This is a genomic window from Pseudoalteromonas translucida KMM 520 (genome assembly GCF_001465295.1).
Classification (GTDB): domain Bacteria; phylum Pseudomonadota; class Gammaproteobacteria; order Enterobacterales; family Alteromonadaceae; genus Pseudoalteromonas; species Pseudoalteromonas translucida.
The window spans coordinates 2,825,901-2,882,667 of the sequence record NZ_CP011034.1 but is presented as its reverse complement, the minus strand read 5'-3'; the positions used below and the strand labels follow the sequence as shown (position 1 = coordinate 2,882,667).

General features: G+C 40.7%; 60 protein-coding genes and 1 other RNA gene (2 of these 61 only partly in view). 38 read left to right on the top strand and 23 right to left on the bottom strand.

Annotated elements, in window-relative coordinates; genetic code table 11:
• The 7 genes in view from PTRA_RS13335 to murA are tightly spaced (at most 13 nt apart) and all read left to right on the top strand, a layout consistent with a single transcriptional unit that may run on beyond the window.
• Positions 1-544, top strand: partial view of an ATP-binding cassette domain-containing protein gene (locus PTRA_RS13335; protein WP_083497546.1) — the 3' portion only. It extends 272 nt beyond the left edge of the window; only the last 544 of its 816 coding nucleotides appear in the window; its start codon lies beyond the left edge, outside the window; the stop codon is at positions 542-544.
• Positions 544-1,323 carry a lipid asymmetry maintenance ABC transporter permease subunit MlaE gene (gene mlaE / locus PTRA_RS13330; RefSeq protein ID WP_058374144.1) on the top strand — a complete coding sequence of 260 codons (780 nt, stop codon included), beginning with the start codon at positions 544-546 and terminating at the stop codon, positions 1,321-1,323. The genes PTRA_RS13335 and mlaE overlap by 1 nt, the downstream gene beginning before the upstream one ends.
• A 13-nt stretch (positions 1,324-1,336) precedes the next feature.
• Positions 1,337-1,885, top strand: a complete 549-nt coding sequence (gene mlaD / locus PTRA_RS13325; RefSeq protein ID WP_058374143.1) for an outer membrane lipid asymmetry maintenance protein MlaD — start codon at positions 1,337-1,339, stop codon at positions 1,883-1,885.
• Between the two features lie 5 nt (positions 1,886-1,890).
• Positions 1,891-2,571: an MlaC/ttg2D family ABC transporter substrate-binding protein gene (locus PTRA_RS13320; RefSeq protein ID WP_058374142.1), complete on the top strand. Its 681-nt coding sequence runs from the start codon at positions 1,891-1,893 to the stop codon at positions 2,569-2,571.
• Positions 2,564-2,857 carry an STAS domain-containing protein gene (locus PTRA_RS13315; RefSeq protein WP_058374141.1) on the top strand — a complete coding sequence of 98 codons (294 nt, stop codon included), beginning with the start codon at positions 2,564-2,566 and terminating at the stop codon, positions 2,855-2,857. Before PTRA_RS13320 ends, PTRA_RS13315 begins: the two co-directional genes overlap by 8 nt.
• Positions 2,858-2,862: 5 nt before the next feature.
• Positions 2,863-3,120, top strand: coding sequence for a BolA family protein (locus PTRA_RS13310; protein ID WP_011329187.1), 258 nt, complete (start codon positions 2,863-2,865; stop codon positions 3,118-3,120).
• A 13-nt stretch (positions 3,121-3,133) separates the two neighbouring features.
• Positions 3,134-4,393: a UDP-N-acetylglucosamine 1-carboxyvinyltransferase gene (murA, locus tag PTRA_RS13305; RefSeq protein ID WP_058374140.1), complete on the top strand. Its 1,260-nt coding sequence runs from the start codon at positions 3,134-3,136 to the stop codon at positions 4,391-4,393.
• 64 nt (positions 4,394-4,457) lie between these two features.
• Here the strand turns inward: murA and PTRA_RS13300 are convergent, their stop codons facing one another.
• The 3 genes from PTRA_RS13300 to PTRA_RS13290 all read right to left on the bottom strand — a co-directional run bounded on the left by PTRA_RS13300 (position 4,458) and on the right by PTRA_RS13290 (position 7,558).
• Entirely contained in the window at positions 4,458-5,540 is a 1,083-nt protein-coding gene (locus tag PTRA_RS13300; RefSeq protein WP_058374139.1) for a trypsin-like peptidase domain-containing protein, read from the bottom strand.
• 99 nt (positions 5,541-5,639) lie between these two features.
• Positions 5,640-6,992, bottom strand: coding sequence for a Do family serine endopeptidase (locus PTRA_RS13295; protein ID WP_058374138.1), 1,353 nt, complete (start codon positions 6,990-6,992; stop codon positions 5,640-5,642).
• 131 nt (positions 6,993-7,123) lie between these two features.
• Positions 7,124-7,558 (bottom strand): Z-ring associated ZapG family protein, encoded by a 435-nt coding sequence (locus tag PTRA_RS13290; protein WP_058374137.1) that lies wholly within the window; start codon positions 7,556-7,558, stop codon positions 7,124-7,126.
• A 125-nt stretch (positions 7,559-7,683) separates the two neighbouring features.
• Here PTRA_RS13290 and zapE point away from each other — a divergent pair, with 125 nt between their 5' ends.
• The 8 genes from zapE to PTRA_RS13250 all read left to right on the top strand — a co-directional run bounded on the left by zapE (position 7,684) and on the right by PTRA_RS13250 (position 14,182).
• Positions 7,684-8,772: a cell division protein ZapE gene (gene zapE, locus PTRA_RS13285; protein WP_058374136.1), complete on the top strand. Its 1,089-nt coding sequence runs from the start codon at positions 7,684-7,686 to the stop codon at positions 8,770-8,772.
• Between the two features lie 316 nt (positions 8,773-9,088).
• A complete protein-coding gene (rplM, locus tag PTRA_RS13280) occupies positions 9,089-9,517 on the top strand; it encodes a 50S ribosomal protein L13 (protein WP_011329180.1) in 429 nt (142 codons plus the stop codon).
• An 8-nt stretch (positions 9,518-9,525) separates the two neighbouring features.
• The gene (gene rpsI, locus PTRA_RS13275) at positions 9,526-9,918 is read left to right on the top strand and encodes a 30S ribosomal protein S9 (RefSeq protein WP_086995409.1); all 393 of its coding nucleotides are present in this window, start codon (positions 9,526-9,528) and stop codon (positions 9,916-9,918) included.
• Between the two features lie 525 nt (positions 9,919-10,443).
• Positions 10,444-11,034: a ubiquinol-cytochrome c reductase iron-sulfur subunit gene (gene petA / locus PTRA_RS13270; protein ID WP_011329178.1), complete on the top strand. Its 591-nt coding sequence runs from the start codon at positions 10,444-10,446 to the stop codon at positions 11,032-11,034.
• Positions 11,034-12,299: a cytochrome b gene (locus tag PTRA_RS13265; RefSeq protein WP_011329177.1), complete on the top strand. Its 1,266-nt coding sequence runs from the start codon at positions 11,034-11,036 to the stop codon at positions 12,297-12,299. The genes petA and PTRA_RS13265 overlap by 1 nt, the downstream gene beginning before the upstream one ends.
• A complete protein-coding gene (locus PTRA_RS13260) occupies positions 12,296-13,039 on the top strand; it encodes a cytochrome c1 (protein WP_058374135.1) in 744 nt (247 codons plus the stop codon). Before PTRA_RS13265 ends, PTRA_RS13260 begins: the two co-directional genes overlap by 4 nt.
• 79 nt (positions 13,040-13,118) lie before the next feature.
• Complete coding sequence (gene sspA / locus PTRA_RS13255; protein ID WP_011329175.1) at positions 13,119-13,745, top strand: stringent starvation protein SspA; 627 nt, start codon at positions 13,119-13,121, stop codon at positions 13,743-13,745.
• Entirely contained in the window at positions 13,745-14,182 is a 438-nt protein-coding gene (locus tag PTRA_RS13250; RefSeq protein ID WP_011329174.1) for a ClpXP protease specificity-enhancing factor, read from the top strand. The genes sspA and PTRA_RS13250 overlap by 1 nt, the downstream gene beginning before the upstream one ends.
• Positions 14,183-14,261: 79 nt before the next feature.
• Here PTRA_RS13250 and dolP read toward each other — a convergent pair whose 3' ends face one another.
• From dolP to PTRA_RS13230, 4 genes are read right to left on the bottom strand one after another with little or no spacing between them, the layout of a single operon-like run.
• Positions 14,262-14,828, bottom strand: a complete 567-nt coding sequence (gene dolP / locus PTRA_RS13245) for a division/outer membrane stress-associated lipid-binding lipoprotein (protein ID WP_058374134.1) — start codon at positions 14,826-14,828, stop codon at positions 14,262-14,264.
• Positions 14,821-15,414, bottom strand: a complete 594-nt coding sequence (locus PTRA_RS13240; RefSeq protein ID WP_011329172.1) for an SIS domain-containing protein — start codon at positions 15,412-15,414, stop codon at positions 14,821-14,823. Before PTRA_RS13240 ends, dolP begins: the two co-directional genes overlap by 8 nt.
• Before the next feature lie 34 nt (positions 15,415-15,448).
• Positions 15,449-15,820: a YraN family protein gene (locus PTRA_RS13235; RefSeq protein ID WP_058374133.1), complete on the bottom strand. Its 372-nt coding sequence runs from the start codon at positions 15,818-15,820 to the stop codon at positions 15,449-15,451.
• 13 nt (positions 15,821-15,833) lie between these two features.
• A complete protein-coding gene (locus tag PTRA_RS13230; protein ID WP_058374132.1) occupies positions 15,834-17,711 on the bottom strand; it encodes a penicillin-binding protein activator in 1,878 nt (625 codons plus the stop codon).
• Between the two features lie 61 nt (positions 17,712-17,772).
• Here PTRA_RS13230 and rsmI point away from each other — a divergent pair, with 61 nt between their 5' ends.
• Entirely contained in the window at positions 17,773-18,630 is an 858-nt protein-coding gene (gene rsmI / locus PTRA_RS13225) for a 16S rRNA (cytidine(1402)-2'-O)-methyltransferase (RefSeq protein WP_058374131.1), read from the top strand.
• A gap of 43 nt (positions 18,631-18,673) precedes the next feature.
• Positions 18,674-19,038: RNase P RNA component class A (rnpB, locus tag PTRA_RS15650), an RNA gene on the top strand.
• A gap of 109 nt (positions 19,039-19,147) precedes the next feature.
• On the opposite strand, the gene PTRA_RS13220 is transcribed toward rnpB, so the two are convergent.
• The gene (locus PTRA_RS13220) at positions 19,148-20,227 is read right to left on the bottom strand and encodes a mechanosensitive ion channel family protein (protein WP_058374604.1); all 1,080 of its coding nucleotides are present in this window, start codon (positions 20,225-20,227) and stop codon (positions 19,148-19,150) included.
• 115 nt (positions 20,228-20,342) lie between these two features.
• Between PTRA_RS13220 and PTRA_RS13215 the strand changes: the two genes are divergently transcribed.
• Complete coding sequence (locus tag PTRA_RS13215; RefSeq protein ID WP_058374130.1) at positions 20,343-21,302, top strand: YihY/virulence factor BrkB family protein; 960 nt, start codon at positions 20,343-20,345, stop codon at positions 21,300-21,302.
• Between the two features lie 59 nt (positions 21,303-21,361).
• On the opposite strand, the gene PTRA_RS13210 is transcribed toward PTRA_RS13215, so the two are convergent.
• Complete coding sequence (locus PTRA_RS13210; RefSeq protein WP_237113458.1) at positions 21,362-24,385, bottom strand: bifunctional diguanylate cyclase/phosphodiesterase; 3,024 nt, start codon at positions 24,383-24,385, stop codon at positions 21,362-21,364.
• A gap of 349 nt (positions 24,386-24,734) precedes the next feature.
• On the opposite strand from PTRA_RS13210, the gene PTRA_RS13205 reads away from it, so the two are divergent.
• The gene (locus tag PTRA_RS13205; RefSeq protein ID WP_058374128.1) at positions 24,735-25,577 is read left to right on the top strand and encodes a pirin family protein; all 843 of its coding nucleotides are present in this window, start codon (positions 24,735-24,737) and stop codon (positions 25,575-25,577) included.
• A 96-nt stretch (positions 25,578-25,673) separates the two neighbouring features.
• On the opposite strand, the gene PTRA_RS13200 is transcribed toward PTRA_RS13205, so the two are convergent.
• From PTRA_RS13200 to PTRA_RS13190, 3 genes are all read right to left on the bottom strand, one after another.
• Positions 25,674-25,916 (bottom strand): hypothetical protein, encoded by a 243-nt coding sequence (locus PTRA_RS13200; protein ID WP_058374127.1) that lies wholly within the window; start codon positions 25,914-25,916, stop codon positions 25,674-25,676.
• A 200-nt stretch (positions 25,917-26,116) separates the two neighbouring features.
• On the bottom strand, positions 26,117-26,572 hold the full coding sequence (locus PTRA_RS13195) for a hypothetical protein (RefSeq protein ID WP_058374126.1): 456 nt from the start codon (positions 26,570-26,572) through the stop codon (positions 26,117-26,119).
• 6 nt (positions 26,573-26,578) lie between these two features.
• The gene (locus PTRA_RS13190; RefSeq protein WP_011329162.1) at positions 26,579-26,905 is read right to left on the bottom strand and encodes a hypothetical protein; all 327 of its coding nucleotides are present in this window, start codon (positions 26,903-26,905) and stop codon (positions 26,579-26,581) included.
• A 492-nt stretch (positions 26,906-27,397) separates the two neighbouring features.
• On the opposite strand from PTRA_RS13190, the gene mraZ reads away from it, so the two are divergent.
• From mraZ to lpxC, 16 genes are all read left to right on the top strand, one after another.
• Positions 27,398-27,856 (top strand): division/cell wall cluster transcriptional repressor MraZ, encoded by a 459-nt coding sequence (gene mraZ / locus PTRA_RS13185; RefSeq protein WP_011329161.1) that lies wholly within the window; start codon positions 27,398-27,400, stop codon positions 27,854-27,856.
• Between the two features lie 28 nt (positions 27,857-27,884).
• Positions 27,885-28,823, top strand: a complete 939-nt coding sequence (gene rsmH / locus PTRA_RS13180) for a 16S rRNA (cytosine(1402)-N(4))-methyltransferase RsmH (protein ID WP_058374125.1) — start codon at positions 27,885-27,887, stop codon at positions 28,821-28,823.
• A complete protein-coding gene (gene ftsL, locus PTRA_RS13175) occupies positions 28,820-29,146 on the top strand; it encodes a cell division protein FtsL (protein WP_058374124.1) in 327 nt (108 codons plus the stop codon). The genes rsmH and ftsL overlap by 4 nt, the downstream gene beginning before the upstream one ends.
• Positions 29,143-30,960: a penicillin-binding transpeptidase domain-containing protein gene (locus PTRA_RS13170; protein WP_058374123.1), complete on the top strand. Its 1,818-nt coding sequence runs from the start codon at positions 29,143-29,145 to the stop codon at positions 30,958-30,960. Before ftsL ends, PTRA_RS13170 begins: the two co-directional genes overlap by 4 nt.
• The gene (gene murE / locus PTRA_RS13165) at positions 30,953-32,431 is read left to right on the top strand and encodes a UDP-N-acetylmuramoyl-L-alanyl-D-glutamate--2,6-diaminopimelate ligase (protein ID WP_058374122.1); all 1,479 of its coding nucleotides are present in this window, start codon (positions 30,953-30,955) and stop codon (positions 32,429-32,431) included. Before PTRA_RS13170 ends, murE begins: the two co-directional genes overlap by 8 nt.
• Positions 32,428-33,810: a UDP-N-acetylmuramoyl-tripeptide--D-alanyl-D-alanine ligase gene (locus tag PTRA_RS13160; protein WP_058374121.1), complete on the top strand. Its 1,383-nt coding sequence runs from the start codon at positions 32,428-32,430 to the stop codon at positions 33,808-33,810. The genes murE and PTRA_RS13160 overlap by 4 nt, the downstream gene beginning before the upstream one ends.
• Positions 33,810-34,892, top strand: a complete 1,083-nt coding sequence (mraY, locus tag PTRA_RS13155) for a phospho-N-acetylmuramoyl-pentapeptide-transferase (RefSeq protein ID WP_058374120.1) — start codon at positions 33,810-33,812, stop codon at positions 34,890-34,892. The genes PTRA_RS13160 and mraY overlap by 1 nt, the downstream gene beginning before the upstream one ends.
• Complete coding sequence (murD, locus tag PTRA_RS13150; protein WP_058374119.1) at positions 34,893-36,233, top strand: UDP-N-acetylmuramoyl-L-alanine--D-glutamate ligase; 1,341 nt, start codon at positions 34,893-34,895, stop codon at positions 36,231-36,233. It abuts the gene before it with no gap.
• Positions 36,230-37,405, top strand: coding sequence for a cell division protein FtsW (gene ftsW / locus PTRA_RS13145; RefSeq protein WP_041454565.1), 1,176 nt, complete (start codon positions 36,230-36,232; stop codon positions 37,403-37,405). The genes murD and ftsW overlap by 4 nt, the downstream gene beginning before the upstream one ends.
• Positions 37,402-38,478, top strand: coding sequence for an undecaprenyldiphospho-muramoylpentapeptide beta-N-acetylglucosaminyltransferase (gene murG / locus PTRA_RS13140; protein WP_058374118.1), 1,077 nt, complete (start codon positions 37,402-37,404; stop codon positions 38,476-38,478). The genes ftsW and murG overlap by 4 nt, the downstream gene beginning before the upstream one ends.
• Before the next feature lie 42 nt (positions 38,479-38,520).
• The gene (gene murC / locus PTRA_RS13135) at positions 38,521-39,930 is read left to right on the top strand and encodes a UDP-N-acetylmuramate--L-alanine ligase (RefSeq protein WP_418055009.1); all 1,410 of its coding nucleotides are present in this window, start codon (positions 38,521-38,523) and stop codon (positions 39,928-39,930) included.
• Entirely contained in the window at positions 39,927-40,847 is a 921-nt protein-coding gene (locus tag PTRA_RS13130) for a D-alanine--D-alanine ligase (RefSeq protein WP_058374116.1), read from the top strand. The genes murC and PTRA_RS13130 overlap by 4 nt, the downstream gene beginning before the upstream one ends.
• A gap of 1 nt (position 40,848) precedes the next feature.
• A complete protein-coding gene (locus PTRA_RS13125) occupies positions 40,849-41,628 on the top strand; it encodes a cell division protein FtsQ/DivIB (RefSeq protein ID WP_011329149.1) in 780 nt (259 codons plus the stop codon).
• Positions 41,625-42,857, top strand: a complete 1,233-nt coding sequence (gene ftsA, locus PTRA_RS13120; protein WP_011329148.1) for a cell division protein FtsA — start codon at positions 41,625-41,627, stop codon at positions 42,855-42,857. Before PTRA_RS13125 ends, ftsA begins: the two co-directional genes overlap by 4 nt.
• Positions 42,858-42,878: 21 nt before the next feature.
• Complete coding sequence (gene ftsZ / locus PTRA_RS13115; RefSeq protein WP_058374115.1) at positions 42,879-44,129, top strand: cell division protein FtsZ; 1,251 nt, start codon at positions 42,879-42,881, stop codon at positions 44,127-44,129.
• Between the two features lie 103 nt (positions 44,130-44,232).
• A complete protein-coding gene (lpxC, locus tag PTRA_RS13110; RefSeq protein ID WP_011329146.1) occupies positions 44,233-45,144 on the top strand; it encodes a UDP-3-O-acyl-N-acetylglucosamine deacetylase in 912 nt (303 codons plus the stop codon).
• Positions 45,145-45,225: 81 nt separating this feature from the next.
• Here lpxC and yjjG read toward each other — a convergent pair whose 3' ends face one another.
• The 3 genes from yjjG to PTRA_RS13095 all read right to left on the bottom strand — a co-directional run bounded on the left by yjjG (position 45,226) and on the right by PTRA_RS13095 (position 47,441).
• Positions 45,226-45,900, bottom strand: a complete 675-nt coding sequence (gene yjjG, locus PTRA_RS13105; protein ID WP_058374114.1) for a pyrimidine 5'-nucleotidase — start codon at positions 45,898-45,900, stop codon at positions 45,226-45,228.
• Positions 45,901-45,913: 13 nt separating this feature from the next.
• Positions 45,914-46,459 (bottom strand): inosine/xanthosine triphosphatase, encoded by a 546-nt coding sequence (gene yjjX / locus PTRA_RS13100; RefSeq protein ID WP_058374113.1) that lies wholly within the window; start codon positions 46,457-46,459, stop codon positions 45,914-45,916.
• A gap of 76 nt (positions 46,460-46,535) precedes the next feature.
• Positions 46,536-47,441, bottom strand: coding sequence for a phosphoribulokinase (locus PTRA_RS13095; RefSeq protein ID WP_058374112.1), 906 nt, complete (start codon positions 47,439-47,441; stop codon positions 46,536-46,538).
• A 116-nt stretch (positions 47,442-47,557) separates the two neighbouring features.
• On the opposite strand from PTRA_RS13095, the gene PTRA_RS13090 reads away from it, so the two are divergent.
• Positions 47,558-48,436: a hypothetical protein gene (locus PTRA_RS13090; protein WP_058374111.1), complete on the top strand. Its 879-nt coding sequence runs from the start codon at positions 47,558-47,560 to the stop codon at positions 48,434-48,436.
• A 74-nt stretch (positions 48,437-48,510) separates the two neighbouring features.
• Positions 48,511-48,876: a hypothetical protein gene (locus PTRA_RS13085; protein WP_058374110.1), complete on the top strand. Its 366-nt coding sequence runs from the start codon at positions 48,511-48,513 to the stop codon at positions 48,874-48,876.
• A gap of 79 nt (positions 48,877-48,955) precedes the next feature.
• On the opposite strand, the gene PTRA_RS13080 is transcribed toward PTRA_RS13085, so the two are convergent.
• From PTRA_RS13080 to PTRA_RS13055, 6 genes are all read right to left on the bottom strand, one after another.
• Positions 48,956-51,529 (bottom strand): M1 family metallopeptidase, encoded by a 2,574-nt coding sequence (locus PTRA_RS13080; RefSeq protein WP_058374109.1) that lies wholly within the window; start codon positions 51,527-51,529, stop codon positions 48,956-48,958.
• Between the two features lie 158 nt (positions 51,530-51,687).
• Positions 51,688-52,368: a site-specific integrase gene (locus PTRA_RS13075; protein ID WP_058374108.1), complete on the bottom strand. Its 681-nt coding sequence runs from the start codon at positions 52,366-52,368 to the stop codon at positions 51,688-51,690.
• A 166-nt stretch (positions 52,369-52,534) separates the two neighbouring features.
• Positions 52,535-52,885: a DUF2750 domain-containing protein gene (locus PTRA_RS13070; RefSeq protein ID WP_011329138.1), complete on the bottom strand. Its 351-nt coding sequence runs from the start codon at positions 52,883-52,885 to the stop codon at positions 52,535-52,537.
• A 17-nt stretch (positions 52,886-52,902) separates the two neighbouring features.
• Entirely contained in the window at positions 52,903-53,481 is a 579-nt protein-coding gene (locus PTRA_RS13065) for a glutathione S-transferase family protein (protein WP_058374107.1), read from the bottom strand.
• Between the two features lie 60 nt (positions 53,482-53,541).
• A complete protein-coding gene (locus PTRA_RS13060; protein ID WP_058374106.1) occupies positions 53,542-53,823 on the bottom strand; it encodes a peptidylprolyl isomerase in 282 nt (93 codons plus the stop codon).
• A gap of 86 nt (positions 53,824-53,909) precedes the next feature.
• The gene (locus tag PTRA_RS13055) at positions 53,910-54,485 is read right to left on the bottom strand and encodes a glutathione peroxidase (protein WP_058374105.1); all 576 of its coding nucleotides are present in this window, start codon (positions 54,483-54,485) and stop codon (positions 53,910-53,912) included.
• A 91-nt stretch (positions 54,486-54,576) separates the two neighbouring features.
• Here PTRA_RS13055 and PTRA_RS13050 point away from each other — a divergent pair, with 91 nt between their 5' ends.
• Positions 54,577-55,062 (top strand): GNAT family N-acetyltransferase, encoded by a 486-nt coding sequence (locus PTRA_RS13050; protein WP_058374104.1) that lies wholly within the window; start codon positions 54,577-54,579, stop codon positions 55,060-55,062.
• A 42-nt stretch (positions 55,063-55,104) separates the two neighbouring features.
• Here the strand turns inward: PTRA_RS13050 and queG are convergent, their stop codons facing one another.
• Positions 55,105-56,244: a tRNA epoxyqueuosine(34) reductase QueG gene (queG, locus tag PTRA_RS13045; protein ID WP_244363744.1), complete on the bottom strand. Its 1,140-nt coding sequence runs from the start codon at positions 56,242-56,244 to the stop codon at positions 55,105-55,107.
• Positions 56,245-56,353: 109 nt separating this feature from the next.
• Positions 56,354-56,767: the 3' portion of a methyl-accepting chemotaxis protein gene (locus PTRA_RS13040; protein ID WP_058374103.1), read on the bottom strand. The gene runs 807 nt beyond the window's last position; 414 of the gene's 1,221 nt are visible here — the last part of the coding sequence; its start codon lies off the right edge, out of view; its stop codon occupies positions 56,354-56,356.

The following is a 56,767-nucleotide window of genomic DNA, read 5'->3' as shown; positions in this document are numbered from 1 at the left end:
TTTTCAAAGTGGTGCATTATTTACTGACATGTCGGTATTCGATAATATTGCTTTTCCGATTCGAGAGCACACTAAGCTAAGTGAAGATCTTATTCGCTTAGTAGTATTAATGAAGTTACAAGCTGTGGGTTTACGAGGCGCCAAAGATTTAATGCCGTCGGAGTTGTCAGGTGGTATGGCTCGCCGTGCAGCTTTAGCCCGCTCTATAGCACTTGACCCTGAATTAATTATGTATGATGAGCCATTTGCAGGCCAAGACCCTATTTCTATGGGAGTATTGGTAAAGCTTATAAAGTCACTCAATGAAGTGCTTGGTTTATCGTCTTTAATTGTGACCCATGATGTGAAAGAAGTCATGAGCATTGCCGATCACGTTATAATAATTGCCGATCAAGGTGTTATTGGCAGTGGAACGCCAGAACAAATGCGTCAACATGAATCGCCTTTGGTACAGCAGTTTTTAAAAGGCTTATCGGATGGTCCTGTGCCATTTCATTTCCCGGCACAAACATATGCAGATGAGTTGCTTGGAGAGAATAAATGATGTTGAATTTTCTGCAAAAAATAGGGCATAAAACACTAGGTCGTTTTGCAGCGCTAGGGCGCTCAGCACATATGTTATTTGGTGCACTTGTACACATACCTAATTTTAAAAAAGGCACCCCCTTACTCATTCGCCAGCTTTATATGGTGGGCTCACAATCGTTGCTCATTATTGTGGTGTCGGGGTTGTTTATTGGCATGGTATTAGCGCTGCAAGGCTATACAGTGCTGGTTGGTTATGGTGCTGAAGATAGCTTAGGTCCTTTAGTTGCACTGAGTTTACTTAGAGAGCTTGGCCCTGTGGTTACTGCATTGCTATTTGCTGGGCGGGCGGGCAGTGCGCTCACCGCTGAAATTGGCTTAATGAAAGCAACCGAGCAATTATCATCACTCGAAATGATGGCCATTGATCCATTGAAACGTATAATTGCACCGCGTTTTTGGGCTGGTTTAATAAGTATGCCGTTGTTAGCATTAATATTTTCGGCAGTGGCTATTATTGGCGCTCATTTAGTTGGCGTTGATTGGCTAGGCGTTGATACCGGAAGTTTTTGGTCAATTATGCAATCACAAGTTTCGTTTCAACAAGACATACTCAACGGCATAATTAAAAGCGTTGTATTTGCTATTGTAGTGACCTGGATCGCCCTTTATAAAGGATATGATTGTGTGCCAACTTCTGAGGGGATCAGTAAAGCAACCACAGAAACCGTGGTGCACTCATCTTTAGCAGTGTTAGGGTTTGACTTTCTTTTGACAGCGGTAATGTTTACCAACTAGTAGGGTATAGATAATGAATTCACGGAAATTAGAGATTTTAGTTGGTTTTTTTGTCGCACTAGGCATTTTAGCATTTGCTATGCTTGCGCTTAAAGTGGCCAACACTGGTATTAGTGGCTCAGGTGACACATATACACTTAATGCTAAATTTGAAAACATAGGATCATTAAAACCCCGTGCACCCATTAAAGTGGGCGGTGTGGTTATTGGCCGGGTAGAATCTATTTATGTTCATCCACAAGAGTTTTTACCGGTTGTTAATATGACCATTGATGCACAGTATTTATGTCGTTTTTCAGATACTAGCTCAATCTCAATTTTAACCTCAGGTATTTTAGGTGAGCAGTACTTAGGAATTAACCCTGTTATTGCACCAGAATCAGCAGAGCAGCGTTGTTTAGGCTTAACAGTGGTACATAACGAACAAGATCAAGCAATTGATGATTTATTTGGCGTAGAAAGTAAAGCGCTAGGTAACGGTGGGTCTATTACCGATACTAAGTCTGCCTTAGTGCTAGAAGAATTAATTGGGCAGTTTTTATTCAACCAAGGTAGTGAGTAATTATTATGTTGAAAAAGTTTTTAGTTATTGCAGCGCTTAGTACGCTAACGTTTGCATCGGGAGTTAAAGCTGCTGATGTTAAGCTAATTGATCCTAATAAAATGGTACGCCAAGTGGCAGATAATACCTTTGAGCGGATCACAAAAGATCAGCCATTAATTATTAAAAATAATGAGCACTTACGTGTCATTGTTGAAGAAGAATTAATGCCCTACATTGACTACAAATATGCGGCACTGCGAGTATTAGGCAGCGAAGTATCAAAAGTGCGTGCAATAACCGATGAAGCTGAAAAAGCGCGCGCAATTAAAGATATTCAGCGCTTTATTGTGGTATTTAGAGAGTACCTAGTAGCAACGTACGCAGGTGTTTTTACCCAATACACCAACCAACAAGTCGAGTTTGGCGCACCACAACCTTTTAAAGGTAAAGATGTGGTGGTAGTAAAAACCAAGATAATTGAAGCAGGTAAACCCGATATTAAAATTGACTTTAAAGTACGTGAAGACAGAAGTGGTGAATGGCGCGCTTACGATATGATTGCAGAAGGTATTAGCTTACTAGATGCAAAGCAAAGCGAGCTACAAGGCATATTACGTCAACAAGGTATTGACCACGTAAGTAATCTTTTAGAGCAAAAGAGCCAACTGCCAGTACAGTTTCGAGGCAGCGACACCAATGACTAAGTTGGTGATAAGCCAAGTTGATGAGCAACATTTTCGAGTTAGTGGTGAGCTTACTCGAAGTTCAATTGGCGATGAAAAGCACCTGGGCAGTCAGGCAATAACCAAGCATAAAATCTGCTACTTTGATCTTAGTGACGTATCTAGGGTTGACACAGCAGGCTTAGCTTGGTTAATTCACACTTTTGCGCAGTACAAGCAACAAGGCATTCGCCTTGAGTTGCAAAATCCACCTGAACAATTGCAAAATTTAATGCAATTGGGTCAAGTTACAACCCTATTTGAGTGAGAGTTATGGAAACTAGCCAAGTCGAAATATTATTACGCGATGAACTTCAATTAGCAGAAGTACATGTTAAAGCCAATGGTAGCCATTATGAAGTAATAGCTGTTGGCGAATGCTTTGACGGTTTAAGCCGAGTGAAAAAGCAACAGCTAGTTTATGGACCATTAATGAATACTATTTCAGATGGCACCATTCACGCAGTATCAATTCGCGCTTTTACTCCTGTAGAGTGGAAACGCGAGCAAAAATTTATTTTACCGCAATAAAAAAGGCCCCTACATGGATCAATTTGTAATTCAAGGTGGCACTTCGCTTGCGGGTGAAGTTACTATCTCTGGCGCTAAAAATGCGGCACTCCCTATTTTATTTGCCGCACTATTAGCCGATGGCAAAAGTACGTTTACGAATGTACCGCGCTTGCGTGATATAGTTACCACCGAAGCGTTATTAAAAACCTTAGGTGCGAGTGTTAATTGGCAAGGCGACACGCTTGTGATTGACGGCGCAACAGTGGATAAAACACTCGCTCCGTATGATCTAGTTAAGCAAATGCGTGCATCGGTACTGACACTTGGGCCTTTAGTGGCGCGTTTTGGTGAAGCACAAGTGTCACTCCCTGGTGGCTGCGCTATTGGGGCTCGACCTGTGGATATTCATATTCAAGGTTTAGAGCGCATGGGCGCACAAATCAACGTAGAAAACGGCTATATTAATGCCAAAGTAAATGGTCGCTTAAAAGGCGCTGAAATCTTTATGGAGATGGTTAGCGTTGGGGCTACTGAAAACCTATTGATGGCCGCGACCTTAGCCGATGGCAAAACTGTGCTTGAAAATGCAGCTTGTGAGCCAGAAATAACAGACTTGGCTAATTGCTTAATTGCTATGGGCGCTAAAATTACGGGTGCGGGTACAAACCGTATTGAAATTGAAGGCGTTGAGCGTTTAGCGGGTTGTGAGCACCGTATTTTACCGGATCGTATTGAAACAGGTACTTTTTTAGTGGCTGCAGCTATGGCTGGTGGCGAAGTGCTGTGTAAAATGACCGACTTTCATTCACTTGAGCCGGTAATTGAAAAGCTACGTGCAACCAATGCATTGTTAGAAATACATGACAACAGTATTTATTTAGATATGCGCGGCAGAGAATTAAAAGCCGTTAATATTAAAACAGCTCCTCACCCTGGTTTTCCTACCGACATGCAGGCGCAGTTTACTGCATTAAATGTAGTTGCTAATGGTAGTGCCACCATTACCGAAACTATTTTTGAAAACCGCTTTATGCATGTGCCTGAGCTACAACGTATGGGCGCAAATATTCGCTTAGAAGGCAATACAGCTATTTGTGGTGATACAAAAACTCTTAGCGGTGCCCAAGTTATGGCAACCGACCTGCGTGCATCAGCCAGTTTAATTTTAACCGGTATAGTGGCACAAGGTGAAACGATAGTTGATCGTATTTATCATGTTGATAGAGGTTACGAGCGCATTGAAGATAAGCTCAGCGCGCTAGGTGCTAATATTAAACGTAGAAGTAGTTAAGTAACTATTTAGTTAAGATATTTTTAAAAGGCCGGATAAGCTAATTGCTATCCGGCCTTTTTTATTAAAGCTTAGTTTCAAGCTCTGCAACCGTCACCATTATTTTTTCTATTTTACCATTGCGGTACAGCTCAAACTCTATTTCTTTACCGGGTTCGGTATTGCCTATTTTTTCTAACACTTTTTGTGGGTTTGCTACCGAAAGTCCTGCAATTTCAATAACAATATCTTGCTCTTCAATACCTGCCTGCCAAGCTGGGCCTAGTGGATCTAAGTTAGTAATACGCATACCGGCTACAGGCGTCAGGCTGTCGTTTACTTCTTTGCCTGTGCTATCTACAGCTGTCCCCTCAAAGCCTAAGTAGCCACGAACCACTCGGCCATGGCGAATTAGTTTAGCCATAACCTCTTTAACTAAAGAGTAAGGAACCGCAAAAAATATCCCCTGTATGTTTAAGTTTTCGCGAGTTTTAAATTGCGCAGAAGTAATCCCGACTAAATCACCATTGGAATTAACTAATGCACCGCCCGAATTGCCTACATTAATAGCTGCGTCCATTTGCAATAAATTATTATAAGGGCTGTCGGTAATTTTTTGTTTGCCGGTGGCGCTAATAATGCCTTGGGTAATGGTTTGCCCTAAATTTAAAGGGTTACCAATGGCCAGCACAATGTCGCCAACACTTGATGAGTAGTTATCGTTAACAGGAATAACAGGTAAGTGATCGGCATTAATTTTTAAGAGTGCAAGGTCAGTAATAGTATCAAAACCAATAAGCTGTACATCAAAAAAGCGTCGGCCATCGGTTAATATAACCAGTATTTGATCGGCATTATTAATCACATGATAATTGGTAAGAATATAGCCATCTTGCGACATGATCACGCCCGAACCTAGTTCTTGTACGGTGTTTTGTCGTTTATAGCGTGGTTCTTTAGAAATACTTTCTGAAAAAACGGTGACAACCGAAGGAGCCGCACGCTTAACCGCATCTGAAAAGCTTAAATGGTTGCTACTCATAGCACTGGGCAGTGGCACATTAGGTAGCAATGCAGTGCGCATATTAGGGCTAAAAAAAACCACTAAAAAAGCAATGCCTAGGCCTGCAAATAGAGGCGGGAGTATAAATTTTAAGATTTTTAGCACAAGATTCTTATTGTTAGTGAGCAATCTCTTTATGATGGCCAAAAAAAATAACAGCGGCAAGTGCCGCTGTTACTTTTATTACATTTTAACGGTTATAAATTATTGAATGAGTACAAATATAGACTCACGACCGCGTTTTACCCCTAATACAATGTTGCCTTTGATGTTTTCAATGATTTGGTTCATATCATTTATGCTTTCTACGCGCTGGCGATTTACTTGCACAATAATATCACCTTCTTCAAGGCCAACACGCGCTGAAGGAGAACGCGGATCTACCGTACTAACTTCAATACCTTTAACGTTATTTTTCTTAACGTTTTCTAATGTGGCACCTTGAAAAGCAGGGTGTAACTCTTCGCCTGTTGCGGTAATGCCAGATGCGCCATCTAGGGTTACTTTAACTGTTTTTATTTTACCGTCGCGGTAAATGCCTAATTTAACGTCTCGGCCTTCGCCTAAGGTTGCTATTTTACTGCGTAATTCATGAAAGCCGCTAATATCACTACCATTAATGCTAATAATAACATCGCCTGCTTGTATACCCGCTTTACTGGCTGCAGTGTTATCCATTACTTGCATAACATACGCGCCTTGTTTTACGTCAAGCTGCTGTGCTTTGGCAAGCCCAGCATCGAGAGGGCGACCGGATATTCCTAGCGAGCCACGGCGAACTTCACCGTGTTCAATAATTTGATCAACTAAGTTTTTCATCATATTGGAAGGAATAGCAAAGCCAATGCCCACGTTACCGCCAGATGCACCTAAAATTGCGGTGTTAATTCCAATTAGCTCGCCATTTAAATTAACTAATGCACCACCAGAGTTACCTTGGTTAATAGCGGCATCGGTTTGAATGAAATCTTCGTAACCTTCAATATTTAAGCCACTGCGACCAAGTGCGCTTACTATGCCAGATGTAACCGTATGGCTTAAACCAAATGGGTTACCAATGGCAACAGCAAAGTCGCCCACCCGTAAATTATCAGAGTTAGCTAGCTTTACTGCGGTTAAATCATCTGCCTCTATTTGTAATAAGGCGATATCAGACTCTTTATCAGTGCCAATTTTGGTTGCCTCAAACTCTCGGCCGTCTTCAAGGGTGACTATCATTTTTTCGGCGTCTTGGATCACATGGTTGTTAGTGACGACATAACCTTTTTTAGCATCAATAATAACCCCTGAGCCTAACCCGCTAAATTGACGTTTTTGACTGCGAGGTTGTGGGTTACCAAAAAAGAACTCCAGCGGATCGGCGCGGCGACGTACTTCTTTTGAGCCCGACACCTGGATACTGACAACACCAGGGGTTATTTGCTCTAACATAGGCGCAAGTGTTGGTAATTGTTGGCCATTTACTGCAATCGGCATTTTTGCGTAAGACGTAACCGGGCTCAATAATAGGCTAGTAGATAGAATAGCTGCGCTGATAAGTGATAATTTCATTTTCATAGTCAGGGTTTACTCCACTTAGGATAAGCGAAAATTAAAAAAGGCTGCATATGCAGCCCTTTTCAATTTATCAGTAAGATAAAACAACAAAGCTGTTATATCTAAAGACTATGGGGTTGAAAAAAAGTTCATCAAGATACTGTTGAAGATTTTGCTTCACCAGCAAACAAACCAGACTCACCCGATACGTAATCAGCCGGCTGTGCATCGGCGTTAGAGCGATCTGAGCGGCGCTCTTTAAGTGATGCTTGTAACTGCTGAGTCATCTCTTTAGAGAAAAAAGGTTCAGCAGGTGCTTTATTTCTGTCCTCTAGTAACAACTGATTAGTTTCTTCAACATGACTAAGTAACTGATCGTAATTGTCTTTCATTTTAGTTACTAACTTACCAGTATTCGCTAAGTGATCAGCTACATCTTGTCGATATTGCTCTAGCGTATTTTTTGCTTGTTCAACCTGCTCTTCTAATTCATCATGCTTGAACTGTTTTTTAGTGACAAATGCACCGATGAAAAATGCGGCTATAGCAACAATAATGACTAAACCGACCCATGTAAATGTACCCATAAATATCACCTCTTTGGGAAAATAACTAACGAATATCTTAAATCAAACTAAGTCTAATATACCCTGACTAATGATGCGTGTTAATATGCTTTGTAAATTAAACTGCGTTTTAACTGTAAATAGATATGACTCCTTGGCAAACATACCAGCAAGACCTCAAGCGTGATGACTTTGTATACGACGCAGCACAAGAAAATGCTGTACGTCATTTACAGCGCTTATATGATGATTTAACTCAAGCAAAACCGCAACCTACCGGTTTTTTTGCAAAACTATTTAATAAAACAGAGCCTGCACCTATAAAAGGTTTGTATTTTTGGGGCGGGGTAGGGCGTGGTAAAACGTATTTAGTTGATACCTTTTATGAAGCACTACCGGGGCAGCGAAAAATGCGCGTGCATTTTCACCGCTTTATGCACCGAGTACATGACGAGCTTAAAAAATTAAATAAAAAAGCAAACCCACTAGAAATAGTAGCTGATATTTTTAAAGCCGAAACCGATATAATTTGTTTTGATGAATTTTACGTTCAAGACATTACCGATGCTATGTTACTCGGTGGCTTAATGGAAGCACTGTTTGCTCGTGGCATAGTGTTAGTTGCTACGTCGAATATTATTCCCGATGAGTTGTATCGAAATGGCTTACAGCGCGCGCGCTTTTTGCCCGCTATTGCGCTTGTTAATGCTAATACAGAAATAGTAAACGTCGATTCGGGCATAGATTACAGATTAAGAACCTTAGAGCAGGCAGAGATATTTCACAGTCCACTCGATGAGCAGGCCGATAAAAACTTATTTGAATACTTTGATAAGTTATCACACGAACAGGGTAAATCTAATACCGCCATTGAAATTGAAGGGCGCATGATTAAAACCCGTAAAGTATCTGATTGTATTGTTATGTTTGAGTTTAGCGAGTTATGTGAAACCGCGCGTAGCCAGGTAGATTACATGGAAATTAGCCGCTTATATAACACGGTTATTTTGTCTAACGTAAAGCAATTTGGGCAAGTGAACGACGACGCAGCAAGACGCTTTATTGCATTAGTAGATGAATTTTACGAACGCCACGTGACTTTAATAATTTCGGCAGAAAAACCCATTACTGAGCTCTATACTCAAGGTAATTTAAGCTTTGAGTTTAAACGCTGCATAAGTCGCTTACAAGAAATGCAGTCGCTAGAGTATTTAGCGAAAGAGCATTTAGCGTAAAAGTTAGCGCATTAGGGTTAATTTACTTTTGTTGGGAAAGGGGCTCAATGCTAGAGCCCGATACACAGCGAAGGTCTTTTTAATATAAAGTGCCTAGCAGTTAAAAAATTTGTGGAAAAAACACCCCGCCGGTAGTAATGCAATAAAAGTGCTGATATACTCCCGCTCCTGCCACGTTGCGTTCTATGCCTTCATATAGTCTAGCCACTTGTGAGCGGCGCAAAAGTCTAAAACTCGAAGGGGTTATAGCAAACTTAGAGCAGTAGTTAATATTAACTACTTGTGGTTTTAATTGAAAAACATTGGATTTTTATAAATGAAAACGTTTGTTGCTAAACCAGAAACAGTAAAACGTGACTGGTACGTAGTTGACGCTGAAGGTAAAACTTTAGGTCGCATCGCTACTGAAATCGCTCTCCGCCTACGCGGTAAGCATAAAGTTGAATATACACCGCACGTAGATACTGGTGATTATATCATCGTTATCAACGCTGAAAAAGTTACTGTAACTGGTAACAAATTCAAAAACAAAGTGTACTATTCACACTCTGGTTTTCCAGGTGGTCTTAAGTCTACTACTTTTGATAAACTTCAAGCTGCAAAGCCTGAAATGATCATCGAAAAAGCTGTTAAAGGCATGTTGCCACGTGGTCCTTTAGGCCGCGCTATGTACCGTAAACTTAAAGTTTACACAGGTACTGAGCATAACCATGCTGCACAACAGCCTCAGGTTCTAGACATTTAAGGAGCACCATCATGGCAAATCAATACTACGGTACAGGTCGTCGTAAAAGTTCTAGTGCTCGCGTGTTCTTACGCCCAGGTACTGGTAACATCGTAATCAACAAGCGCTCTTTAGAAGAGTACTTTGGTCGCGAAACAGCACGTATGGTTGTTCATCAAGCTCTAGAGCTTGTTGATATGACTGAAAAGTTTGATCTTCACATCACCGTTTCTGGTGGTGGTACAACTGGTCAAGCTGGTGCAATCCGTCACGGTATTACTCGTGCACTTATGGAGTTTGACGAGTCACTACGTCCACAACTTCGTAAAGCAGGTTTCGTAACTCGTGATGCACGTAAAGTTGAACGTAAGAAAGTGGGTCTTAAGAAAGCGCGTAAGCGTCCACAGTTCTCAAAACGTTAATATTTACGTTATCAAGAATTCAAAAACCCAGCTTATGCTGGGTTTTTTGTTTTTCGCGACATAATAAATGGTAACTTTTACGATAGGTAATTGATAAACTCCGCGTGTTTAATGAGCAAAAGTAAAAAAACACTCAGTGAATACTAAAAAAGTTAAATAATTATCGTAATTAGTTTAAATCCATCAGTTAATTGGTGAATTTTTTTGCTACAATTGGCTGGCAAATAATGTGAGCAGGTTTAGCCCTAGCAAATGCAGTTGTTACTGCTTGTTTTGGTGAGGTTGACCTGAGTCAGTATATTATTTTTACAGAAGCGATATGATAGTCATTCGGCTTCATACTCGAGCTAACTTAATCTATTTTTTGAGCAAGTCAGGATTATTCGAGCATGGGGCTGTGAGTAACCTTGTTTTAAACAAGGATTTAAATATGATCGTTTCTATTTTATAATTCAAAAAAATTAACCTGCTGTAACTGATGTTCTCAATATAGCAAGTGTTGAGAATCATAGTGGAGATAAGTGGATGAGCAATGCGCCTGTAGACAATGGCCGACGTCGCTTTTTAACCATAGCTACCTCTGTTGTTGGTGGTGTTGGTGCGGCTGGGGCTGCTGTTCCTTTTATTGCGTCTTGGAATCCAAGTGAGCGAGCTAAATCTGCGGGTGCGCCTGTAGAAGTAGACATAAGCAAACTTGAGCCAGGACAATTAATACGTGTCGAGTGGCGTGGTAAACCTGTATGGGTTGTATCACGGACCCCAAAAATGCTTGAGCAAATGAAAGGACATGAAGATCAACTTCGTGACCCGCATTCGCAAGAGCCACAACAATTAGAATCATCAACAAATGATTACCGTTCATTGCGTCCAGAAATATTTTTGGCTGTAGGTATTTGTACTCATTTAGGATGTTCACCTAGCTTTTTACAAGGTGGCTTTGGTGAAAAAGTGGAAGGGACTGACGACGGTTTTTACTGTCCATGTCATGGTTCTAAGTTTGATATGGCTGGCCGTGTATTTCAATCGGTACCTGCACCATTAAACCTAGAAATACCACCATACACTTTTCTTGATGAAACCACTATATTAGTGGGCGAAGAACAAGGAGTGGCCTAATGTTTGGTAAGATTATTGGTTGGTTAGACGACCGTATACCATTGACACGTGTCTGGAACATGCATATTGCACAGTACCCAGCACCTAAAAACTTTAACTTTTGGTACTTCTTTGGCTCACTAGCTATGTTAGTACTAGTTAACCAAATTCTTACAGGAATTTGGTTAACTATGAACTATGTACCTTCTGCTGAGGGGGCGTTTGCATCAGTTGAATACATCATGCGTGATGTTGATTATGGCTGGTTATTACGTTATTTACACTCAACCGGTGCATCAGCGTTTTTCATCGTTGTATATTTACATATGTTCCGTGGCATGATCTACGGCTCTTACCAAAAACCACGGGAATTGCTGTGGGTATTTGGTATGTTTATTTTCTTAGCGCTAATGGCCGAAGCATTCATGGGGTATTTATTACCATGGGGGCAAATGTCATTTTGGGGTGCACAGGTAATCATTTCACTATTTGGCGCAATTCCGGTTATAGGTGATGATTTAACACTTTGGATCCGTGGTGATTACGTAATATCGGGTGCAACGCTTAACCGCTTCTTTGCATTGCATGTTATTGCTTTACCATTAGTTATCGTGATCTTAGTATTTTTACACATAGTTGCACTACATGAAGTAGGGTCAAATAACCCTGAAGGTGTAGATAACAAGCGTAAAAAAGGTACGGTAGCTGAAGAAGATAAACCTAAGTTTAAGTTCCATGAATATTATACTGATAAAAAAGATATTCTTGATGCGATCCCGTTCCACCCTTATTACACAGTAAAAGATATTGTGGGTGTGGTTGGTTTCTTAATATTGTTCTGTTGGGTGGTGTTCTTTATGCCAGCCATGGGTGGTTTCTTTTTAGAAGCGCCAAATTTTGAAGCGGCTAACCCGCTGAAAACACCAGAGCATATTTTTCCAGTTTGGTACTTTACGCCATTTTATGCAATCTTACGTGCGATCCCTGATAAGTTAATGGGTGTTGCAGCAATGGGTGCATCTATTGTAGTGCTTGCGTTATTACCTTGGATAGATCGTGGTTCAGTTCGCTCAGTTCGTTACCGTTGTGGTTTCCACAAATGGAACATTGCAGGCTTTGTTGTTACTTTTGTTCTTTTAGGTTGGGTTGGTGCAACACCACAAACTGACATGAAAACAATTGTTTCGCAGATATGTACTGTGACTTACTTTATGTTCTTCGTACTGTTATTTGTATACAGTAAGAATGAAAAAACTAAGCCATTGCCTGAGAGGTTACTGAAATGATGAAAAAGCTACTTATTGGTTTATTTGCTTTATCAATTAATGTGTTGCCGGCAATGGCTGCAGGTCCTTCAGTGGCATTATTAGATGCAGGTAATGACCTAACAGATCAGCCTTCGTTGCAACGCGGTGCTAAATTGTTCATGAACTATTGTGTTGCTTGTCATCAAATGCAATACCAGCGTTATGAACGTACTTTTCGTGATATCGGTATTCCAACGGAAATTGGCGCAGAACAGTTAATTTTTGACGGTTCAAAAGTAGGTAGCCATATTACCAATGCGATGGCCAAAGAAGATGCTGAAAAGTGGTTTGGTGCTGCGCCACCAGATTTAACTAACGTTGCACGTGTTCGTGGTTCTGATTGGATATATACGTATTTAAAATCGTTCTACAAAGATGAATCACGTCCATTTGGCGTAAACAATACATTGTTTCCATCTGTAGGTATGCCGCATGTTCTGCAAGAACTACAAGGCTTACCAACAGCTATTACAGAAAAAGTAGAAGTGAATGGTCATACTGTGACCAGAATTGTTGCTACTGAAACTGATGGCTCAGGTGAATTAAGTGTAGATGAATACGACCAAGCTGCTCGCGATTTAACCAACTTCCTTGAGTACGTGGGTGAACCTTCACGTCTTGAGTCAGAAGCAATAGGTATTAAGGTAATTGGATTTTTATTCATCCTATTTATCTTGGCATTTATGCTTAAGAAAGAATACTGGAGAGATGTTCATTAAGTTTGAACATGTTTAAAGGTAATTTTGCAATAGGGGCTTAAGCCCCTATTGCTGTTTTAGTTATTTAATGGAGGTAGGCATGGCCGTAGCTGCCAATAAGCGCCCTGTAATGACCCTTTTTTCTGGTGCTAACTGTATGTATAGCCACCAAGTACGCATTGTACTTGCTGAAAAAGGTGTAAGTGTAGATATTCATTTGGCTGAAAAAGATAACCTGCCAGAGGCACTTCACGAAATTAACCCTTACGGTACAGTGCCAACACTGATTGACCGTGAGCTTGGTTTATATCAGGCAAATATCATCATGGAATACCTTGATGAACGTTTCCCTCATCCTCCACTAATGCCTGTTTACCCGGTAATGCGTGGCCGTAGCCGTTTAATGATGCACCGTATTGATACTGATTGGTACAGCCTAGCTGACAAAATCACTAACAACGCACCAGATGCTGCTCAAGCTCGTAAAGAGCTTACAGAAGCATTGCTTGCGGTTGCAGCAATCTTTAGCGAAGCACCTTATTTTATGAGTGAAGAGTTTAGCTTAGTAGATTGTTACCTTGCTCCACTATTATGGCGTTTACCTGAATTTGGTATTGAGCTTAACGGTGCAGGTTCTAAAGAGCTTAAAGAGTATATGATCCGCTTATTTGAGCGTGAATCATTCCAAGCTTCTTTAACTGAAACTGAGCGTGAGATCCGTTTATAATGACGCCTAATCGTCCTTACTTATTACGCGCTTTTTTTGATTGGATTGTTGATAACGAATGCACGCCACATTTAGTGGTTGACGCTGATTACCCTGCAGTACAAGTGCCAACACAGTTTGTGCAAGACGGACAAATTGTGTTAAACATTAGTCCTTCAGCGGTAACCCAGTTTTCGTTAGATAATGAGCAACTTAGCTTTAGCGCGCGGTTTGGTGGTCAGCCAATGCAAGTGTATGTGCCTTTAAGGGCTGTACTTGCAATATACGCGCGTGAAAATGGCGAGGGTACGGTCTTTACAGCAGATGAGTTTTTAGAGGACGAAGACGATTTTGCTCCAGATTTTGAAAGTGTTGATTCATCAGCAAATTATGTTGACGAAACACCACCAGAAAAGCCTGAAAAGAAAAAAGGTTCGCATTTACGTGTTATAAAATAATACATTTTATAATCTGTTAATGATAAAAGAAAAACCGCTAATAAGCGGTTTTTTTATGTCTGTATTTATAATACTATCTTTACAAATATTCAAATACTTTAATAACGCGCTCAACACCCGATACATTACGCGCAATATTTACTGCTTGCTCTGCTTCTGCGTCAGAAACTAAACCCATCAAAAATACTTCGGCATTTTCAGTAACGACTTTAATATTATTACTGCTAATATTTTTAGCGGTTAATAGCTGCGCTTTTACTTTTGAGGTTAACCAAGAGTCATGAGTTTGGGTAGTCACCCCAATATTTGAACCAATACGAATTTGGTTATGTATTTTTCGAATGCCAGGAACGTTCTCAATGGCTTTATTAGCTTCATTTTTCATTTCTTCATTGGCAACTTGGCCAACTAATAAAACAATGCCATTAACGCTCATAGCGCTAATATGAGCAAATTTCTGCAAGCGATCTACTTCACTAATTGCAATGCTAGCTTTTATTTCAATGTTGTTGTCATCGATCTGAGAGCCAATAGTGCGACGATCGTTTGCTGCCGTTATTGCACTAGCAGTACCAGCAACTACTGCGGCTGCGCATCCTTGCAGTAATACAACCGTGCCTATAATTATAAGTGAGCGTTTAAACATAATTTTCATCCTGCGGGAAAAGTGTTAAATCAACCAGTTCACTTAAACAATGTAAGTTAACTAAATGCGACTCGATAATACGGCTTGGGCGTTTAGAAGGCGTTCTAATTTCAACATCATTAGGGCCAAGTAAACCAACTAGTTCACCACCGTCATCACCAACCATAACTATGACCTTCATATCCTTAGTTAGTGCCGCCTCTACCGCCGAAATAATTTGTTTTTCATTACCATTAATAGCCAGTGCCAGCAGTAAGTCACCTTGTTGAGCAAAGGCACGCACTTGACGAGCAAACGTGTCGTAATCGTCAACTTGAGTACTTTGCCCTAAGTTAATACTCTCTTGCGATAACGCAATAGCAGGTAGGCAAGGGCGCTCGGTTTCATAATGATTAACTAAAACACCAGCCATGTGCTGAGCAAGCATATGGCAGTTAGCTGTACCGCAGCAAATAAGCTTATTGCCGTTTATCAGGCTTTGAGCAATGGTAAAAGCGGCCGACTCTAATGCACTGGGTAATACCTCACCCGCTGCTATTTGTACTTGAATGCTTTCTGTAAAAATTTCTTTAATTGTGTCTTGCATAGAATACCAACAATTTATACCTAGTTCTTTGTTTTTAAAATACGTTTTTGAGCCAGTTAATATGCATAGACGGCTCTCCAGTGATTGCTACATAATCGATTCTTAACGGCTGATTTGTTAGGTTTTTAGCGGCTAAGTAATGATAAATACTGCGTTTTAAGCGTGCTTGTTTTTGTATACTTAATGCGTAATTAGCGCCGCCGCGTGCGTGGTTTTTACGAAACTTAACTTCCACAAAAACCAAAGTGTTACCGTCTTTCATAATTACATCAAGTTCGCCAAAGGGGCAGTAATAGTTGCGCTCAATTGCTATTAACCCTTGAGAAACTAAATACTTTTGTGCCTGGAGCTCATAATACTGGCCTTTTTCACGACTGTTTTGCCACAGCTGTTTAAACCAAGACATGTAGCCCCCTTAGTTATTCGGTAATGTATATGTCACTGGCTGATTGCATAAATAACGGCACAGGGCGTTGTGTTTTTAGTTGTACTGCCTTAATCCGACGATTGGTATATTGCGCCCAGTCTAATGTGCGTTCAATATGCCCGCTAGTATTAACCGAGAGCTTACCACTTAAACCGCTAAACTGATTCCCAGGGGAAAGGCTTAGTTGTTTAATGTCATGTAATATAGTTACTGCATCGTAGGCCATAGCAAATAAACGCTGACTAATATCAGCATGTTCTGGCCACAATGTTTCGTATTGTTGGCGAAGATTATGCTGTTTAATTTGCGACTTTAACATCCAAGGAAGTTCGGTGAAGTATAAGCCATCTAAGTCGCCTTTATCGGTACGATCAATTTGGCTACTATGACTTTTAGAACTAGCATAAAGCGGGATCCTATCAGCAAAGGTACTTACATTAACGTCTAAATACGGCTTTATTAAACGGGTTTCTATGGCATCGCCTAAAATATAAATAGCGTCTATATCGCTGCGCGAGCGTGTTTCGTTTTCGACTTCTTGCTTAAATAAAGTTTTAACGGTTTTGATCCGCTCTTTACTTTTATCAACCTCGAGTAAGCTGGTAATCGTATCAGGCATGTCTTGATTACCGTTATAAAAGCCAATTTGTGGTTTGGTTTCGCTATAGCGTTGCCACTGCAGGTTAAAGTAATCAACCAAACGCTGCCCGTTTGCATTATTAGGCGCAAGTAACATTGGCTTTTGATAGCCCTGAGCTAAAAAGTGCTCTAATGCTTGTTGTACTTCATGCTCTGGGTTAAGGGCAAAAAAGTAGTGCTGTAACGAAAGCCGCTCACCATCAAAGGTATTTAAATGCAGAGTAGGTATGTCTATAAGCACTTGCGCATTAGCAAGTTTATCTATATTCGCTTTTAACAGTGGACCAACAACAAAATCGGGTTTTATTTGCGCTATTTTAGCGGTGATTTCATCTACATCACTGTTTTCATCAATAAAAATGGTTTCATTAATGCTTTGCTGATCAAGTGCTGCAAGTACGCCGGCTTTAAGTGCATTACCTAAGCGTTCATTAGCACCAGATTGCGGCAGTAGTACAACTAAACGCTCTATTATTACAGGCGTTAAATCATTCACTAACTCATCTTGTTTAGGTAAAATGACTCTAGCAGGGTGCCCGGGGTAGCGTCTCAACCAATTATTAATAGCTTGGTCAAGTTCAACGGCACTGCCAGCATAAACTTGATGGTACAAAGCAAGGTTAACCCAACCTTGTTGAATAACCGATCCTCTGTTAAAGCGTTCAAGTGTATAAGAGGAAAGCTTTTTTAAGTTATCCCATAAGTTCTGGTTTAGCTGTGCAATATCAATATTATTTTTAGTAGCAGACTCAGACGCTGCAAAAAAGTAAGGGGCCGCGCGTTTCGCAAAGTCTTGCGATGCATACACACTGGCGGTTAAAAATTGATGCCAGGCAAAATGTTCAGGCTGTTTAAGTTGACCATCTAACGACTGCAAAATAACTAACGCTTGAGCGTTTTTATTTTGCTGCTTTTGCGCAAACGCAATATAAAGACGATTTTGAATCTGATCAACACTTGGGGTTAATTCTAACTCACCGCATACCTTTTCTAATAACGACCAACTTTGCTCATTCACTGCAGCATCGCGTGCACTATAAAGTAACTGTATTTTATCGGCACCTTGGCGATTTTGCGCCAATTGATAGATAGATAACGCACTATTAGCTTGGTTTTTTAGTGCATTGGCACTGTTACTGAAGTTATCACTGTTTTTAGTTGGTTTTTCGGTTGTGCTACACGCCGATAACCCTGACAATATAATTAATAGACTAACTAGTTTAAGTCGCACAATGATTTCCCAATACGTTAACGCGATTTGCTTATATTACTGACTGACGCAGGAGACCTCAATGTTAAATGAGGAGAATTCACAGAAAATTGGCACTCTTTACATTGTAGCCACCCCAATTGGCAATTATGACGACTTAAGTCAGCGTGCAATCGCGACATTATCGCAAGTTGACTTAATCGCTGCTGAAGACACACGCCATACTGGCAAGCTACTTAGCCACTTTGGTATCAAGGCTAAAACCTTTGCTTTACACGATCATAACGAAAAGCAAAAAGCACAACAAATTATCGATCAGCTCAATCAAGGCTTAAATATAGCCTTGGTATCAGACGCGGGCACACCTTTGATCAGTGATCCTGGCTATGCGGTGGTTAATTTATGCCGCGAGCAAGGCGCACATGTTACACCCATTCCTGGAGCATGCGCTGCAATTACCGCTGTATGTTGTTCTGGCTTACCAACTGATCGCTTTCAATTTGTTGGTTTTACACCAGCAAAAAGTAAAGCACGCCAAGAATTTTTTATCGATGCGGTTAACTCTGGCATTACTAGCATAATGTATGAAAGTACCCATCGTATTATGGCAAGCCTTGATGACTTAGCCGAGGCACTTGGCGATGATCAACAAGTAGTGTTTGCTAAAGAGCTGACTAAAACCTTTGAAACATTTTTTAATGGCAGTGTGAGTGAGTTAAGAGCATTTTTAACTAACGATCCTACCAAGCAGCGCGGCGAAATAGTACTCATGTTGCCGGGTAAACCTAAGCTAATAGACGACGTACCGCCTGAAGCACGTAAAATGCTAGCGCTGCTTGAAAGCGAAATGCCAATGAAAAAAGCCTGCGGTATTGTAGCCGATTACTTTGGTATGAAAAAAAATGCGCTGTATAAAACAATAATTGACGAAAAAGGGTAAATCTTTACTGCGCTTGGCATTATCCTCAGGTATAATCCGCGCCGAGTTAGCCAAGATAATCGCTGCCTGTGACGAAAATGATCAGGGGGAGGAAAGTCCGGGCTCCATAGGGCAGAGTGCCAGTTAACGGCTGGGGGGCGCGAGCCCACGACAAGTGCAGCAGAGAGAAGACCGCCAATCTTCGGATTGGTAAGGGTGAAAGGGTGCGGTAAGAGCGCACCGGGCCGCTAGTAATAGTCGGTTGCAAGGTAAACTCCACTCGGAGCAAGACCAAATAGGGTTCCTTATGGCGTGGCCCACGTTGGAACCGGGTAGGTTGCTTGAGCCATAGAGCGATTTATGGCCTAGACGAATGATTATCACTTTCTTCGGAAAGGACAGAACCCGGCTTATACGGCTAACTCACTCATTCAATAAAAAGCCCGCAGTGCAAACTGCGGGCTTTTTTGTGTCTAAAATAAAAGTAGGTTCGATATAACCTGATACGACCTTATAAAAGTAGCTCCCTGATTTTTAACTATATAATATTTTTACCTTGCTCGGGATCGCGGGATTGATCTGCTTGCTCGCGTATTTCATCGGTGTCGCTGCTTACGTCATCTAAGTTTTTGGTTTGAGTTTGTGTTTCCGATACTTTTTTAGTTGGCGCAATAGGCTCACTTTTTTCTGGGTTTACAGCTTCAAGGTTAGGATCGCTAAGTATAATGCGTTCTCTGGCATCATCTGGCATGCTGATATTATGACTAGTAAATTCGTTTACTAATTCTCGCATTAGCTGTGAGGCAACTTTAGCAGTGCTGAATTGCTCGCTATTAACCCAAAAAAATAACGTAAAGTTAATTGTTGATGAGCCTAGGTTTTTAATTAATACCTGCGCGGGTGGATCGGTTAATACTGCGTTTTGTTGGTTTGCAATTGTGAGGGCTAGGGTTTGTGCACTGCGTATATCGTTATCATACCCTATGCCTATTTCTACTTTGCCGCGCATTTTAGGGTTGGCAGTGAGGTTTTTAATAATATTTTTATACACAGTGGCATTAGGTATTTGAATATGGTTACCGTCGTAGTCAACTAAAGTGGTTGCGCGAGCGGTTACTTTTTTAACTATGCCGAGGCGGCCTTCTACCTCAATTACATCATCTATTTTAAAAGGGCGTTGTATGCTTAATAATAAACTGGCTATAAAATTTTCGGCAATATCTCTAAATGCAAAACCGAGAATAAGCCCTATCAAACCTGTGCCACTCATTATAGCTACGGCAAACTGTGTCAGCCCAGCTAAACGTAAAAACAAGTAAATACCCAATAGTAGGATTAAAATACTTATACTTCGCCTTATAACCAAATGAATAAGTGCACTATCGGTTAAATATTCAATAGGTTTAATTAATAGGCGTGATAGCGGCCTGGCAAGCATGTAACTTATTACAACTATAATAAACCCTAAAAACAGGGTGGGTAAGGTTTGCACTACTACATGTAGGAATTGCATGCTTTGCTCTTGCAAAAATGCCCACGACAATACATCGGCTTTAATGCTTGGAGTAGCAGGGGCTGCATTAACTGCAGTTATAATGTTATTTAAAGCACTGAGCATGGGTGTTATCCGTGTTAAATCATCTTTATAAACAATAATAGCAAGTTTAATACCAAGCGCATTGGTGTTGGCAAACATTTTGCTCTCTTACTGCTATATAACAAAGGAGTTGAAAATGAGCGATGTAAAACGTGGTCAAGATGCACAACAACCAGTAAACATTCCGTTGCTTGGTTGGTGGGATATTACTAAGCGTATTTTTACTCAACTGAGTCGTGATAATTTATCGTTAGTGGCCGCTGGCGTTGCATTTTATGCGCTACTGGCTATTTTTCCGGCGCTTGCTGCACTTGTATCTGTTTATGCCTATTTTGCATCACCTACAGATATAGGAGCACATTTAAGTCAGGTTATTGCGCTGCTACCAGAGAGTACCGGAGAGTTAATTTTGTCGCAAATAGCCAGTATTGCCCAAAAATCAGGTACTAGCTTGAGTTTGAGCGCAATTAGCACATTAATACTAACTATTTGGAGTAGTTCAAAGGGCAGCCAAGCATTAATTACAGCCTGTAATATAAGTTATCAGGAATATGAAAAGCGCTCTTTTTTTAAAGCACAACTTGTACGCTTTTTGTTTTCGATTGGCGCTATTGTAGTGGCTATTTTTGCGCTGTTAATTATTGGTATTTTACCGGTAGTACTTAATTTAGTGGGATTACAAGAAAATATAGATTTACTCATCACGTTTATTTCATGGCCTTTATTAGCATTTACTTTTAACTTTGCCTTAGTGCTTTTATATCGCTACGCGCCGCATCGTAAACCTGCTAAGTGGCGTTGGATCACCTTAGGATCTGTTATTGCTACAATATTATGGATAGTCGCTTCAATTGGTTTTTCATTTTATGTATCGAAATTTGCCAGTTATAACGAAACTTATGGCTCGTTAGGTGGGGTGGTTATTATGCTGATGTGGCTTTACATTAGTGCTTATATTATAATTTTAGGAGCGACAATCAATGCTGCATCAGAGCAACAAACTGCAATAGATAGTACAATAGGCCCAGATAAAAAAAGAGGTGAGCGCGGAGCCTATGTTGCCGATCATCTTGATGTGAAAGAGCCTAATAGGTAATTTATTACCCAAGTACTCATAATTGAGTACTTGGCAAGTGCTTGGTATTAACGCTGTGGTTATTTTAATGCAATGATTTGGCTTGTGGTTAGTAAGCTCATAAACTGCTCTTTAGGTAAGGGTTTCGAAAATAAATAGCCCTGCCCATAGTCGCAACCAGCTTCAAGTAACAGTTGCATTTGCTGCTTGGTTTCTATTCCTTCAGCAATTACTTTTAGCCCTAACTGATGCGCCATAACTATAATAGTTTTGCACAATACCAGCTCCTGGCTACCTTTATTAATGTTATCAACAAAGCGTTTATCTATTTTAAGGTAGTCGGTATCCATTTCTTGTAAGTAAGCGAGAGAAGAGTAACCGGTGCCAAAATCATCAAGGGCTAATTGCATTCCAGACTGAACCAGTGCCTTTAAACGGCTTTGTGTTAAAGCCTCAGGGTTGACCATTAAGCCTTCTGTTATTTCAGCAACAATTGATGATGCAGGCAGGTTTGCTGCATTAAGCATAGCTCCCCATTCATCTATCCCGCTATCTGGGGTAGATAGCTGTATTGGCGATACATTAACGCTCAGCTGAAAATCATTGGTTATGTGCGCTTTTATATCGTTGAGTGTTTGTAATGCTTGGGAGAAAACAAATTGCCCAAGTGTATTTATTTGTCGTGTTTCCTCAGCTAACGGAATAAAGTCAGCAGGGCTTATTAAGCCTTTTTCAGGATGACGCCAACGAATTAATCCTTCAGCTTTGTGTACGTGCAAGTCTTTAAGGCAGACGATTGGTTGATAAAATAATTCAAACTGTTCAAGCTCTATTGCTGTTCGTAATTCTTTAAGTAGCAGCATACGCATTTGTGCTTTTTCGCGCATGTCATGGGAGAAAAACTCAAAGCCATTACGGCCATTAACTTTTGCTTTATACATTGCTTGATCGGCTGCTTTAAGTAACTGCTCAGTATTTTCGCCATCATTAGGGGCTGAGGCAATACCTATACTGGCACTAATAAACAACTCTTCGTTTTCAATATAAATAGCCGATGACAAGCTAAGTAAAATATTTTCAGCTATTTGTTTTATATGCTGCTCTTTAATTTTACTAAATACGATTACAAATTCGTCGCCGCCAATGCGGGCAACAAACTCAGCATTTTTTGCTGACTCTAAAATACGCTGCGACACAAATTTAAGTAAAGCATCGCCATAATGGTGCCCTAAAGTGTCGTTAACGTCTTTAAAGTGATCTATGTCGAGCAACATAATAACCAGTTGCTCGGCATTATTTTCTAAACGTGTAAAACACTCATTTAAACGATTCTTTAATTCAAGTCTATTAGGTAGGTCAGTAAGGTGATCAAAGTGAGCTTGTTTCCAAATAAGTGCATCGGCTTGTTTTTTTTCTGTTAAGTCTGTAAATATAGCTATACGACGAACCGGCATGTTATTGTCATCATACACAGTATCTATAGTTAACCATTCCACGTAAAGCTCACCATTTTTACGGCGATTAATGATTTCTCCCTGCCAACGCCCCGTGCTTGTTAGTTCTGCCCACAGAGCCTGATAAAATGTTTTATCGTGCTTGCCAGAGGACAAAACACTGATCGTTTTATTAATTACTTCCTCTTTAGAAAAAAGCGTGGTTTTGCTAAAAGCAGGGTTAACATCGAATATAATGCCATTTTCGTCGGTTATAGCCATTCCTTCACTACTGTTACCGTACACAAGCGCCGCTAAGTGTAGGGCTTCTTCATTTTGTTTACGTTGGGTTATATCGCGTAGCACTACTACAAACTCATGATTAGTTTGCATCGGGTTTATTCTGGCTTCAAAGCTTTTAATGTCAGTTTGACTTTGCAAGGTAAACTCTAAGTTACTTGAGTTTTTTGCAGTTGAAGTAGGGAGGTTATTGAGAATTAACTGTGCATTACCCTCAGTAATAAAACTAGCTAAAGTTAAGTTGTTTACCGATTGCGTAACGCCAGGAATGTTAAATGAGCCCCCAATATTAGAGACATCACCTTTGTTGTTAATCTTTAAGTAACTATCTGGCAGCGCACTTAATAAACTGGTTAACTCATCGTGTTTATTTTTAAGGTTAGCCTCAGTAGCTAAGCGAGTTTCAGCCATTACTTTAAAGCGTTGATATAAAACCTTGAGTTCGGGGCTGTTAGGAGAGTCATTTTGCTCAGATGGCATAATGCCACTTGCTAAACTGTCGGTTGCTTTAGTTAGGTTATTAATAGGTGTAAAAATACTTACTTTTAGTAGTTTGTAGGCAATAAATGTTAGCAGTAATAAAAAGGTTATAAATACAGTTAAAGAGATTATAAAGTTATGGTTTATTTGTGCTAAAACATCGGTGACGGGTAAACCAATATAAATATCTAAGTTGTTATTATGTGGATCATTATAAATAGTTGAGCGAGAAAAAATACGGGTAACACCTTGCTCATCTGTTATAAAATGAGAGTCAGCCTGTGTCGACTCTACATAACTTTGGGTAATACTTTTACCTATTAAAGTAGTGTTTTTTGGGTAGTGAGCTAAAACTTTATTGTTAGAGTCAACAATGGCAACTAACGATTCATCAGGTAAGTTAATTTCATTTATTGCTGCATTCCACCAATCTAAGGCAATTACTATGACAATAACGCCTTTGGTAACTCCGGTGGTGTTTTTTAACGACAGCGCAAAATTTACCGTTGTTGTTTGTAAACTTCGATCTAACTGAAAATAGCCTACAGATAGCATGTCGCTATTTACTGCATTTTTAAAATAATCTCTATCTGCAATATTTATATTTTTTACTTGCCCCGATGTGGCGCAACTAACATCCCCCTGCAAGCCAATCAGGCCAATATTAGCAACATTATTGTAGAGTGACTTAAAGAGCTCAAAATAGTCAGGGCAGGAGGTTAGTAACTCATCATGGTTGCTTTCTTGTTGTGCGATATAGCGCGCTAAACGCTCAATATCGTCAAGCATATTTTTTTGTTGTAATGAAAAACGGTTGGCAATATTGGTTGCTTGTAGCTCACTTTGCTTAATTGAATAGTTACGTTCTAGTAATAACGTAAAAATGATCACAGCCACTCCAGGAATACTAAATAAAATGAGCAAACGGTAAAGCTGATTTTTAAGTGAAGTGGTAAAAATAATAATGCCTTAATAAGAGATTTACACCAAAAATAATTGTAGCTAACTTTTTGTTTAATAACCATATAAATAATAAGGATTAAAGTGTTACTTATTAAACAAAACTCAGCTGTAATAACTACTTTAACAGCAAGCCATTTAATAACGGTTATAGCAAACTGTAATGTTTCAGGATAAAAACTAAAATTCGTTTAAAAAGAATAAATGGTACGAATTAAACATATATACGTAAATTTTTAGTGTGCTTAAATAGTGTTATCTACTTTATTGGAGCAATAAAATGAAAGTAATTAAACAACTAAGTGCGCACGCAACCCAAGATGGTGATGGCGTTAATATTAGTAGAATACCAGGTTTTGATGGCAAGTATCTAGATCCCTTTTTAATGATTGACGAACTAAAGTCAGATAATAAAAATGATTACATTGGCGGTTTTCCTGCGCATCCTCATCGTGGTATGGAAACCTTTACCTATATTATTAAAGGTGGCTTTGAACACCGTGACCAAATGGGTAATAAAAAGGCCATAAAAGCAGGCGATGTACAATGGATGAGTACAGGTAAAGGGGTAATGCACAGTGAAATGCCACTGACAGATGCCAATGAAGGGTTACATGGTTTTCAGATATGGATCAATATGCCCAGTGCAGAAAAAATGCGGGCACCAATTTACCAAGATACAACAGCGCACCCTGCGCCAGTTGCCATCAATGATAATGGGGTAACACTCAAAGCATTGGCAGGCACATGGCAGTTTGCCGATCAGGCTTTAATATCAAGCCTACAAACGCTCGCTGCAAATGCCGCTTTAGCTGATGTAACTTTGCCTGCAGGACAGCGTTTTGAGTTGCCACCACTGAGCCAGCAAAAAGTGATGCTATATATTCATACCGGTTCGTTAACTACGCAAGCAGGTAACGTTATTGCAGCAAAACAGCTGTTAATACTAGAACCCGGTAGTGACATTGACTTATATACAGAGCAAGAAGCCGGTGTGCTTATTTTAGCTGGTGATGAGCTTAAACAACCAATTGCTCATATGGGGCCATTTGTAATGACCACTGAAGCCGAAATTCAGCAAGCTATTCGTGATTATCAAAACGGTGAGTTTGGAAATATTTAGAACTGCCGATTTATGATCAATTAAGCAGCTTAACAAAGGCTAAAGCTATTAATTAGTGCTGCGCTATTATTTATTGCGCGGCACTGGTTTTATTCATTAAGCTAATAATCTTGCTAGCCAAGCATATTTTTTTATTAAACCAGATTTAGTACTACCAGCCTGCACAACAGCACCGGCTAAAAATGCGCTTGAAATACCCACTTTGGTAACCGCAAAGCGTTTTAATCTGTACTTAAACGCCATATGATGTTGGCGTTTTAATTCACTTTGTAAGTCCATTTGTTTACTTAGATTATTGACCGCTTTGTTTGGCGACTGAATTAAATAGTTAACCAGCATTGTTATCTCCCTGAAGGTTAAATAACCTGAACTTTGGATAATAAATCTACCTCAAGCAGCTATTTTAAGCGCTAACAGCGTTGTATTTACTTGCAATAGGCCAGCTATTGACGCGTAAATTCGCCTTGTTTTCACTGAAAATCTCTGGCTAGAGAAAATAAATTTAAATATAGCTATGATTCAGTACGTTAGTAAATCTTTTAACCAGAGTTCAGGTTAAATAACTGTTTTAAGCTACGTAATGTTTTACTAAAGCCAATTTTGTTACTTAAATAAATAGCACTTTTCCAAAGCCAAATTAAGCCTATAACTTGTAGTAAAGTTGCGATCGCTATACTTAGCCATACTGAGGAAAATAACTCATAAATTCCAAAGCCAATTGCGCCCAATAAAACAATCCACAACAAAATCAAACCGCTAGCAAAACAACCCAAAAGTATAGTAATGAGTGCAAGTGATCTGAGCGACAAATGCCACTCAGCTTTTGCTAATTGTTTGGTAAGTTTGCCTTGCGTTTTGTAGTCATCCTTAATTTGCTCAGAATAGGCTAAAAGCTTAGCAATATGATCTTGCCAATCTTCCTTTTGGCTCGCGCCTTGGGCCGTTTGATTTTGAGCGTCACCATCCTTGGTCGCTGTTGTTTGTGGATTATTCATCATTGTTTACTTACGACGAAACAATGCAGTTACTAGCATACCTGCAGCAAACGCGATCCCAGCTGTTGCTAATGGGTTTTCTGCGGCAAGGGTGCGTGTTTTAGAGGTATATTCACCTAGTTTTTCACGGGCAATGAGTTGCTTTTCACTCAGTGTTTCTGCCGAGCTAGTTGCCCCTTTTCTTACGCTGCTTTCTGCTACGGCTGCTTTACTAGAAAGTGCATCTACTGCGTCGTGTGCAGCCGATGTTGCTTTTTCTGTAAAGGGCGCTTCGTTAACTTCAGGTTTAGTCGCTGTAGTTGTTGATGTTTTAGTATTTGTTGCAGTAGCCATAATCAATCCTTAATAAAAATAAAGTTAAAAAATTTATTGGTGAATTTATAGTTGCAATGATCAAACCAACTTTAAAATAAGTTTAACCATATGATTTATATCGATATATTTATTTTTCGGTTGGCTGGCTTTAACTTGAGTCGTAACAATTGCCATGTAATTGAGTAAATTTTACAAATGGCTAAATCACGCCTTAAAATTTGTAATCATTCACTGGTTATTCAGTAAACAAAAAGTGTAAACGAAAGGTTACTTAAAATGATGATAAAAAAGTATCTAAGATATTCCATTTTTTCCCACTTAATTCAACCGCTTTACGCTAAGCCTTATTTTTTCTGGCTTTGAGACGCGTTAAAGGAAGCCTGATTACTTGACAAAAAGGCTTGTCAAGCCCTAAACTGGAGCACTGTGGTAAAAAGTGGTTTATAGTGGATCAAAATGGATCGGATTAATCAAAAGTGTTGATTAAAACAATTTTAAAGTAGGCTTTTTATGTTTCGTGGCGCAAGTTCGCTGAGTTTGGATGATAAAGGACGTTTTGCGGTACCCACTAAGTACCGAGATGATCTATTGTCTGAAGATCAGGGAACGGTTATTTGTACCGTCGCATTAAATGAGCCGTGTTTATGGTTGTATCCATTGGCACAATGGCAAGAAATAGAAAGCCGCTTAGCAAAAATATCTAATATGAACCCACGAGCCCGTCGTATGCAGCGCATGTTGTTGGGTAATGCTACTGAATATCAACTTGATAAAAATGGCCGGATTTTGCTAGCGCCTTCGTTGCGCGCCCATGCAGATCTTGGCAAAAAAATCATGCTAGTTGGTTTAATGAATAAATTTGAAATATGGGATGAAGCGCGTTGGCATCAGCAAATGCGTCAAGATACAGAGCTTGAAAGGCTTGGTGATTTTGAACCACACCCAGATTTAGATAATTTTACACTCTAACGGCACAATAAAAGGCAAACAATAGCTAATGACAGCACAATTTGAACACGTATCCGTGCTTATGGACGAAACCATAGATGCACTTGCAATTAAGCCAGACGGTATATACATGGATGGCACTTTTGGACGTGGCGGTCATTCAGGTCAAATATTAGCGCGCCTTGGTAGTGAAGGTCGCCTACAGGCCATAGATCAAGATCCACAAGCAATTAAATCGGCTGAAAAATTTGCAGATGATCCACGCTTTGCAATTGCTCATACACGCTTTTCAAACCTATATGACGTGGCTGAGCAAAACGATCTGATTGGCAAGGTTGATGGGATTTTACTTGATATTGGCGTGTCCTCGCCACAACTTGATGACGCACTGCGTGGCTTTAGCTTTATGAAAGATGGCCCGCTAGATATGCGCATGGATCCAACCACAGGGCGCAGTGCTGCGCAGTGGCTAGCCGAAGCTGAACTTGACGATATTACCCATGTTATTAAAAAACTAGGGGAAGAAAAGTTTGGCAAACGCATTGCGCACAAAGTGCTGGAAGTTCGCGAACATACGCCAATTACTACTACTAAGCAGCTTGCCGATTTAGTGGATGAAGCGGTACCGGTTAAAGATAAATTTAAACACCCAGCCACACGTACTTTTCAGGCTATTCGCATTTATATAAATAGTGAGTTAGAAGAAATTCAAACAGCATTACAATCTGCGATTAAAGTGCTTAAGCCAGGTGGTCGCTTAGTTGTTATTTCGTTTCACTCTTTAGAAGACCGTATTGTAAAACAGTTTATTAGAAAGCAAAGTCGTGGCGAGGCGCTACCTCGAGGCTTGCCTTTAACTGACGCACAAATAAATCAAAATTTGACACTAAAAGCTGTGGGTAAAGCCATTAAGCCAAGCGCTGCAGAAGTAGAGCGTAATCCACGCTCACGTAGCTCTGTACTTAGGATTGCACAGAGGCTGGGATGAATAAAAAAGCGAGCTATCGTCAACCTAATTTATTTTTTGAAATAATTAAAGGCCTAGGTGCTAATAAGCTTACCTCGGCCTTATTGGTTGTGATACTCGCTTCTAGTTTAACTTTGGTGCAAATAACGCACCTTGCGCGAGGGCAACTTATCGAGCAAGACTCGTTACTGCAACAACGCGACGAATTAGATTTAGAGTGGCGTTACTTATTAGTAGAAGAAGAGTTTTACTCTCAGCATGCACGCATTGAAGAAGTTGCTATATCGCAGTTAAAAATGAAACGGCCAACCAGCCAAGATGAGCAGGTGATAATACTACAATGAGAACTCGCGGCAAAAAACCGGCTAATAATTTAATCACATGGCGCTTTACTTTAGTTTGCGCAGTGGTGTTTTTAGTGTTTGTAACACTGGTAGCTCGTGCTGCTTATTTGCAAATATTAGAACCAGATAAAGCCCGCTCAGAAAGTAATAAGCGTACCGTGCGAGTTGAAAAATTGCATGTGCAACGAGGCATGATATTTGACCGCAATGGTAAAGAGTTAGCGGTAAGTGTACCTGTAGTAAGTGTGTATGCAGACCCCAAAGCCCTGCACAAATCATTGGTATCTAAAGTACTAAGGCAAGCACGTAAAAATGGTGAAGATCATCTGGCATTAGCAGAAAATACTGCCGAGCTAGATAAGCGTACTGCACTTTATTATAAAAACGATTTGCGCTGGCGTGAGCTTGCCGATGTTTTACGTTTAGAACCTAAAAAAATAAACTCCCGCTTGTTAAACGATCCAACGCGCCGCTTTGTATATTTAAAGCGCCAAGTAACCCCTGCAGTGGCAAATTACATTGGTGATTTGCGCCTACCAGGCATTCATTTACTTGATGAGTCAAAACGCTATTACCCCGCAGGCGAAGTAACTGCGCATATTATTGGCTTCACAAATATTGATGGTAAGGGTATTGAAGGTATAGAAAAGCTTTACGAAAATGCCCTCACAGGTGAGGAAGGCCGTCGTACAATTCGTAAAGACGCCCAAGGCCGTGAAGTTGCAGTACTTGACGAGCGAGAGCGTGTAGAGCCCGAAAGCATTCACTTAAGTATTGATCAGCGCATTCAAGGTATTGCTTACAAAGCGCTAAAATCGGCAGTGCTTACTTATAAAGCCACATCTGGCTCTGCCATGGTGGTTGATGTTAAAACTGGCGAAGTATTGGCTATGGTAAATAGCCCATCGTTTAATCCTAATAACTTAAATGACGCAGCCCCGCATAAGCGCCGTAACCGTGCTATTACAGATTTGTTTGAACCAGGTTCAACCGTTAAGCCTCTAGCCATTTTAGCTGGGCTAGACTACGGCGCAATTAAGGCCGATGACACCATTGACACCTACCCAGGTTGGATGCGATTAGGCGGCAGCTTAGTACAAGATACCCGTAACCACGGTGAGATGACGCTGCGCGAAATTTTAAAATATTCCTCAAATATGGGCGTTGCTAAAGTAACTCAGTTGGTACCCAAAGATTATTTAGTGGGATTATTTCAAAAGGTAGGATTTGGATCGGATTCTGGCACCGGGATGGTGGGTGAAAGCAGTGGTTTATTTTACCCAAATCGCCGTTGGTCTGACTTTGAAATTGCTACATTATCATTTGGTTATGCTATTGCGGTAAGTACCGCGCAAATGGCACGTTTTTACACCATGTTAGGCGCAGGCGGAATTAATCGTCCATTAACTATTTTAAAGCAAGATGACATCCCTGAAGGGGAGCGTGTTTTTAAACAAAAAGACGTAGAAGCGGTTGTACACATGATGGAAAGTGTATTTGAAAAAGATGGTACAGCGCGCAGAATTAACGTGGATGGTTATCGTGCTGCTGGTAAAACAGGTACTTCTAAAAAAGCAGCTGTTGGTGGCTACGGTGATGAATATGTAGGCTACTTTGCCGGTATTGCACCTGCGAGTAATCCTAGATTAGCAGTGGTAGTGATGATTAACGAACCCGGCGGCGATGTGTACTATGGAGGTGCCACTGCTGGCCCTGCATTTGCAGAGATCGTCTCTAACGCATTAAGAATATTAAACGTAGCGCCCGATAAGGAAGAGGTAGCGTACGTAAAAGGTAAAGAGAACGATGCGTGATTTAAAAGCGATTTTAAAATATATAGAGATAGATGCCCCCTCGCAACTAGTAGGGCACTTACGCCTTGATAGCCGAGAAGTAACGCCCGGTGACGTATTTGTGGCAATTAAAGGTCATCAATTAGATGGCGGACAATTTATTGCTAAGGCAATTGAAAATGGCGCGGTTGCAATTATTGCCGACAGACTATGTGAATTTGAAACTAGCTTTGAGCCACTTTACTTAGTGTCAGAGCTAACTAAAAAGCTCCCTGAGTTGGCGAGTCGCTTTTACCAGCAGCCAAGCCACATGCTTGATTTAATTGGTGTGACAGGTACAAACGGTAAATCGACCACCACAGCTATGATTGCTCATTTAGCGCAGTTTTGTAACAGCCAGTCGGCCATTATTGGCACCTTAGGCTATGGTCATCCAGATAACTTAACACCACTAATAAATACCACGCCATCGTCGGTTGATTTACAACGAATTTTAAATGATTTAAAACAGCAAAATACCAAGCTGGTGGCGATGGAAGTGTCATCCCACGGATTAGTACAGCTGCGGGTTGCACAGTGTCAATTTAAAGCGGCGGTATTTACTAATTTATCGCGGGATCACCTCGATTACCATGGTGACATGGCGCGTTATGGTGATGCCAAGCTAATGTTGTTTAAAGACTTTGAGCCTGAACTTGTGGTTCTTAATCAAGATGATGGACAAACAGATCAATGGCTCGAAAAATACAGCTTTAACACTTTAGTGTGTTACGGGCGAAAAAACTTACCACCTAAAAATGCACAGTTTGTGTACTTTTCAAACGTTACTTATTCAGCGCAAGGCATAGCAGCACAATTAACTACAAGCTGGGGCGATATTGCCATTGAGTCGCCGTTATTTGGCGAATTTAATTTATATAATTTAACTGCGGCACTTGCAACTTTATTAGGGCTAGGTTATCCGCTAGAACAATTAATTGCAGGCTGCGTGCAATTGCAACCGGTAGCTGGGCGCATGCAAGCATTTAGCGCCAAAGGCAAGCCAACCTGTATTGTTGATTACGCTCACACACCCGAGGCGCTTGCGCTTGCGCTGCAAGCATTACAGCAGCATGTACCTGGTGGAGTAAGCTGTGTATTTGGCTGTGGTGGCGACCGTGATAAAGGCAAGCGGGCATTAATGGCACAAGCGGCAGAGCAAAATGCAGATAAGGTTATTATTACCAGTGATAATCCGCGTTCAGAAAACCCTGACGCCATTATTGCCGATGTAGTACAAGGTTTAGCGCAGCCAACAAAAGCTTATTTAGAGGCCGATAGAGCAACAGCTATTAGTTACGCAATAAACAATGCCAAAGCAGACGAAGTTATTCTTATTGCAGGTAAAGGCCATGAAGACTATCAAATAATAGGTGATCAGCGCATCGACTTTTGCGATCGCCGTTACGTACAACAACAACTAAAAAAAGCAGTAAGAGGGACTCAAGCATGATCCCGATGGATTTTGATTGGCTAGCTAACGTGCTAGCAACCGATTATCAAGGTGATAATCAACCAGTGCTAAATATAAATACAGATACTCGCAGCATTTGCAGTGGTGAAGTGTTTTTAGCACTAAAAGGGCCAAATTTTGATGGTCATAAGTTTATTGCCCAAGCGAAACAAAATGGCGCGATTGGCGTTATTGTGCAGCACAAAGTTGATGTCGATATTCCACAGTTTATAGTTGCAGATACCCGTTTAGCATTAGGGGTTATAGGCGGCGCAGTAATGGCGCAAGTTGCCCCTAAAACCATTGCTATTACTGGCAGTGTTGGCAAAACCACAGTAAAAGAAATGTGCGCTGCAATTTTATCTGTGCATGGTGATGTACTAGCCACTAAAGGTAATTTTAATAACGATATTGGCGTACCGCTAACCTTATTACGCTTAGAGCCGCAACACCGTTTTGCCGTTATAGAGTTAGGTGCAAACCATTTAGGTGAAATTGCTTATACCACCGCTATGACCAAACCCGATGTTGCCGTGGTATGTAATGTAGCCGCCGCTCACTTAGAAGGTTTTGGCAGCTTAATGGGGGTGGCTAAAGCCAAAGGTGAAATTTTTGACGGGCTTAAAGATGATGGCGTTGCCATTGTTAATTGCGACAGTGAGTTTAGCCAATACTGGCTAGATAAACTCGATGGCCGGAAAGTAACGCGTTTTTCGAGCAGTGAAAAACTCGATATTTGGGCTGAAAATATTAGCCTAGATGAAAATGCTCGCGCTAGCTTTACCCTGTGCACTAAAAACGCACAAATACCGGTTAAGCTTGCGCTACCAGGTAAGCATAATATTAGTAATGCACTTATTGCAGCTGCACTAACCAGTGAGTTTGATGTCACCCTTGAGGATATTGCTAATGCATTGGCAACCATGGGAGATGTAAAAGGCCGCGTTAATTTAATTAATGTTTCTGATTTATTAACTGTGGTTGATGATACCTATAACGCCAATGTTAAGTCGGTTAAAGCCGCCATTGATTTACTAAGTGATATGCAAGGGCATCGTATTTTAGCACTGGGCGACATGGGTGAACTTGGCGAAGAAGCACGTCAATATCATCAAGAAGTAGGCGAATATGCATTAGAGCAAGGCATCAATGAGCTGTTTACTTTAGGTGTATTAAGTCGCTACGCCAGTGATGTGTATGGGCTGCCAAATAGGCACTTTTCAAACCGTGAGCAAATGCTGCAACAAATTCAAACAAGTATTAAAAAAGTAGATAAAAAAACCACCATAGTCGTGAAGGGATCACGCAGTTCTCGCATGGAGCTTTTAGTAACCGATTTAGTTAATGGCCAGCAACAAGCCATCAATGGAGTATTTTAATGTTAGTTTGGCTGGCAGAGTATTTAACCCAATATTACACGGGCTTTAATGTTTTTTCGTACTTAACCCTACGTGCTATTTTAGGGATTTTAACCGCATTAATGATGTCGCTTTATTTAGGGCCTAAGTTAATTCGCGCTTTGCAACGTATGCAAATAGGGCAAACAGTGCGCGATGACGGCCCACAATCGCATTTATCAAAATCGGGAACACCTACTATGGGTGGCTTACTGATTTTAGCGGCTATTTTTACCAGTACCTTATTATGGGCCGACTTATCAAATAAATATGTTTGGGCAACGTTATTTGTTATTGGCTCGTTAGGTATAGTTGGTTTTGTGGATGATTACCGAAAAGTTATTCGTAAAGACCCTAAAGGTTTAATTGCTAAGTGGAAGTACTTTTGGCAATCAGTTATAGCCTTAGTTGTTGCTTGTGCATTATTTTTTACCAGCACTCAAGCCAATGAAACTTCGTTAGTTGTACCATTTTTTAAAGATGTATTACCGCAACTAGGCTTGTTTTACATTGTTATTACCTATTTTGCGTTAGTAGGAACATCAAACGCGGTAAACCTTACCGATGGACTTGATGGCCTTGCCATAGTACCCACTATTTTAGTGGCGGCAGCACTGGCAATTATTGCTTACTTAACTGGTAATGTGAATTTTTCGAATTACTTACATATTCCATATTTACCGCTGGCCAGCGAGCTTGTTGTGGTATGTACCGCAATAGTAGGCGCAGGGCTAGGCTTTTTATGGTTTAACACTTACCCAGCGCAAGTATTTATGGGCGATGTAGGCTCATTAGCGTTAGGCGGTGCATTGGGTATTATTGCCGTATTAGTTCGCCAAGAGTTACTGCTTATTATTATGGGGGGGGTATTTGTAATGGAAGCCTTGTCGGTTATTTTACAAGTAGGCTCGTATAAATTACGCGGGCAACGAATTTTTAGAATGGCGCCTATTCATCATCATTACGAATTAAAAGGTTGGCCAGAGCCACGGGTTATTGTGCGCTTTTGGATTATTTCAATTGTGCTAGTGTTAGCTGGCCTTGCGACGTTAAAGATTCGATAAATGCGATACTTAAGTGAGATAAAAAACAAACAAATAACAGTGCTCGGACTCGGTGTAACCGGTCTGGGCATTGTGCGTTTTTTAGTGTCTCAGGGTTTAACACCAACGGTGGTTGATAGCCGAGTAAACCCACCGGGAATTGATTGGTTAAAACAAAATACGCCAACGTTAACTACCCGTTTTGGTGATTTGGACAGTGCCGATCTTTGCGCCAGCGATATGATCATTATTAGCCCAGGCCTTAGCTTAACAATTCCAGCAATTGCTAAAGCTATAAACGCAGGCGTTGAAGTGATTGGTGATGTTGAGTTGTTTGCCCGCATTAATACTAAACCTGTGGTTGCTGTTACGGGATCCAATGGTAAATCCACAGTAGTAACACTGGCGCAGCAGGTATTACTTGCTGCCGGTTATAAAGCTGCATTGGGTGGCAACATTGGCACCGCCGTGCTTGATTTACTGCAAAGTGATTTAAGTAACAACGACGTTGACGTGTACGTATTGGAGTTGTCTAGTTTTCAGCTAGATACCACAACAAGTTTACAGCCAATTAGCGCCACCGTGCTGAATGTTTCAGAGGATCACCTTGATCGTTACGCCAGTTATCAAGCTTATATAGATTCCAAGCTGAGTATTTATAATAACGCAGCTTTAGTGATAACCAATGCAGACGACGAAGCCACGCACAGTAAAGCAAAATCCCAATTAAGTTTTGGTGCTAACCAAGGCGATTACAGCCTTGGCGAATATCAACAACAAACATATTTTATGCAGGTTAACAAAGCCTTTTTACCAGTAACTAGCTTGGCGGTAGTTGGCAAGCATAATTATTTAAATGCGCTTGCGGTAATGGCGCTACTTAGCCCGTTTAATATTAGTAAAGCACAATACAGTACAGCATTTAGCCAATTCAATGGCCTTGCACATCGCTGTCAGTTTGTTGCTGAACTTGCTGGAGTTAAATACTTTAATGACTCTAAAGCCACTAATGTGGGCGCTACTATTGCTGCAATAGATAGCCTTGCAACTAATGGCCAACAATTAATAGTTATTGCTGGTGGGGATGCAAAAGGAGCCGATTTAAACGCGCTTACACCTTACTTACAGCAGCATGTTAAAGCGCTAATTTGCTTTGGAAAAGATGCCAAAGATTTAATGGCATTAACCAATAAAAGCCATTTAACCAATAATATGAGCGAAGCGGTAACACTGGCTAAGCAATTAAGCGAGCCCGGTAATATTGTGTTACTTGCACCGGCTTGCGCCAGTATTGATATGTACAATAACTACATGCAACGCGGCGATGACTTTATACAATGCGTTATGGCGGAGCAGCCATGATGGCTTTTGCCGATATTAAAGAAGCACTAACGCCCAAGCCTTCGGCGCAGCTCTACGATGTACCATTGTTGTATTGCATGCTGATGTTAATGGGGGTGGGTTTTGTCATGGTTACCAGTGCATCTATGCCCACAGCCGACAGATTATTTGGTAATATTTATCATTTTACTATTCGGCACGGTATATTTTTAGCTTTGTCGTTTTGTTTATTTTGGATCACCACTTCAGTGCCTATGAGCTGGTGGAAAAAAGCGAATCCGTACTTGTTGTTAGTGGGTTTGGGCTTATTACTTATAGTGCTTATTGTTGGCCGAGAAGTAAACGGTTCAACTCGTTGGATACCCATAGGACCGTTTAACATTCAGGCTTCTGAGCTGGCTAAGTTATTCTTTTTTAGTTATATATCAGGTTATTTGGTGCGTAAACGTAGCGAAGTCCAAGAAAACATAAAAGGCTTTATTAAGCCAATACTAGTATTTGCGGCTTATGCAGGATTAATTTTAATGCAGCCCGACTTAGGTACAGTGGTTGTTATGTTTGTAACTACCGTGGGTTTGTTATTTTTAGCCGGTGCCAAACTTTGGCAGTTTTTTGTATTAATTTTAACCGGCGTTGCCTTGGTTATCGGGCTAATAGTACTTGAACCATACCGTATGGCGCGGGTTATTGGCTTCTTAGAGCCGTGGGATGATCCATTTGGCAAAGGGTATCAGTTAGTGCAATCGTTAATGGCTTACAGTCAAGGAGATTGGTTTGGCCAAGGCTTAGGTAACAGCGTACAAAAGCTACAATACTTACCCGAGGCACATACCGATTTTATTTTTGCGGTAATAGCAGAAGAGCTTGGTTTTGTTGGTGTATCGAGCATATTAATAGTATTAGGCACCTTAGTGTTTAGAGCCTTACTAATTGGCCAAAATGCGCTTAAAAATGGTAAAGAATACGAAGGCTATTTAGCGTTGGCAATTGGTATTTGGTTTGCATTTCAAACCATGGTTAACGTAGGCGCAAGTGCGGGTATTTTACCTACTAAAGGGTTAACACTGCCGTTTATTTCTTACGGTGGGTCGAGTTTACTCATGATGACAATTGCTGCTGGTATTTTATTACGTGTTGATTTTGAAACTAAAATGGCGACCAAACAAGCCACGTCAGGTGGAGCTAAGCGATGAGTAAAAAGTGTGTTGTAGTTGCCGGTGGTACTGGCGGACATATATTTCCGGGTATTGCAGTGGCCGACTACTTAAAACAGCAAGGCTGGCAAGTAAGCTGGATAGGCACTCCCGATAGAATGGAAGCAACGGTTGTTCCTAAGCATAATATTGATATTAATTTTATTAATGTAAAAGGCGTACGTGGTAACGGAATAAAGCGTCTTATTAAAGCCCCATTCATGGTGCTTAATGCAATATTACAAGCGCGTAAGGTATTGAAAAGCGAAAAGCCCGATGTGGTACTCGCTATGGGCGGTTATGTAACAGGCCCAACCGGTATTGCAGCTAAAAGTTTAGGTATTCCGCTGGTGATCCATGAACAAAACGCCATTGCCGGTATGAGCAATAAGTGGCTTGCTAAGTTTGCTAATCGGGTATTGGCGGCTTTTCCAAGTGCATTTGAAGCAGGCCAGGCCGAGTTAGTTGGTAATCCAGTGCGAGAAAGCGTGGCAAATGTTGCTGTGCGAGAAGTATCAAGCCCAATTAATATTTTAGTGGTAGGCGGCTCATTAGGGGCGCAAGTACTTAATATAACTTTGCCTGCTGCGTTTGCAGAGCTGGGTAATACCAATGCTATAAGTGTTTGGCACCAAACGGGTAAAGGGCACTTAGGCAGTGTTGAAGCTGCTTATAAATCGCATAAATTTAGCGCTAAAAATACAAAAGTGGCTGAATTTATAGATGATATAGACACAGCTTACGGCTGGGCCGATATTGTTATTTGCCGCTCGGGCGCGCTCACTGTGAGTGAAATTGCAGCTGCTGGTAAAATGGCTGTGTTTGTACCTTTTCCGCATGCGGTGGACGACCATCAAACAGCGAACGCACAGTATTTAGTTGTGGCAAATGGTGCATTACTAATGCCACAAGGGCAGTTTAATCAACAATCAATTGTTGCGCTTTTAAGCCCATATTTAGCTAAACCTTCATTAATTAAAGAAATGGCGGCAAATGCAAAACAGCAAGCCATTTTAGATGCCACAGCAAGCGTAGCTATGCACTGTGAGCAAGTAACCAATAAGAGAGCATAAGTGAAACAAACGTCAATAAGAGAGCAATATACACGACCAGCAATGCGTCGCATTGAAACCATCCACTTTGTTGGTATTGGCGGCGCAGGCATGGGCGGCATTGCCGAAGTACTCGCGTTTGAAGGTTATAGGATTACCGGTTCTGACATTGCGCACAGCGCTATGACAGACAGGTTAATTAAAGCCGGTGCAGAGGTGTTTATTGGGCATCACGAAAATAACGTAAAAGATGCCAATGTAGTGGTTGTTTCCAGTGCCATTGATGAAACAAACCCAGAAATTATAGCCGCCAAGGCCGCAAGAGTACCTGTGGTACGCCGCGCCGAAATGCTCGCTGAGCTAATGCGCTTTCGCCACGGTATAGCTATTGCGGGTACACACGGTAAAACTACAACAACCAGTTTAATTGCCAGTATTTATGCACAAGCTGGCCTTGATCCAACATTTATAATTGGTGGCTTGTTAAATAGTGCCGGCAGTAATGCAAAAGTAGGTAAAAGCGATTTTTTAATTGCCGAAGCAGATGAAAGCGATGCCTCATTTTTACACTTACAGCCAATGGTATCGGTGATCACTAATATTGAAGAAGATCACATGGAAACCTACGGCGGCAGCCTAGAAAAAATGAAAGACACCTATGTGGATTTTATTCATAACCTACCGTTTTATGGCCTAGCTGTAGTGTGTATAGATTCTGAAGTCGCGAGCGAGCTTATACCGCGTTTTGGTCGCCCGGTGATTACTTATGGCGAGTCGAGCGATGCGGATTATCGCATGAGCGACTTTAGCCAGTCGGCAAACACGTGCAAGTTTACGGTAACCAATAAACAAGGCGAGAGCTTAACAGCAACGCTAAATATGCCAGGCAAACACAATGCACTTAATGCCACTGCAGCTATAGCAGTAGCAAAGGATCAAAATATTGCTAATTTCGCTATTTTGGAAGCATTGCAAAAATTTGAAGGTATTGGCCGACGTTTTCAGCACTACGGTGAGTTTGAAAACGAACGTGGCAGCGTAATGTTAGTTGACGATTATGGGCATCATCCGTCTGAAGTAGCCGCCACTATTACTGCGGCTCGTGAAGGCTGGCCAGATAAGCGTTTAGTTATGGTGTATCAACCTCACCGCTTTACTCGTACTCGCGACTTGTACGAAGATTTTGTAAAAGTATTAGCCGAGGTTGATCAGCTGTTACTACTGGATGTATACAGTGCTGGCGAAGAGCCAATTGTAGGCGCAGATAGTAAAAGCTTATGCCGTAGTTTACGCCAGCGCGGTAAAGAGCCACGCCACGTAGCTAATAGCGTAGAGCTGGCAAGCGTATTAGCCGATTGCTTACAAAATAACGATTTAGTATTAACCCAAGGGGCTGGCAACATAGGGCAATTAGTAAAAACCTTAGCCGCTACGGGTATGTCGATAGAAAAACTTAAACAAGGTGAAGTATGACACAGTTAAACACGCAGTTTGGTAAAGTAGCGGTGCTGTTAGGGGGGAACTCAGCAGAGCGTGAAGTGTCATTAAGATCAGGACAAGCGGTGTTAAATGCATTGCAAAATCATGGCATAAACGCCATTGCCTTTGACCCTAAAGAACGCCCGTTATGGGAGCTAAATGAGTTAGCAATTGATAGAGTGTTCATTGCACTGCATGGTCGTGGTGGCGAAGACGGTACAGTGCAAGGTGCGCTTGAATTTATGAACCTGCCGTATACTGGCAGTAACGTACTTGGCTCAGCACTGGCTATGGATAAAGTGCGTTGTAAGCATTTATTTAAATCGGCAGGGCTAAGTACCGCTCCTTATACCGTGGTTGATGCCAAAAAAGGCTTTGATGCAGCGGCAATAATGCAGCAATTTAAAAAAGTGATGGTAAAACCGTCGCACGAAGGCTCAAGTATTGGTATGGCACAAGCAAACACGCCACAAGAGCTTGAAGATGCACTTAGTAATGCGTTTAAGTTTGATAGCCAAGTACTCGTTGAGCAGTGGATCAGTGGCCGCGAATTTACCATAACGGTATTAGGCGATGAAGTGTTGCCAGTAATCGAAATGACAACACCCAATGGTTTTTATGATTACCAAGCTAAGTATCAAGCAACTACCACGCAGTATCATTGCCCGGCAGATTTATCGCCTGCAGATACCGAGCACTTACAAGCAATGGCACTCGATGCATTTGATTTAGTAGGTGCTAGCGGCTGGGGTCGCGTAGATGCAATGCAAGATCAGCAAGGTAATTTTTACTTATTAGAAGTAAATACAGTACCCGGTATGACCGAAAAGTCGCTTGTACCTATGGCGGCAAAAGCACATGGTGCAAGTTTTGAGCAATTAGTTGTTCGCATTTTGGAGCAAACACTTTAATATGCATCCCCTTTTAGAAAAAACGCTACAAATCAAACAGCAACTAAACTGGTCGCTGATTTTTGGGGTGAGTTTTTTTCTAGCTGTGGTAATCGGCTTAGTGCAAATTACCACAGGTGTATCGGATTGGTTGGTAGAAAATAAAGATGCCCAAATTAAGCATTTAACTGTGCAGGGTAATCCTAAATATACCGACGAAATCGCTATTATTAGAGCGATTAAAAAAGCAGATTTAACTAGCTTTTTTGACCTTAATGTAAAGCATGTACAGCAACTGGTACAAGATTTACCTTGGGTTGCAAGTGTATCGGTGCGTAAACAATGGCCCGACACACTGCAAGTTTATGTAGTTGAGCACCGCGCTGTTGCGCATTGGAATAGTGACTTGTTACTTAATCAAAACGGCGATGCATTTGAAGCTAAAAGTAATAAGTTAAGTAAAAATTTACCTCAACTATATGGCCCAGAAGGCAGTGAGCAAGAAGCATGGATTGCGTTTCAGCAATTTGACGAAATGCTAAAAGTAAACGCATTAACGTTAAAAAGTTTAGCGTTGTCGGAGCGTTTCTCATGGCAGTTGTGGCTAGATAACGGAGTGCGCTTAAATTTAGGGCGCAAAGATAAAGCTAAGCGTGTACAGCGTTTTATAGACGTTTATCCACGCATGGAAAAGCGTGCAGATGCTCAAATAGATGCAATCGATTTACGCTACGATACTGGCCTTGCAGTCAGCTTTAAGCCATTGCAAGAAGAACAATTACAAAATAAGAGTAAGGCATGACTAAGTCAGCAGAAAGAAACCTAGTGATTGGATTAGACGTTGGCACCTCAAAAGTGATTGCAACGGTAGGTGAAATCACCGCAGACAACAAACTCAGTATTGTTGGTGTAGGCACGCAAATATCCCGAGGTATGGATAAAGGCGGCGTAAACGATTTAAACTTAGTATCTGAGTCTATTCGCCGAGCCATAGACGAGGCGGAATTAATGGCTGATTGTCGTATTAGCTCAGTGTACCTTGGTATCTCTGGCAAGCACATACAGTGCCAAAACGAAAGCGGTGTAGTAGCAATTAACAACACCGAAGTAACCGATGAAGACATTGAAAATGTGATTCATATTGCTCGCTCTGTGCCTATTTCAGCAGAGCGCAAAATGCTGCATGCGTTACCACAAGAATACAGTATCGACATGCAAGAAGGGATTAAAAACCCACTTGGTATGAGCGGCGTACGTATGGAAGCACGTGCTCACATTATTACGTGCTCAAACGATATGGCAAAAAATATCGAAAAATGTGTACAGCGCTGTGGGCTTGAAGTTGACCAACTTATTTTTACTGCACTTGCCTCATGTTACTCGGTACTGACCGATGATGAAAAAGAGCTTGGAGTAGCAGTACTTGATATTGGTGGTGGCACCATGGATATCACTATTTATATTAATGGTGCACTGCGTCACTCAGCGGTTATTCCAGTGGCGGGTAACCAAGTAACTGGCGATATAGCAAAAATATTTCGCACACCTATATCACATGCAGAGGCACTCAAAGTACAATACGCCTGTGCTAGTAGCCAAATGGCCAGTAATGAAGACACCATAGAAGTGCCGAGTGTAGGCGGACGCCCAGCTAGATTAATGTCGCGTCATACATTATCGGAAGTGGTAGAGCCAAGATTTAGAGAATTATTTGAATTAGCAATGGAAGAAATTCGTCGCTCAGGGTTAGAAGACCAAATTGCAGCAGGTCTCGTTATCACAGGCGGAACTGCTAAAATGGCCGGCGCAATGGAAGTAGCAGAAGATATTTTCCAAATGCCGGTAAGAATAGGCAAACCAATTGGGATAGTTGGTTTGACAGACTATGTGGACGATCCTTCGTACGCAACCGCTGTTGGTTTGTTACAATACGGGCGTACCATGCAATCAATGAATGCACAAAAGTTGAAAGCAGAAGGGAATAATAATTTATGGAGCCGCATTACTAAGTGGTTCCAAGGCGAGTTTTAGTACTCAAGTCGGAGAGTAAACATGTTTGATATGATGGAACAACATAGCGAAGAAGCTGTAATAAAAGTAATTGGCGTGGGCGGCGGCGGCGGTAACGCTGTTGAGCACATGGTAAAACAGCAAATTGAAGGCGTATGCTTTATTGCTGCTAATACAGACGCACAAGCATTACGTAACTCAGCAGCGCACGTTACTGTACAATTAGGCACGCAAATAACCTCAGGGTTAGGAGCCGGTGCAAACCCAGAAATAGGTCGTCAATCGGCTGAAGAAGATGCCGATACAATTCGTGCCAGCCTTGAAGGTGCCGACATGGTATTTATTGCAGCAGGTATGGGCGGCGGTACTGGTACTGGTGCAGCGCCTGTAGTGGCAAAAATTGCAAAAGAGCTTGGTATTTTAACCGTAGCAGTAGTTACGCGTCCTTTTGATTTTGAAGGTAAAAAGCGAGCTGCAGCGGCTGAGCAAGGCATTAATGAATTGTCAGAAATTGTAGATTCACTTATTACAATTCCGAACAATAAACTGCTTAAAGTTTTAGGAAAAGGGACTACACTTTTAGATGCCTTCGCTAAAGCTAACGACGTATTATTTGGTGCGGTTCAGGGTATTGCAGAGTTAATTACTCGCTCTGGTTTGATCAACGTGGATTTCGCCGACGTACGTACAGTAATGTCAGCAATGGGTCCTGCAATGATGGGTACAGCGTCTGCATCAGGTCCTGATCGTGCACAAGAAGCCGCAGAAGCGGCTATCTCGAGCCCATTACTAGAAGACGTAGATTTAACTGGTGCTAAAGGTATCTTAGTTAATATTACTGCGGGTATGGACATTGCGATTGAAGAATTTGAAATTGTGGGTAACCACGTAAAAGCATTGGCATCAGAAAACGCCACTGTGGTTGTAGGTGCAGTAATTGATCCTGAAATGACCGATGAATTACGTGTAACTGTAGTTGCAACTGGCTTAGGTGGCGATCGTCGTCCGCAGTTTGGCATTGTTGATAATGGCTTTAAAAAAGCATCAGGTTCTGATGTAGCCAGCACTTCAAACCAAAGTAGCAGCATGTACGTACCAAGCTTTGCAAGCCAAGGCACAAGCGCTGAAGAAAACACAGCAAAGACGCAAGTTGAAAGTAACGAAAAAACAACTTCATCTACTGCTAATAAAAGCACAACGAGTGCTGCAGCGCCAAGTAACAAAAAATCAGATAAGTCAGAAGGCGGAGATTATTTTGATATTCCTGCTTTTTTACGTAAACAAGCTGATTAATATAAACAGTATTTCGTTTGAAATATGAACGAATATTGCAATTGCGGCGTATTTATGCTAGTATCCGCCGTCTAACTGTAACTGAATTTAAGTGAGCGAACCTATGATTAAACAGCGAACGATTGCACAAGTAGTCAAAGCCATAGGAATTGGACTTCATAAAGGTGAGAAGGTCACAATAACTCTCCGACCTGCGAGCGCAAATACTGGGATTGTATTTCGTCGTGTCGACCTTGATCCGGTTGTTGATTTTGAAACAACACCTGAAGCCGTTGGTGATACGCAATTATGTACCTGTTTAATTAACAAAGATGGTGTTCGCTTATCAACTACTGAGCATCTTATTGCTGCTGTTGCTGCAATGGGTATTGATAATCTAATTGTAGAATTAGATAGCTCAGAAGTGCCAATAATGGATGGTAGTGCATTACCATTCATTTATTTGTTACAAAAAGGCGGCATTGAAGAGCAAAATGCAGCAAAACGCTTTATTCGTATTAAAGAAAAAGTACGTATTGAAGAAGGCGATAAATGGGCCGAGTTAGAACCGTATGATGGTTTTCATATCGACTTTGAAATTGCTTTTGATCACCCAGCTATCAATGAAAGTCGCCAACGTATTGGTTTAGATATTACGACGAAAAGCTTTATTGAAGAAATTAGCCGTGCACGTACCTTTGGTTTTATGAAAGACATTGAATATATGCATGCTAATAACCTAGCATTAGGTGGCAGCATGGATAGCGCAGTAGTACTTGATGAGTTTAAAGTGTTAAATCCAAACGGTTTACGCTACAGCGATGAGTTTGTTAAGCATAAGATATTAGACTGTGTTGGTGACATGTTTATGACAGGTCATAACATTTTAGGTAAAGTAACTGCATTTAAATCGGGTCACGATTTAAATAATAAATTACTACGTAAATTAATGGCTACTGAGTCAGCATGGGAGTGGGCAACCTTTGAAACGCCTGTAACGATGCCTGCACCCGGCCTTGAATTAGCGCCAGCCTAGTTTATTGCTCACACAGTTATAAAAAATGACGCTAATTAGCGTCATTTTTTTTGCCTATTTAAGAATACTTTAAGTGCGTAGCTACAGTTCTAAAATACTTTGTAACTGCTCTAAATGAGTAACGGTATAGGTAGGCTTTATACCCTCGGGCAACGGCTCGTTTGGGTGTTGTAACCAGCAGGTATCAATGCCTGCATTATTACCGCCTAAAATATCGCTTGTGGCAGTATCGCCAACCATTAATATTTGGCTTTTATCTGGGTTTCCCATTAATTCAAAGGTATGGTCAAAAATAGCTTTATTAGGCTTAGCTATACCTACTAATTCAGAAATGACTAGCCATTCAAACATATCTTTTAAACCAGTATGCTCAAGGCGTACGGTTTGTAAGCGGGCAAAACCATTAGTAATAATACCTAACTTAGCGTGCGGCTTAAGTTTATTTAACAGCTCTATGGCACCGGGTAGCGGCTCACATATTGCTGCCATAGCATCTAAAAATGCATCATTAAGCTCTTTTGCTGGCACATTTAGTTTAGTAGCCCATTCGCTAAAGCGAGTAACCTGCAAGTAGTCGGCACTAATGTCGCCATTTTGGTAATCAACCCATAGTTGCTTATTGGTTTTTTGATAATGAAGATAGTCGGCTTGGCTAAAATCTACGTTATATGTTTTAAACATGCGAGTCATGCCCGCTAAAACATCAAATCTAAACAAGGTTTCGTCTGCATCAAACAGCACATAACTGTATTTCATTAAACTTCCTAAATTAATTTGTTTGGCAATAAAGCGCTGAATGTAAAAAAGGTGCCATGGCCAAGGTAAGAGCCTGGGTATAGGTACTTTCGCGGGTGGCGTGGTTATTAGTGAGTAAACCAATAGCGCCGCCTTGCTGCTTTATATTGGTGGTATTAAAAGCTTTATCCATAACATCACCAAGCTCTGCACCATTAAGTAATGCGTTATACAGTATTTGCGGCAAAGGTAGGTTGCTACTGCGTCCTACAACTTGATTTAACGCGTTATCGATAACTACATAGGCAAAGGTTGCTGCACCGTAACTAAATTGCTCTGCACCGCCTTCCATGGCCACATAATAGTGGGCTTGGTAGTGCTCTTTGCAGTAATTCACTCGGTTTTGCGCGCCAATGCGAGTTTGCTCTTCACCAATAGGTTGATCAGGCACACCCGAGGGGGCATTTACACCTTGGCAGTCAATGTCACACTCTGGAAAATACATGCTAAAAATGCCCTTAGCAGCATTTATTTTTACTGGATTTTTAGAGCCCACAATAATTTTTAATGGTTGCGACATGCTGATCTCACTTTAAGCAAAATCAGCAGTGTACGTGAGTTAGCTTTAACAAAAAAGGGCTGTGGGTTATCCAATATCAAATAGGTAAATCCAGTGGTGCTAGGTTTTCTAATGCTCGTTTTTTTAAAATAATGTCTTTAATGAGTGGGGTAAGTACCAACTCCATTGCCAAGCCCATTTTACCGCCAGGCACTACCAAGGTATTAATACGCGACATAAAACTGCCTTCAATCATGCGTAAATAATACGGAAAATCAACATCATCAATGCCCCTAAAGCGAATAACAACAAAGCTTTCATCTAACGATGGAATATCTTTAGCACTAAAAGGGTTTGAGGTATCTACCGTAGGCACACGTTGAAAGTTAATATGGGTGCGTGAAAACTGTGGAGTAATATGGTTAATATAGTCATCCATACTGCGCACAATTGAACCCATTACAGCTTCACGAGAATGGCCACGCTCTGAGGTATCGCGAATTAATTTTTGGATCCACTCAAGGTTGATAATAGGCACCATACCAATGAGTAAATCTACATGTTTTGCTACATCCACATTATGCTCTTGATCTACAACAGCGCCATGCAACCCTTCGTAAAATAACAAATCGGTATTTTGCTCCAGATCTTGCCACGGAGTAAATGTGCCAGGCAATTGGTTGTAAGGCACTGCTTCGTCAAAGGTATGTAAATAACGACGCAGTTTACCTTGACCGGTTTCACCGTAGCTATCAAATAGGGTTTCTAGTAAACCAAAGTCGTTAGCTTCGCGGCCAAAGTAGCTAATATGTTTGCCTTCTTGTTGCGCGTCACGTACTTTTTTATCCATTTCAGGGCGAGTGTAACGATGAAAGCTATCCCCTTCGATAAAAGCCGCACTAATGTTAAGGCTACGAAAAATATGTTTAATTGCATTCGTGGTGGTGGTTGTACCCGCACCTGAAGAGCCGGTTATTGCAATAATAGGATGTTTAGCTGACATATTAATTCTCTTTTATAAGACCCGGTTAGTTATAAAGATGTTGCTGGTCTAGGTCAAGTGACGTAATCAGCAAATAACGTTATCATGGGGTGCTTAAAAATAAAACGAGATAGAGCATGAAATTTTTAAAACCACTACTAGGGTTGTTTTCAATCGGCGCTTTAACGCTCTCAGTAGCACAAGCAAGTATGCCCAAAAGCCAAGTGTTATTAGCCGATTTAAATACTCCTTACGGCCTGCAAGTTACTATTGTGAGCGACAGTAATAGTTATAATAATCAGCCTCATATACACAATAATGGTGTTTACTTTACTCATGAAGTATTAAGCGCTGAGCAAAGCCAAACCGATATTGCTTACTACGACTTTGCAACAAAACAAATTATTAGTATAACTAATACGCCAGTAAGCGAATACTCACCAACCGTAATGCCAAATAAACAAAGCTTATCGGCAATTGTGGTAGAGGCCAATGGCAAGCAAAAGCTATGGCAATATCCGCTTGATAGCGAAGTTGCAGCAAGTCGTATTTTTGACTGGATAGAGCCAGTGGGATATCACGCATGGGGTATAAATAACGATTTAGTCATGTTTATTTTAGGTGAGCCACATACATTACAATATAGCTTAGTTGCAGCGGCAAAAGGGCAAGTTGTGGCAAAAAACATTGGTCGTACGCTTATTTACAATCATACAATGGCGCAGTTTATATTTAGTTACACCCAAAATGAGCAACATATTGTAGCGCGTTTTAACCCACAAACTAAGCAGGTAGAAAACTTACTTAGATTGCCGCTACAAGTACAAGACTTTATTTTAAAGGACGACAATACGCTGGCCTATGCGCTTAACAACCGTGTTTACCAACGTAATCTTAGTGGCAATAACACTGTATCGCAATGGCTGGACTTAACACCTTATTGCCATACTAATATTACCCGTATGAGTTATAACAACGACAAACTTGCTTTTGTTTGTGATGTAGCTGAGGACTAATTTAAATAAATTTCAGACTTTATAATGTGTATGCGTTAAGGTTATGCGCAAATTTAACTAATAGGGATTACAACGTGGCTTATAGTGCAGACGAGCTTACTGAGCAGCTAATTAAATTAGAGTGTAGAAGTAATTTTAAAATAAAGAATATTGCCGAATACATGTTAGTTAATTCAAAAGAAGCGTTTTACACGCACAGTGAAGGCGGCAAAGGTAAAATTATAATTCGCCCAGCATTTGAAGTGTTTAGTGATGATTTTACCGATATTGATGGAGTAGTGCGTACTCAGGGCTACTTTCATAGTAGCGAAATGACGCGTTTTCCTACGCGCATTTATAAAAGCGCACAGCCGATTCATTATGGTGTCGCGTTTAAAATAAACTCTGAGCAAGCAGCAAAAGATTTTATTGCCAAACTAACGATGATTATTGGTAACTAATAAAGCCATATCAACATTAAATGTAAAAAGCCGCAGAGTTAGCACTCAGCGGCTTTTATGTTTATACATTTGATAAATATTACTTACTTTTTAAGAAGTTATTAACCGATTCAAGCTCACGATTTTTCAGTGCAATACAATCATTAGTGCTTTCTTCTAGTTTACTTAAAGTACGAGCATAACCTGGTATTTCAGCTAACTTAGTATTAAAGAAGCTTTGTGTTGTAGCAAAGCTATTTGCATCACAATTTGCAGTCGTAAAATACGGTAAGTTAGGGATAAAAAATGGCGGTAAGCTTGCTGTTACTTTATCGTAATTACTGTAAACCCAGTCAATAAACAGCGCTTGGCGCTCATCAGTATAGCTTTGCCCTGCTAAAATAGTACGCATGTCGGATGCGGTTACTTCATCTGTTAAGCTGTAAGCCAATACTGCTTTTTGCAGTGCAGGTTTTGCAAAATAACCCATAGCCGAGAGCATATTAGTGCGTACTTGTGGATCTTTGGTGGTTTTAAAGGTTGCCATAAATTGCTCAAGCAATGCTTTGTCGCCGTTAAAAGCAGCCAACGTTAAATAAGTGCCGGCTAAGTATGGGTCTACTTTTTGTGGATCGTTTAAATAAACCTGAGTTTGCTGTTTTGCTTTATTGATCACATTTTGATCTTCGCCATCAAAACCTAAACGCGATACAACGGCAGCTCGAAGTTGTGAAATAGCGCCATCTTCACCTACTTTTGCCTCTAAGCCGTATTTTTTAGCCGCAGGAGTTACTGCACCACGAATAAATTTCGGCCATAAGTCTTTATTGCTATCGTCTTTAAAGGTGCGTTGTTGCGATACTAAATAGCCCAGCGCGGTATTAGCAACGCGAGGGTGGCTGTCGCTTATAAATACTTCAAGCGTTTGCATTAACTTAGCGGCCGATATAACACCAGCATCAAGTAGTGCATCGGTAGCAGATAATAACGCTAAACGTTCGCGGTCATCTAGCTTGTCAGCAGCATTGTCGATAAGCGCACTAAACTGTGCATCGTCCATCACCCAGCGGTAATAACCTAATGCGCCTTGATCAGGATAAATCCACTCTGGTGCAAAATCTAAATCTAGCGTTTGGCTTTGTTTATTAAGTAATACGTTCGCTGTTTTTACTTTATCGCCCGCGCCGTATTTAATTGCAACAGGTACATTCCATAATTGCTCAGGCGCATCAACACCGGCATTTACAAAGCGACTTTGCGATATAGTTACTTTACTACCTTGCTGAGACACTTTAATCAGTGGGTAGGAAGATTGCTCAATAAACGATTTTAAAACACTCGCTACATCTTTATTAGAAGCTTTGCCAAGTGCTTGCCATAAATCGGCAGCTTCGGCATTTTTATACGAAAATTCTTTTAAGTAATTTTGAATACCTTTTTGAAAGGCCTCTTCACCTATCCAATTTTCAACCATAGCAAGTACCGAGCTACCTTTGCTATAAGCAAGGCCTAAACCATCCATAATATCGGCTTCGGTTTTAATTGGTTTACGAATTGGTTTAGTACTCAAACGTGCATCAAGTGGCATAACGTTATTTTGTGGTAAATCTAGGTGCGATTCAAATTCAGGGTTTAGTTGCTTGGTAATTTTTGCCGCCATCCAACTAGCAAACGCTTCGTTTAACCATAAATCGTTCCACCACTTCATCGTTACTAAGTTACCGTACCATTGGTGTGCTAGTTCGTGAGCAATAATAGACACATTGCGTTGTTTTTTACTGCGCGTAGCGGCAGCTAAATCAACCAATAAAATATCTTCTCGGTAGGTTACAAGTCCTGAGTTTTCCATGGCACCAAACGGAAATTCAGGTACAGCCACCGAATCTAGTTTTTGATACACATAAGGAATACCAAAATATGCTTCAAGTGCGCCTAGTACTTTTGGCATGTTTTCTTTAGCGTACTGGGCTAAATGAATTTTACCTTGTGGGGTAATCACGCGCCCTGGTACCGACATTCCTTCAACATTAAGCTCTTCAAAAGGGCCCACAGCCATTGCCACTAAATAAGAAGGAATAGGCGGTGTTTTATCAAAAAAGTGGGTGGTCATGTCGCCATTTACTGTAGTTTTAAGCTCAGGTGTATTGGCATATACTTTTTGTGAGGTAGGCGCGGTAATAGTGAGCTGAAATGGAATTTTGTAGCTTGGCTCGTCAAATACCGGAAATGCACGGCGCGCATCACTCATTTCAAACTGAGTAAATAAGTAAGGTGTACCTTGATCTAATGTTTTATATAGCCCAACACTTTGGCGATTATATGGCGCTGAAAAATCAATTTTTAAGGTGTATTTACCCGGCTGAATTTGCTCATCACAGCTAAATTTTACTTTACCGGTTTTGAGCATTTCGCTGTTTAAGTCACAATTTTGCTCGCCAAGTAATTGTGCCATTTTAGTTGCGTAAGCCACGCCGTTTAGTTCTATGTAGTTAGTTGGCTTAAGTACCTCTAAAATAATCTCAGTCATTCCGGTAAAGGTATCTTGGCTTGGGTCGAGTGTTAACGACACTGATTGACTGCTTGGTTTTGCGAGTTTTTCAATTACGAATTCGTTAGCATTTGCTGCGCTCATCGCGAATGCAACACTTACGGTTAAGAGGCTTTTAAGAAACATAGTATCCCTAGTTTATTATTGTTATAAATGACTAAAGCAGACAGCGTTACCACTCTACTTTAATAGAAACGGTATTATATGCGGATATCCTAGCAGCTTTCTTTTATGGAGTAATCGAATACCCCCAGATTTGGGCGAGTAAATAGTAACAAAGTTTGTCAGTGACTATCGCGATTGATAAAGCGCTGCCAGTGCAATTGTGAGTTAATAACGCGAATTTGCCCAATTATGCTATTTAATACTGCTACATTGCTATAATTTGGGTGTGGGTATTCGTTAAAGCCCATTAAATAATTAAACGCATCTTTAGAGTTAGCTTGCAGTGCATAAATGCGTACTTGCTGCTCAAAGTTAAGCCGCAGGCTACTTATAGCGGTTTTCATTCCGAGTTGGTCAATATTAGGAATTGCACATTTTTGCAAGTAACCAGCGCGCTCGCCTTCACCGCTAAACCAAATACGTACTTTTTCGCTGTAGCGACCGGTTTTAGCTGGTAAATCGAACATTAATCGCTGTTGGTTTTGGCTTTTTATAAATGCTAAATAGTCGTTAAAGCCAGCATTAATTAGCGCTTGATGTACAGGAATAAGGCGTGGTTTAATTTTTCCGTGGGTATGAAAACTAAAACATAAAATGTTTTGCTCAACAGTTAAGTCATCAAGTGTTAAGCAGCCTATTTCGTCACTATAAGCGCCCGTATAGTAAGCAATTAATGGCAACCAAAAGTGCCAATGCTTTGCTTGTTCACGCACCACGCGCATATCGCCATAAATATAGCCACTGTAAAGTGTGTGCAGCTCCATAGCTGAAAAAGGACGGCGACCAAGATGGGTTTTCAACGGTGTACCTTGAAAATAATGACAAAATACATTTTATACCCAAAACATAGCAAGATGCGAGTATGTTTTGGGTATAAATTCTTATACCAATTAATTAAAGCAAAAAAGCCAACTAGCACGAATGCAGTTGGCTTTTATTATGCTTTATTAATTAAGCTATAGTGATTTATTCACTTAATGCGCGAGCTAAACCTACGGGTTCAATTTCTACGCATACTTGGTCGTCATTCCAGTTAAGGCCAACTAAAGCATTGTCTTCGTTTAGGTCTTCAACCCATTCATCTAAAAATTCATCAAGGCCAATTTCTACTGGGCTGTACTCTTTCCACTCGTCTTTACACTGAGCTTTAGCAGCCGCTTCGCTTTCCCAAAGTAGTAATACGTCAGTCTCGTCAAATTGATTTGAATCACACACTACAAAGCCATTATCTTCTGCACCAAGTGCCCAAATTACTTCGCTCATACGTACTTTTTCAACAAAGTTGACTAGTTCTGATTCAATCTCGATATCGCTCATGTGTTTACCTTTTTAAATTAATGACTAGGACTGGTATTTATTGCTGCTTGGCGTTGGCCATATTGCTCATAAAAAGCAACAAGCGCTGAATGCTGACTAATGTCGGTTAGTTCACGAAAGCAAATCCAATCAAGCAGGCAGTATAAACTGATGTTGAGGTATTCACAGCCTTTAAATTCATCATCAGTTAAATGATCATTTAAAAAGTGTAATGTTTCAACAATACGTTCGTTTTGCAAATTAAAAAATAACGCATCACTTTGCGTATCAAAACCAGAGCGCTGACATAAAAGCATTTCTACTAAGGAATCATTACAGGCATTAATAGTAGTAAGTAAGTGCTCTTGCGGCCAAGTTAATTTTGGCTGCGCTGTTTTTTCAAGTAAATAGCGCAGTATTGAGTTTGAATCACTTAGGGTTAAATTGCCATCTACGAGAATAGGGATTTTGCGTGCTGGGTTTTTACTCACCATAGTTGGGCGATCTTGCGCAGAAAAAATATCCAGATTAATAAACTCTAAATCACAGTTATTTTCTAGCGCCCATATTCTAACGCGGCGTACATAAGGCGAGGTAACAGAACCAAATAGTTGCATAATTACTCCATAAAAAAGCCGCATAAGCGGCTTTTTTCAAAATTTACAGTGCAGAATAAGTTACTCTGAACGGCTGGTTACTTCAAGTAAATGGTAACCAAACTGTGTTTGTACTGGGCCTTGTACTTGATTAATTGGCGCAGAGAACACCACTTTATCAAACTCTGGCACCATCATACCTGGGCCAAACTCACCAAGAGCACCGCCATCTTGACCTGATGGACAGTTAGAGTGTACTTTTGCTAACACAGCAAAGTCTTCACCTTGTTCAATTTTTTCTTTTAAATCTAAACACTGTGCTTCACTATCTACTAATATATGTCTTGCGCTTGCCACTGTCATAAAATCTCCTAATCATTAATCTGGTTGTTTTTTAATCATACTAACGTGTATTTTAGTTAGTTTAAACTAATTGTAACGGTTTTAACCTAGTTAATAGCTAATGTCGCTTCAATTGCTGCAGTTAGCTTTTCTGATTCGGGTGCTACTTTACTGTTAAAGCGCGTAATTGTTTTACGATCAGCAGACACTAAATACTTATAAAAATTCCAATTAGGTGAGCTGGTTTGGCTATTTAAGTGTTTAAAAATAGGGTTTGCATCGCTGCCGCGCACTGCGCTGGTGGCAAACATAGTGAAAGTAACCCCGTAATTAACAAAGCACACTTTAGCGGTGTCTTGTTCGTTGTTTTCTTCTTGAAAAAAGTCATCAGAAGGAAACCCTAATACCACTAAGCCTTGCTCTTTATATTTATTATAAACCGCTTCAAGCCCTGCAAATTGCGGCGTAAAGCCACAATTACTCGCTGTATTAACAATTAGCAGCGGTTGGTTTTCAAATTGGCATAAGTTAACAAACTCTTTTGAGCGTAGTTTACGCAAAGTAATGTTAGTAAAGTCTTGGCAGTTATTTTGTTTTTTAATGGGGTGCTCAGCCGGGCTTTTCCCTTGAGCTAATGCGGGTACAAGTAACGCCATTAATGTTAATAATATTATTTTTATCATTTTTAATGCCTAAAGTTAAAAGGTTACATATTGTTTATAGCCTCAATGATACGCTAATATAAACGCAACTGATCAACCTTATCTAGACCTTATGACAATCCGTTTAGCACGCCCAGAAGATTTAAAAACTATAGTCGCAATTTATAACGAAACCATTGCCAGCAGAATGGTTACCGCCGATACCGAAGAGGTAAGCGTTACCGATAAGCAAGCTTGGTTTGATAGCCACACTCCTCAGCGGCCAATTTATGTATATTCTGAAAATGACCAAGTGTTAGCATGGCTTAGTTATAAACCGTTTTATGGGCGAGTAGCTTACGAAGGCACGGTAGAAATAAGTATTTATATTACCGCTAAAGCACAAGGTAAAGGTTTAGGTAAAACACTGATGGAGTTTGCCCAAACTCAAGCTAAACAACTCAATATTAAAGTGTTACTAGGGTTTATTTTTAGTCATAATTTACCCAGTATTAAACTATTTAAACACTTTAACTTTAGTGTGTGGGGCGAGTTACCACAGGTGGCCATTATGGATAATACCCCTTACAGCTTAACTATTTTTGGTAAGCACTTATAACCGTAGTGATTAATTAAAAGTGCTTACTCCACACCTAAATATTTAAGCGTCGCGGGGTAGGCCTTTTTCAACAATTCTAATAAGCCTTGCGGTTTTACGCAGTATAGTACCTTGCTTGTTGCGTTGTTGTTGCAGCGCCCAATTTATATGCTCTAAAACCAGTTCACTGCAAGCTAGGCTTTTATCTTCTAGGGCATGAATAATGCTCGGGCTAAATTCAGCATTACCTAAGCCTACAGCCAAATTACGCAACCAACGCTCGTGGCCAATACGACGAATAGGGCTGCCTTCGGTGTTTTTTAAAAAAGTGGCTTCATCCCAAGCAAACAGCTCAAGCAGGTCTTTATCTTTTAATTGGGTGCGCGGATGAAAATCATTTTCGTCGGTAAGTTGGCCATAGCGATTCCACGGGCAAACTAATTGGCAGTCGTCACAACCATAAACGCGGTTACCTAATAATGTTCTGTATTGCTCTGGAATAGGACCTTGTAGCTCAATAGTTAAGTACGATATACATTTACGAGCATCTACCACGTAGGGCTCAACAATAGCGCCAGTTGGGCATAGTGTTATGCAGGCTACGCATTTACCACAGCCTTCAAAGGTGTTTTCTGCATCTATGGGCAGCGGTAAATCAACAAATAACTCACCTAAAAAAAACCAAGAACCGGCTTCTTTATTAATAAGTAGCGAGTGTTTACCGCGCCAGCCCAAGCCTGCTTTTTCAGCGAGTTGGCGCTCAAGTACCGGAGCTGAGTCGACAAAAGGCCTAAAACCGTATTCGCCAATTTCAAGCTCTATTTTTTGCCCCAATTTTTTTAAGCGGTTACGCATTAATTTATGGTAGTCGCGGCCAAGAGCGTAGCGGCTTATATACGCTTTATCTGAGTTTTTAAGGGTTTTGGCAAAACCTGCATCGGGGGGCAGGTAATTCATTTTCACCGAAATAACACGCTGCGTTCCGGGTACTAACTCAGCAGGGCGAGCACGTTTCATACCATGAGCGGCCATGTAATCCATATTGCCATGGTAGCCGGCGTCGAGCCAACGTTGCAACTGCGTTTCATGCTTGCTTAAGTCTATATCAGTAATACCTACTTCGCTAAAGCCAAGCTCTTGCCCCCACACTTTAATTTGTTGGGCAAGGTTTTTATAATCAGGAACTGCGTCGCTCACATGCATCACACGGTTAAATAAATAGCTGGGTAATTTAACATATTTAGCTTATGGGTAAAACGCTTGTTATACCCATAAACTTGTTAGCAAATACCTATTTTTAATAAATTAGGTATTACTGCACAAAGCGTTTTAGTTGTTGTTGTGTTTGCTGGCTGAGGTTTTGTGATTGTTGGCAATCATTAAGTGCTGTATCTATGGTTTGTTTGGCTTGCTCGCCAAGCGCTACAATATGCTCTACCGATTGGTGGGTTTGATTTTGTGTTTGCTCAAGTAAGTGCACAGCCTCGGCAATTTGTTGTAACTGTTGCTGGTTATGCTCAAACTCAGTAAGCATATTAGTAAAACCATTAGAAGTGCTATTTATTGATTTTTGCGCATTGTGTGAGTGAGTAATTAATTGCTCTGACTCTTTGTTTGTTTCGTTTACTAGCTCGTTCATTTGGTTTATAAAATCACTAATTTGGCGCGTTGCACCACTTACCTTAATTGAAAGAGTGCGCACTTCATCGGCAACTACCGCAAAACC

Bases quoted from the DNA above. Each gene is read 5' to 3' on its own strand.
- ftsZ (WP_058374115.1), top strand. From the start codon at position 42,879: ATGTTTGATATGATGGAACAACATAGCGAAGAAGCTGTAATAAAAGTA.
- PTRA_RS13295 (WP_058374138.1), bottom strand. From the start codon at position 6,992: ATGAAAATGAAATTATCACTTATCAGCGCAGCTATTCTATCTACTAGC.
- yjjG (WP_058374114.1), bottom strand. From the start codon at position 45,900: ATGAAATACAGTTATGTGCTGTTTGATGCAGACGAAACCTTGTTTAGA.
- rsmI (WP_058374131.1), top strand. From the start codon at position 17,773: ATGTTAAATGAGGAGAATTCACAGAAAATTGGCACTCTTTACATTGTA.
- PTRA_RS13060 (WP_058374106.1), bottom strand. From the start codon at position 53,823: ATGACAGTGGCAAGCGCAAGACATATATTAGTAGATAGTGAAGCACAG.
- PTRA_RS13240 (WP_011329172.1), bottom strand. From the start codon at position 15,414: ATGCAAGACACAATTAAAGAAATTTTTACAGAAAGCATTCAAGTACAA.
- mraZ (WP_011329161.1), top strand. From the start codon at position 27,398: ATGTTTCGTGGCGCAAGTTCGCTGAGTTTGGATGATAAAGGACGTTTT.
- PTRA_RS13310 (WP_011329187.1), top strand. From the start codon at position 2,863: ATGGAAACTAGCCAAGTCGAAATATTATTACGCGATGAACTTCAATTA.
- sspA (WP_011329175.1), top strand. From the start codon at position 13,119: ATGGCCGTAGCTGCCAATAAGCGCCCTGTAATGACCCTTTTTTCTGGT.
- zapE (WP_058374136.1), top strand. From the start codon at position 7,684: ATGACTCCTTGGCAAACATACCAGCAAGACCTCAAGCGTGATGACTTT.
- PTRA_RS13170 (WP_058374123.1), top strand. From the start codon at position 29,143: ATGAGAACTCGCGGCAAAAAACCGGCTAATAATTTAATCACATGGCGC.
- ftsA (WP_011329148.1), top strand. From the start codon at position 41,625: ATGACTAAGTCAGCAGAAAGAAACCTAGTGATTGGATTAGACGTTGGC.
- PTRA_RS13080 (WP_058374109.1), bottom strand. From the start codon at position 51,529: ATGTTTCTTAAAAGCCTCTTAACCGTAAGTGTTGCATTCGCGATGAGC.
- lpxC (WP_011329146.1), top strand. From the start codon at position 44,233: ATGATTAAACAGCGAACGATTGCACAAGTAGTCAAAGCCATAGGAATT.
- PTRA_RS13250 (WP_011329174.1), top strand. From the start codon at position 13,745: ATGACGCCTAATCGTCCTTACTTATTACGCGCTTTTTTTGATTGGATT.
- mlaE (WP_058374144.1), top strand. From the start codon at position 544: ATGTTGAATTTTCTGCAAAAAATAGGGCATAAAACACTAGGTCGTTTT.
- mlaD (WP_058374143.1), top strand. From the start codon at position 1,337: ATGAATTCACGGAAATTAGAGATTTTAGTTGGTTTTTTTGTCGCACTA.
- mraY (WP_058374120.1), top strand. From the start codon at position 33,810: ATGTTAGTTTGGCTGGCAGAGTATTTAACCCAATATTACACGGGCTTT.
- PTRA_RS13095 (WP_058374112.1), bottom strand. From the start codon at position 47,441: ATGTCAGCTAAACATCCTATTATTGCAATAACCGGCTCTTCAGGTGCG.
- dolP (WP_058374134.1), bottom strand. From the start codon at position 14,828: ATGTTTAAACGCTCACTTATAATTATAGGCACGGTTGTATTACTGCAA.
- PTRA_RS13070 (WP_011329138.1), bottom strand. From the start codon at position 52,885: ATGAGCGATATCGAGATTGAATCAGAACTAGTCAACTTTGTTGAAAAA.
- PTRA_RS13265 (WP_011329177.1), top strand. From the start codon at position 11,034: ATGTTTGGTAAGATTATTGGTTGGTTAGACGACCGTATACCATTGACA.
- PTRA_RS13205 (WP_058374128.1), top strand. From the start codon at position 24,735: ATGAAAGTAATTAAACAACTAAGTGCGCACGCAACCCAAGATGGTGAT.
- PTRA_RS13315 (WP_058374141.1), top strand. From the start codon at position 2,564: ATGACTAAGTTGGTGATAAGCCAAGTTGATGAGCAACATTTTCGAGTT.
- PTRA_RS13055 (WP_058374105.1), bottom strand. From the start codon at position 54,485: ATGATAAAAATAATATTATTAACATTAATGGCGTTACTTGTACCCGCA.
- PTRA_RS13220 (WP_058374604.1), bottom strand. From the start codon at position 20,227: ATGCTCAGTGCTTTAAATAACATTATAACTGCAGTTAATGCAGCCCCT.
- PTRA_RS13235 (WP_058374133.1), bottom strand. From the start codon at position 15,820: ATGTCTTGGTTTAAACAGCTGTGGCAAAACAGTCGTGAAAAAGGCCAG.
- petA (WP_011329178.1), top strand. From the start codon at position 10,444: ATGAGCAATGCGCCTGTAGACAATGGCCGACGTCGCTTTTTAACCATA.
- PTRA_RS13190 (WP_011329162.1), bottom strand. From the start codon at position 26,905: ATGGCTACTGCAACAAATACTAAAACATCAACAACTACAGCGACTAAA.
- ftsW (WP_041454565.1), top strand. From the start codon at position 36,230: ATGATGGCTTTTGCCGATATTAAAGAAGCACTAACGCCCAAGCCTTCG.
- ftsL (WP_058374124.1), top strand. From the start codon at position 28,820: ATGAATAAAAAAGCGAGCTATCGTCAACCTAATTTATTTTTTGAAATA.
- rsmH (WP_058374125.1), top strand. From the start codon at position 27,885: ATGACAGCACAATTTGAACACGTATCCGTGCTTATGGACGAAACCATA.
- queG (WP_244363744.1), bottom strand. From the start codon at position 56,244: ATGCATGTGAGCGACGCAGTTCCTGATTATAAAAACCTTGCCCAACAA.
- murC (WP_418055009.1), top strand. From the start codon at position 38,521: ATGCGTCGCATTGAAACCATCCACTTTGTTGGTATTGGCGGCGCAGGC.
- PTRA_RS13050 (WP_058374104.1), top strand. From the start codon at position 54,577: ATGACAATCCGTTTAGCACGCCCAGAAGATTTAAAAACTATAGTCGCA.
- murG (WP_058374118.1), top strand. From the start codon at position 37,402: ATGAGTAAAAAGTGTGTTGTAGTTGCCGGTGGTACTGGCGGACATATA.
- murA (WP_058374140.1), top strand. From the start codon at position 3,134: ATGGATCAATTTGTAATTCAAGGTGGCACTTCGCTTGCGGGTGAAGTT.
- murE (WP_058374122.1), top strand. From the start codon at position 30,953: ATGCGTGATTTAAAAGCGATTTTAAAATATATAGAGATAGATGCCCCC.
- PTRA_RS13290 (WP_058374137.1), bottom strand. From the start codon at position 7,558: ATGGGTACATTTACATGGGTCGGTTTAGTCATTATTGTTGCTATAGCC.
- PTRA_RS13215 (WP_058374130.1), top strand. From the start codon at position 20,343: ATGAGCGATGTAAAACGTGGTCAAGATGCACAACAACCAGTAAACATT.
- PTRA_RS13125 (WP_011329149.1), top strand. From the start codon at position 40,849: ATGCATCCCCTTTTAGAAAAAACGCTACAAATCAAACAGCAACTAAAC.
- murD (WP_058374119.1), top strand. From the start codon at position 34,893: ATGCGATACTTAAGTGAGATAAAAAACAAACAAATAACAGTGCTCGGA.
- PTRA_RS13320 (WP_058374142.1), top strand. From the start codon at position 1,891: ATGTTGAAAAAGTTTTTAGTTATTGCAGCGCTTAGTACGCTAACGTTT.
- PTRA_RS13260 (WP_058374135.1), top strand. From the start codon at position 12,296: ATGATGAAAAAGCTACTTATTGGTTTATTTGCTTTATCAATTAATGTG.
- PTRA_RS13090 (WP_058374111.1), top strand. From the start codon at position 47,558: ATGAAATTTTTAAAACCACTACTAGGGTTGTTTTCAATCGGCGCTTTA.
- PTRA_RS13065 (WP_058374107.1), bottom strand. From the start codon at position 53,481: ATGCAACTATTTGGTTCTGTTACCTCGCCTTATGTACGCCGCGTTAGA.
- PTRA_RS13195 (WP_058374126.1), bottom strand. From the start codon at position 26,572: ATGAATAATCCACAAACAACAGCGACCAAGGATGGTGACGCTCAAAAT.
- PTRA_RS13130 (WP_058374116.1), top strand. From the start codon at position 39,927: ATGACACAGTTAAACACGCAGTTTGGTAAAGTAGCGGTGCTGTTAGGG.
- yjjX (WP_058374113.1), bottom strand. From the start codon at position 46,459: ATGTCGCAACCATTAAAAATTATTGTGGGCTCTAAAAATCCAGTAAAA.
- PTRA_RS13160 (WP_058374121.1), top strand. From the start codon at position 32,428: ATGATCCCGATGGATTTTGATTGGCTAGCTAACGTGCTAGCAACCGAT.
- PTRA_RS13200 (WP_058374127.1), bottom strand. From the start codon at position 25,916: ATGCTGGTTAACTATTTAATTCAGTCGCCAAACAAAGCGGTCAATAAT.
- rplM (WP_011329180.1), top strand. From the start codon at position 9,089: ATGAAAACGTTTGTTGCTAAACCAGAAACAGTAAAACGTGACTGGTAC.